39 protein-coding genes and 1 pseudogene (2 of these 40 running past the window's edge) are annotated in these 57,671 nt (G+C 70.5%); 20 read left to right on the top strand and 20 right to left on the bottom strand.

The genetic code is table 11. The annotated features are described in order from the left end of the window. The 4 genes in view from OG883_RS27290 to OG883_RS27275 are tightly spaced (at most 4 nt apart) and all read right to left on the bottom strand, a layout consistent with a single transcriptional unit that may run on beyond the window. Positions 1–150: the start of a MoxR family ATPase gene (locus tag OG883_RS27290; protein ID WP_266545885.1), read on the bottom strand. Its footprint begins 834 nt before the window's first position; the window shows 150 of its 984 coding nt (coding positions 1–150); its start codon is at positions 148–150; the stop codon falls past the left edge of the window. After that, the gene (locus OG883_RS27285; protein ID WP_266545884.1) at positions 147–1,358 is read right to left on the bottom strand and encodes a DUF4350 domain-containing protein; all 1,212 of its coding nucleotides are present in this window, start codon (positions 1,356–1,358) and stop codon (positions 147–149) included. The genes OG883_RS27290 and OG883_RS27285 overlap by 4 nt, the downstream gene beginning before the upstream one ends. Next, entirely contained in the window at positions 1,355–2,044 is a 690-nt protein-coding gene (locus OG883_RS27280; protein ID WP_266545882.1) for a DUF4129 domain-containing protein, read from the bottom strand. The genes OG883_RS27285 and OG883_RS27280 overlap by 4 nt, the downstream gene beginning before the upstream one ends. Before the next feature lie 4 nt (positions 2,045–2,048). Then, positions 2,049–3,278 carry a hypothetical protein gene (locus OG883_RS27275; protein WP_266545879.1) on the bottom strand — a complete coding sequence of 410 codons (1,230 nt, stop codon included), beginning with the start codon at positions 3,276–3,278 and terminating at the stop codon, positions 2,049–2,051. A 182-nt stretch (positions 3,279–3,460) separates the two neighbouring features. Between OG883_RS27275 and mtnA the strand changes: the two genes are divergently transcribed. The 7 genes from mtnA (at position 3,461) to OG883_RS27240 (ending at position 11,929) form a co-directional block, all read left to right on the top strand. Next, positions 3,461–4,609: an S-methyl-5-thioribose-1-phosphate isomerase gene (mtnA, locus tag OG883_RS27270; RefSeq protein ID WP_266545876.1), complete on the top strand. Its 1,149-nt coding sequence runs from the start codon at positions 3,461–3,463 to the stop codon at positions 4,607–4,609. Positions 4,610–4,613: 4 nt separating this feature from the next. Further along, a complete protein-coding gene (gene mtrA / locus OG883_RS27265; RefSeq protein WP_187438793.1) occupies positions 4,614–5,303 on the top strand; it encodes a two-component system response regulator MtrA in 690 nt (229 codons plus the stop codon). Between the two features lies 1 nt (position 5,304). Next, on the top strand, positions 5,305–7,311 hold the full coding sequence (gene mtrB, locus OG883_RS27260) for an MtrAB system histidine kinase MtrB (RefSeq protein ID WP_266545873.1): 2,007 nt from the start codon (positions 5,305–5,307) through the stop codon (positions 7,309–7,311). Positions 7,312–7,396: 85 nt separating this feature from the next. Beyond that, positions 7,397–9,148, top strand: a complete 1,752-nt coding sequence (locus tag OG883_RS27255) for an LpqB family beta-propeller domain-containing protein (RefSeq protein WP_266549486.1) — start codon at positions 7,397–7,399, stop codon at positions 9,146–9,148. A gap of 78 nt (positions 9,149–9,226) precedes the next feature. Continuing rightward, positions 9,227–9,952, top strand: a complete 726-nt coding sequence (locus OG883_RS27250) for a ComF family protein (protein ID WP_266545871.1) — start codon at positions 9,227–9,229, stop codon at positions 9,950–9,952. 336 nt (positions 9,953–10,288) lie between these two features. Continuing rightward, positions 10,289–10,978 carry a ribosome-associated translation inhibitor RaiA gene (gene raiA / locus OG883_RS27245; protein ID WP_266545869.1) on the top strand — a complete coding sequence of 230 codons (690 nt, stop codon included), beginning with the start codon at positions 10,289–10,291 and terminating at the stop codon, positions 10,976–10,978. 198 nt (positions 10,979–11,176) lie between these two features. Next, entirely contained in the window at positions 11,177–11,929 is a 753-nt protein-coding gene (locus tag OG883_RS27240; protein ID WP_266545867.1) for a response regulator transcription factor, read from the top strand. Between the two features lie 33 nt (positions 11,930–11,962). On the opposite strand, the gene OG883_RS27235 is transcribed toward OG883_RS27240, so the two are convergent. Both OG883_RS27235 and OG883_RS27230 read right to left on the bottom strand, forming a co-directional pair. Beyond that, positions 11,963–13,156 (bottom strand): winged helix-turn-helix domain-containing protein, encoded by a 1,194-nt coding sequence (locus OG883_RS27235; protein ID WP_266545864.1) that lies wholly within the window; start codon positions 13,154–13,156, stop codon positions 11,963–11,965. A 121-nt stretch (positions 13,157–13,277) separates the two neighbouring features. Continuing rightward, positions 13,278–13,874 carry a GNAT family N-acetyltransferase gene (locus OG883_RS27230; protein WP_266545855.1) on the bottom strand — a complete coding sequence of 199 codons (597 nt, stop codon included), beginning with the start codon at positions 13,872–13,874 and terminating at the stop codon, positions 13,278–13,280. A 251-nt stretch (positions 13,875–14,125) separates the two neighbouring features. Between OG883_RS27230 and secA the strand changes: the two genes are divergently transcribed. After that, positions 14,126–16,945 carry a preprotein translocase subunit SecA gene (secA, locus tag OG883_RS27225; RefSeq protein ID WP_266545852.1) on the top strand — a complete coding sequence of 940 codons (2,820 nt, stop codon included), beginning with the start codon at positions 14,126–14,128 and terminating at the stop codon, positions 16,943–16,945. Positions 16,946–17,175: 230 nt separating this feature from the next. On the opposite strand, the gene OG883_RS27220 is transcribed toward secA, so the two are convergent. Continuing rightward, a complete protein-coding gene (locus OG883_RS27220) occupies positions 17,176–17,604 on the bottom strand; it encodes an Rv3235 family protein (protein WP_266545849.1) in 429 nt (142 codons plus the stop codon). Positions 17,605–17,881: 277 nt separating this feature from the next. Between OG883_RS27220 and OG883_RS27215 the strand changes: the two genes are divergently transcribed. Further along, a complete protein-coding gene (locus OG883_RS27215; RefSeq protein WP_266545846.1) occupies positions 17,882–18,388 on the top strand; it encodes a hypothetical protein in 507 nt (168 codons plus the stop codon). 148 nt (positions 18,389–18,536) lie between these two features. Further along, entirely contained in the window at positions 18,537–19,202 is a 666-nt protein-coding gene (locus OG883_RS27210; protein WP_266545843.1) for an HAD family hydrolase, read from the top strand. 298 nt (positions 19,203–19,500) lie between these two features. Here OG883_RS27210 and OG883_RS27205 read toward each other — a convergent pair whose 3' ends face one another. Together OG883_RS27205 and OG883_RS27200 are read right to left on the bottom strand one after the other, a co-directional pair. Beyond that, a complete protein-coding gene (locus tag OG883_RS27205; RefSeq protein WP_266549483.1) occupies positions 19,501–20,067 on the bottom strand; it encodes a DJ-1/PfpI family protein in 567 nt (188 codons plus the stop codon). A 203-nt stretch (positions 20,068–20,270) separates the two neighbouring features. Next, the gene (locus tag OG883_RS27200) at positions 20,271–21,479 is read right to left on the bottom strand and encodes an IS110 family transposase (protein WP_266534610.1); all 1,209 of its coding nucleotides are present in this window, start codon (positions 21,477–21,479) and stop codon (positions 20,271–20,273) included. A 520-nt stretch (positions 21,480–21,999) separates the two neighbouring features. Between OG883_RS27200 and OG883_RS27195 the strand changes: the two genes are divergently transcribed. Continuing rightward, positions 22,000–26,970, top strand: a complete 4,971-nt coding sequence (locus tag OG883_RS27195) for an NAD-glutamate dehydrogenase (RefSeq protein WP_266545840.1) — start codon at positions 22,000–22,002, stop codon at positions 26,968–26,970. A 67-nt stretch (positions 26,971–27,037) separates the two neighbouring features. On the opposite strand, the gene OG883_RS27190 is transcribed toward OG883_RS27195, so the two are convergent. From OG883_RS27190 to OG883_RS27180, 3 genes are read right to left on the bottom strand one after another with little or no spacing between them, the layout of a single operon-like run. Beyond that, the gene (locus tag OG883_RS27190; protein ID WP_266545837.1) at positions 27,038–28,021 is read right to left on the bottom strand and encodes a serine/threonine-protein kinase; all 984 of its coding nucleotides are present in this window, start codon (positions 28,019–28,021) and stop codon (positions 27,038–27,040) included. A gap of 53 nt (positions 28,022–28,074) precedes the next feature. After that, the gene (locus OG883_RS27185; RefSeq protein WP_266545834.1) at positions 28,075–29,547 is read right to left on the bottom strand and encodes a glycosyltransferase family 87 protein; all 1,473 of its coding nucleotides are present in this window, start codon (positions 29,545–29,547) and stop codon (positions 28,075–28,077) included. 27 nt (positions 29,548–29,574) lie between these two features. Then, positions 29,575–30,294, bottom strand: coding sequence for an ABC transporter ATP-binding protein (locus OG883_RS27180; RefSeq protein ID WP_266545831.1), 720 nt, complete (start codon positions 30,292–30,294; stop codon positions 29,575–29,577). Between OG883_RS27180 and OG883_RS27175 the strand changes: the two are divergent. Next, positions 30,273–30,599, top strand: a pseudogene (locus OG883_RS27175) (TetR-like C-terminal domain-containing protein); the annotation flags it as partial. The gene OG883_RS27180 and the pseudogene OG883_RS27175 overlap by 22 nt on opposite strands. A gap of 93 nt (positions 30,600–30,692) precedes the next feature. Here the strand turns inward: OG883_RS27175 and OG883_RS27170 are convergent. Then, the gene (locus tag OG883_RS27170; RefSeq protein WP_266549481.1) at positions 30,693–32,153 is read right to left on the bottom strand and encodes a hypothetical protein; all 1,461 of its coding nucleotides are present in this window, start codon (positions 32,151–32,153) and stop codon (positions 30,693–30,695) included. Positions 32,154–32,385: 232 nt separating this feature from the next. Between OG883_RS27170 and OG883_RS27165 the strand changes: the two genes are divergently transcribed. Continuing rightward, complete coding sequence (locus OG883_RS27165; RefSeq protein WP_266545829.1) at positions 32,386–35,835, top strand: bifunctional glycosyltransferase/CDP-glycerol:glycerophosphate glycerophosphotransferase; 3,450 nt, start codon at positions 32,386–32,388, stop codon at positions 35,833–35,835. Positions 35,836–35,890: 55 nt separating this feature from the next. Here the strand turns inward: OG883_RS27165 and OG883_RS27160 are convergent, their stop codons facing one another. Next, positions 35,891–36,958 carry a glucose-1-phosphate thymidylyltransferase gene (locus OG883_RS27160; RefSeq protein WP_266545827.1) on the bottom strand — a complete coding sequence of 356 codons (1,068 nt, stop codon included), beginning with the start codon at positions 36,956–36,958 and terminating at the stop codon, positions 35,891–35,893. Positions 36,959–37,283: 325 nt separating this feature from the next. Between OG883_RS27160 and OG883_RS27155 the strand changes: the two genes are divergently transcribed. From OG883_RS27155 to OG883_RS27145, 3 genes are read left to right on the top strand one after another with little or no spacing between them, the layout of a single operon-like run. Continuing rightward, positions 37,284–38,432, top strand: coding sequence for a hypothetical protein (locus OG883_RS27155; RefSeq protein WP_266549479.1), 1,149 nt, complete (start codon positions 37,284–37,286; stop codon positions 38,430–38,432). 30 nt (positions 38,433–38,462) lie between these two features. Further along, a complete protein-coding gene (locus tag OG883_RS27150) occupies positions 38,463–39,992 on the top strand; it encodes a bifunctional glycosyltransferase/class I SAM-dependent methyltransferase (protein ID WP_266545825.1) in 1,530 nt (509 codons plus the stop codon). A gap of 34 nt (positions 39,993–40,026) precedes the next feature. After that, positions 40,027–40,401: a hypothetical protein gene (locus tag OG883_RS27145; protein WP_266545823.1), complete on the top strand. Its 375-nt coding sequence runs from the start codon at positions 40,027–40,029 to the stop codon at positions 40,399–40,401. A 79-nt stretch (positions 40,402–40,480) separates the two neighbouring features. On the opposite strand, the gene OG883_RS27140 is transcribed toward OG883_RS27145, so the two are convergent. The 6 genes from OG883_RS27140 to OG883_RS27115 form a co-directional block, all read right to left on the bottom strand. Beyond that, positions 40,481–42,760: a bifunctional glycosyltransferase family 2 protein/CDP-glycerol:glycerophosphate glycerophosphotransferase gene (locus tag OG883_RS27140; RefSeq protein ID WP_266545820.1), complete on the bottom strand. Its 2,280-nt coding sequence runs from the start codon at positions 42,758–42,760 to the stop codon at positions 40,481–40,483. 48 nt (positions 42,761–42,808) lie between these two features. Next, positions 42,809–45,073 (bottom strand): bifunctional glycosyltransferase family 2 protein/CDP-glycerol:glycerophosphate glycerophosphotransferase, encoded by a 2,265-nt coding sequence (locus OG883_RS27135; protein ID WP_266545817.1) that lies wholly within the window; start codon positions 45,071–45,073, stop codon positions 42,809–42,811. A 153-nt stretch (positions 45,074–45,226) separates the two neighbouring features. After that, positions 45,227–46,108, bottom strand: coding sequence for a carbohydrate ABC transporter permease (locus tag OG883_RS27130; RefSeq protein WP_266545814.1), 882 nt, complete (start codon positions 46,106–46,108; stop codon positions 45,227–45,229). Then, complete coding sequence (locus tag OG883_RS27125; RefSeq protein ID WP_266545811.1) at positions 46,105–47,388, bottom strand: carbohydrate ABC transporter permease; 1,284 nt, start codon at positions 47,386–47,388, stop codon at positions 46,105–46,107. The genes OG883_RS27130 and OG883_RS27125 overlap by 4 nt, the downstream gene beginning before the upstream one ends. A 70-nt stretch (positions 47,389–47,458) precedes the next feature. Beyond that, entirely contained in the window at positions 47,459–48,820 is a 1,362-nt protein-coding gene (locus tag OG883_RS27120; protein WP_266545808.1) for an ABC transporter substrate-binding protein, read from the bottom strand. 206 nt (positions 48,821–49,026) lie between these two features. Next, positions 49,027–52,350, bottom strand: a complete 3,324-nt coding sequence (locus tag OG883_RS27115) for an FtsK/SpoIIIE domain-containing protein (RefSeq protein ID WP_266545806.1) — start codon at positions 52,348–52,350, stop codon at positions 49,027–49,029. Positions 52,351–52,838: 488 nt separating this feature from the next. Here OG883_RS27115 and OG883_RS27110 point away from each other — a divergent pair, with 488 nt between their 5' ends. From OG883_RS27110 to OG883_RS27095, 4 genes are all read left to right on the top strand, one after another. After that, entirely contained in the window at positions 52,839–54,497 is a 1,659-nt protein-coding gene (locus OG883_RS27110) for a serine/threonine-protein kinase (protein ID WP_266545803.1), read from the top strand. 131 nt (positions 54,498–54,628) lie between these two features. Next, complete coding sequence (locus OG883_RS27105; protein WP_266545801.1) at positions 54,629–55,900, top strand: serine/threonine-protein kinase; 1,272 nt, start codon at positions 54,629–54,631, stop codon at positions 55,898–55,900. Positions 55,901–55,938: 38 nt separating this feature from the next. Beyond that, a complete protein-coding gene (gene prfB, locus OG883_RS27100) occupies positions 55,939–57,045 on the top strand; it encodes a peptide chain release factor 2 (RefSeq protein ID WP_266545799.1) in 1,107 nt (368 codons plus the stop codon). A 350-nt stretch (positions 57,046–57,395) separates the two neighbouring features. Further along, positions 57,396–57,671: the beginning of a hypothetical protein gene (locus OG883_RS27095; protein ID WP_266545788.1), read on the top strand. The gene runs 420 nt beyond the window's last position; only the first 276 of its 696 coding nucleotides appear in the window; its start codon is at positions 57,396–57,398; its stop codon lies beyond the right edge, outside the window.

Raw genomic sequence — 57,671 nt, 5'->3', positions numbered from 1 at the left:
GACGTGGCCGCGGCAGAGCAGAGCCACCACGAGCCCGGTGACAGCGGGATCCTGGCCGACTACGGCCTTGGCGATCTCGATGCGCAGGGCCTCCAGGGAGGTGCGGGCGCGGTCCGAGTTCTCAGCTGTCTCGGGGGTCGGGGCGCTCATGAAGTGCGTACCTCTCTTTCGAGGGCGTCGAGTTGGTCTGCGAGGTGGATGAGAGCGGTGTCATCGCTCGGAGCGGGGCCGAAGAGCAGAGCCGTCAGATCCCGGTCACCGGTGGGGAGATGGGTCGAGATCGCCGCGAGCAGCGTTTCGGGAGAGTGCGCGTCGACCGGGGGGACGCCGAGGAGCGGGGCGAGACGGGTGCGGGTAGCCGAGCGAAGGGCCCCGGCTGCGCGGTCGCGGGCGTTCACATTGCGGTAGAGGCGGGCGCGGCCCTCGGTGGACTCGGAGGCGCGGATGGCCACGGGGAGCCGCTCGGTGACGAGGGGGCCCAGCCGACGGGCGCGCCAGATGGCGGCGAGGGCGGCCGCGAGGGCGAGTTGGAGTGTCCCCCAGAGCCAGCCGGCGGGGATCAGATCGAGGAAGTTGCTGTCACTTTCGCTGTCGCCACCGGTGCCTCCCTCGGAGGCGGAGGCGGAGTCATCGCTGAGTGAAGGGAGGTACCAGACCAGATCGGGGCGGGAACCGAGGAGTTGCAGCGCGAGGGAGGCGTTGCCGTGCTTGTCCAGACGGTGGTTGTAGAGGATGTCGGGAGAGCCGAGCAGGACGGTGTCGCCGTTGTCGAAGCCGTCGATCCTGAGCAGGGTGGCCGGGCCATCGCTCGGGTAGCAGTTGTCGGCACCGGGCGTGTCGGTGGTGTACCGCTCACCGCCGAGGTCGGCGTTGCCGGCGGTGCGGGCGGCGGGGAGGGAGCACTGGGGGGTACGCGCCGCGACCGGGGCGGGGACTTCGGCGCGGACGCCCGGGGCCAGTGTGCCGATGGACGCAGGTCCGGCGGAGAGGAGAACCGTACGGCCGCCGGACGTGGCGGTCGCGTTGCGGAGGATCCGTTGCTGGTGGTCCGTCAGCAGATCGGGGGCGGTGATGAGAAGGGTGGTATCGGGGCCGGCCGCGGTGGTGGCCTCGTCGAGCGTGGTGACCACGCGGGTGGTGACGCCGCGGTCCTTGAGGAGTTCGGCGACGGCGCGGCTGCCGTACTGGTCGGCGGAGCGTGGGTCGAGGCGTCCGTGCTCGTCCCCGGAGCGCATGGCGGCCATGGTGATCCCGGCGGCAACGAGGATGACGAGGGCGAGGAGCAGGCCGCGCGTACGTGTCCACACCTGGCGGGTGGTGGGGGACATGGATGTGGTGCTGAGGGAGGGCCCGGTCATTCGGCTGCTCCTGGGACGGCGTCGCTCAGCAGGGGCTTGGTGCGCTCGAGCTCCGTATCCAGATCGCGCAGACGTCGATACGCCCCTCGGTCGGCCGTGCGGCCGCCGTATGTGACGTCGTCGAACTCCAGGGCGGAGGCGCGGAGTCCGTCGGCGTGGTCGGGGAGGGAGCGGCCTGCCTCGGCAGCTGCCTCGTCGGCGGTGCGGCCGGGGCGCGGGTCGAGCAGGGCTCGTTCCTCCAAGGAGCGGACGATTGCCCGCATCCGTTCCTGGACGGCTTGGTTCCAGCGTCCGGCGTCGGCGTGCGCCTCGGCGGCGGAGCGGTGCTCGGATGCGCTACGGGGGCTGTCGTCGAAGAGGGAGTCCGCGGAGCCGGCGGTGCGCTGGGGTATGCCGAGACGCCACCAGAGGGCGGCGGCCAGGGCTATGACGACCAGGAAGATGACGAGCAGTCCGAGCGGTCCGCCGGGGGCGGCGCCGGACGTGGCGTCGAAGAGGTTGCCGATCCAGTCCCAGAAGCGGTTGAGCCCGCGCTGGAGGAGGTTCGGGTCGTTCTCGTGGTACATCGGCTTGGACAGTTCTCGCTCCGCCGCCTCTCGGGCGGGGACGCGGGGAGTGTCCACCGGTACGTCGTTCCTTGTGCGGGTCAGTAGCCGCGCTGTCGTTGCACCCCCCGTGGTGGACACCGCATCAGCTCCTGAAGGAGTCGTTGCCCGGAGGCGCGGAGCCGTAGCCGGGAACGCCTGCAGCTCTTGCGAGGTCGAGGTCGAGGGCCTCGCGGCGGATGCGCTGGTCCACGTAGAGGAGGACGGTCACGCCCGCGGAGATCGGGTAGGTGATGGAGGACGCGATCACCGAGCCGATGCCGGTGATGATCAGGAAAGGCCAGCCGAAGTCCGGGTTGGCCCCGGAGAACAGGTCCCGGATTCCGCTGCCGTCCACCGCGAAGGCGATCAGGGTGAAGGGCACTGCGATGATCATCGACACGAGCAGCGTCAGCAGCACCGTGAGCGCCATGATGCCGAAGGTTCGCCACCAGGCGCCCCGGACGAGTTTGGCGGAGCGGCGCAAGGACTGGATGACGCCTTGGCGCTCCAGCATCAGTGCGGGCGAGGCGAGGGCGAAGCGGATCATCAGCCAGAGGATGACGCCGCAGGCGGCCAAGCCTCCGAGAACGGCGAGAGCGATTCCCGCACGGGAGCCCAGCAGCAGGCCCGGGAGGATGCCCACGGTCATGATGGCCGCGCTCATGAGGGGCACCAGCAGGGTCAGGCCCAGCAGTTGAGGAAGGCGGGGCCGGGCTTCCTGCCAGGCATCGGCGAGCGTCACCGGTCGGCCGAGCACCGACCGGCTGATCACCACGGTGAGGAGCGCCGTGGTGACGAGTGTGCCGATCAGCGTGATGATCAGGGCCGGGCCCATGGCAAGGAGGCTGGACTGGAGCGACTCCAAGGACTGGCTCAGCGCTTCCGAACGGCTCGCGTTCGGGTCGACCTCGGGCGGCTCCGGGAGGAGATAGCGCTCGACGAGGATGCTGCCGATCTGGGAGATCACGGAGACGGTGATCGTGACGCCCAGCACCGTGCGCCAGTGAGCGCGCAGTGTCGACACCGCGCCATCGAGGATCTCGCCGACGCCGAGGGGGCGCAGCGGGATGACGCCGGGCTTGGCCGCCGGCGGTTGACCCCAGCTGCCGCGCGGCTGACCGCCACCCCAGCCGGGGGCGGGAGGCTGTGGTGGTACGGGGCGGCGCGCACCGGGGCTGGTCGGCGCGGACCACTGTCCCGGGGGCGGCTGATCCGTGGACCACTTCGAGGCGGGGCCACTCTCCTGGACGGGCTCGGCGGGACGGGGCACGCCGGCGTCCTGCCCGTCGGAGGGAGCAGATCCGGGCGAGGCCCAGCCCGGAGTGTCGTTCACGGTCGTCCACCTCATGGAATGGTCGCGGGGCCGGCTCGGCGAGCCGGCGCGTTCACGGTGCCCTTCCGCCCGTCACGGCGGCTGGTTGGCAGCCATCGTGCCACGCGTTGCCCCCCGGTGGGCCGGGGCCCGTCTCTCCTTCGCGGCTTCATTGTCGGTGCCTCACCGGGCAGACTGGGCGGATGGCTGATCAGTACGCACAAAACCGCGTCCGCACCGAGCCGCCCATGCTTCCGTCGCTGCGCTGGGACGAGCCCCCGGAAGGCCCCGTGCTGGTGCTGCTCGACCAGACCCGCCTGCCTGCTGAGGAGGTCGAGCTGGTCTGTACCGATGTGCCTGCCCTGGTGCAGGCGATTCAGGCACTCGCTGTGCGGGGAGCGCCGCTGCTGGGCATCGCCGGTGCGTATGGTGTGGCACTCGCGGCTGCGCGGGGATTCGATGTCGACGAGGCGGCGGCTCTGCTGGAGGGTGCGCGGCCCACCGCCGTGAATCTGGGGTACGGAGTGCGGCGGGCGGCGGCCGTGTACCGGGAGGCAGTGGACAAGGGGGCAGATGCCGGGCAGGCTGCCCAGGCGACGCTCACAGCGGCCAGGGAACTGCACCGGGAGGATGCCGAGGCCAGTGCCCGGATGGCTGGTCATGGGCTCGCGCTCCTGGACGAGCTGCTGCCGGGCGGCGGACACCGGATCCTGACCCACTGCAACACCGGGGCGCTTGTCTCCGGTGGCGAGGGCACCGCGTTCGCCGTGGCGCTCTCGGCGCACCGGGCGGGCCGGCTGCGGCGGCTGTGGGTGGACGAGACGAGGCCACTGCTGCAGGGCGCCCGGCTGACCGCTTATGAGGCGGCGCGCAGCGGGATGCCGTACACACTGCTTACGGACAATGCTGCGGGGTCGCTCTTCGCGGCGGGAGAGGTGGATGCCGTACTCATCGGGGCAGACCGGATAGCGGCCGACGGATCGGTGGCGAACAAGGTGGGGAGTTACCCGCTCGCGGTGCTGGCGAAGTACCACCATGTGCCTTTTATCGTGGTCGCGCCGACGACGACGGTGGACCTGAACACGCCGGACGGGGCATCGATCGAAGTGGAACAGAGGTCCGGACAGGAAGTGACGGAGGTCACATCTCCGCAGTTGACGGGCGCCGGAGCGGGAGCAGGCGGCGGGCTGTCGGTGGCGCCGCTGGGAACGCAGGCGTACAACCCGGCATTTGATGTCACGCCCCCAGATCTGGTGACGGCGATCGTCACTGAGGAGGGTGCGTTGTCCCCGGTCACCGGGGGAGGAATAGCAGAGCTGTGTGCCAGGTCACGCCAGGTAACGATTAGCTAATGGGATGATGTCGATTATGAAGGGACGAGTCCTTGTCGTCGACGACGACACCGCACTGGCCGAGATGCTCGGGATTGTGCTGCGTGGTGAGGGTTTCGAGCCGTCGTTCGTAGCGGACGGCGACAAGGCGCTTGCCGCTTTCCGGGAGGCCAAGCCGGATCTGGTTCTGCTGGATCTCATGCTGCCCGGACGGGACGGCATCGAGGTCTGCAGGCTGATCAGGGCCGAGTCCGGCGTGCCGATCGTGATGCTCACCGCCAAGAGCGACACCGTGGATGTGGTGGTCGGGCTGGAGTCCGGGGCCGATGACTACATCGTCAAGCCGTTCAAGCCGAAGGAGCTGGTCGCCCGGATCCGGGCGCGCCTGAGGAGGTCTGAGGAACCGGCGCCGGAGCAGCTGGCGATCGGAGATCTGGTCATCGACGTGGCCGGTCACTCCGTGAAGCGGGAAGGGCAGTCGATCGCTCTGACCCCGCTTGAGTTCGACCTGCTCGTCGCGCTGGCCCGCAAGCCCTGGCAGGTGTTCACCCGTGAGGTGCTGCTGGAGCAGGTGTGGGGCTACCGGCACGCTGCGGACACCCGGCTGGTCAATGTGCATGTACAGCGGTTGCGCTCCAAGGTCGAGAAGGACCCGGAGCGCCCGGAGATCGTGGTGACCGTCCGTGGTGTCGGCTACAAGGCCGGGCCGAGCTGAGATGCCCCGAGGCAGTGTTGCTCCGAAGCCCGGAGAGCCGGGAGTCCGTACGGGGCGGGCTGCCGGACCGGGCCGGGAGCGCTCGCGATTCGGCCGTCTGCTCCAGGGTGGACGGCTGCTCCAGGACGGGGCGCCGGCTGGGCCGGTACCCCGGCTCGTCATGCGCTGGGTGCGCCGTCCGCTGCTGCCCGCTCTGCGGTTGTGGCGGCGGAACATCCAGCTCAGGGTGGTCGCGAGCACGCTGCTGATGTCGCTCGGTGTGGTACTGCTTCTCGGCCTTGTCGTCATCGGGCAGGTGCGCAACGGTCTGCTCGATGCCAAGGGGAAAGCGGCCCAGAGCCAGGCGGCCGGTGGCTTCGCGGTGGCGCAGGAGAAGGCGAACGCGCCGGTCGGCCCCCGCGGGCAGGACGGCGCTGCCACGGACGGCAGGACTGCCGGGAGCTCGTGGCGGTCCGATCTTGTGGAGCAGCTGGCCAGTGGTGGCCAGGGTGCGTTCAATGTCGTGGCCTTGAGCGCGCACTCCGAGGGCGCCGGTTCCAGTCGCGGGCCCCGGACCTCGGGCAGCGTGGATCACGCGAGCATCCCCCCGGCCCTGCGGGAGACTGTCGACCAGGGGACGGGGACGTTCGAGACCTACATCCGGATCGAGTACACGAACGAAGAGCACGATCCGGAGCCCGGGCTGGTCGTCGGCAAGCGGCTGAACGACATCGAGGGCAATCCGTACGAGCTCTACTACCTTTTCCCGCTGGCACAGGAGGAGCAGTCGCTCAACCTGGTCAAGGGAACCCTCGCCACGGCCGGGCTCTTCGTCGTCGTCCTGCTCGGGGCCATCGCCTGGCTGGTGGTGCGGCAGATCGTCACGCCGGTGCGGATGGCGGCGGGGATCGCCGAGCGGCTCTCCGCCGGCCGGCTCCAGGAGCGGATGAAGGTCACGGGCGAGGACGACATCGCCAGACTGGGGGAGGCCTTCAACAAGATGGCGCAGAACCTCCAGCTCAAGATCCAGCAGCTGGAGGAGCTCTCCAGGATGCAGCGGCGCTTCGTCTCGGACGTTTCGCACGAGCTGCGTACGCCACTGACGACCGTACGGATGGCCGCAGACGTCATCCATGAGGCACGCATTGACTTCGACCCGGTGACGGCGCGCTCCGCCGAGCTCCTGGGGGATCAGCTCGACCGCTTCGAGTCGCTGCTCTCCGATCTGCTCGAGATCAGCCGCTTCGATGCCGGGGCGGCAGCGCTGGAGGCCGAGCCGATAGACCTGCGTGAGGTCGTACGGCGGGTGATCGGCGGTGCCGAGCCGCTGGCCGAGCGCAAGGGGACCCGGATACGGGTGGTCGGCGACGAGCAGCCTGTCGTGGCGGAGGCCGATGCCCGGCGTGTGGAGCGCGTGCTGCGCAATCTGGTCGTCAACGCTGTCGAGCACGGCGAGGGCCGGGACGTGGTGGTCCGTATGGCTGTGGCCGGCGGAGCTGTGGCGGTTGCCGTGCGGGACTACGGGGTGGGTCTGAAGCCGGGCGAGGCGACCCGGGTGTTCAACCGATTCTGGCGGGCCGATCCGGCGCGTGCCCGTACCACCGGTGGTACGGGGCTGGGGCTGTCCATCGCTGTCGAGGACGCCCGGCTGCACGGTGGCTGGCTGCAGGCGTGGGGCGAGCCGGGCGGTGGTTCGCAGTTCCGGCTGACCCTGCCGCGTACGGCGGACGAGCCGCTGCGCGGTTCGCCGATTCCGCTGGAGCCGGAGGATTCGCGGCAGAGCCGGGACCGCGCCGACTCCGCCGGGCCGAAGGCGAGCGGACGCCGGCTGTCGTCCGTGCCCGCGCAGCCGATGACGGACCGCTCCCCGCTGCCCGCACTGCCGCGTTCGGCGCCGGCCGGGGTGGATCCCGCGGCCCTTCCGGGCAGTGGTGCCCGGGTGGTGGCGCGTTCCGCGGGGGAGCGGTACGACGCCGACTCCGCGGCGCAGGTTTCTTCGGACCGGGAGGACACGACTCGTGGGCGCTGATCCCCGTGGCAACGGCCGCCGAGGTGCGCCGCGTGCCGTTGCGCTGCTCGGCTGCAGCGGTGTGCTGCTGGCCGGATGTGCATCGATGCCGGACAGCGGTGACATCCATGCGGTGAAGGCGTCCCCGCGGGCGGACTCCCAGGTGCGGGTGTACGCGGTGCCGCCGCGGAAGGGGGCGCCGCCGCACGAGATCGTCGAGGGCTTCCTGGAGGCGATGACCAGCGACGATTCCGACTTCGCCACCGCCCGGACGTATCTGACGCCGGAGACTTCCAAGAAGTGGCGGCCGGAGGCGAGCACCACGGTGCTGTCGGCCGCGCCGAACTCGGGACAGGCCGTGTCCGGTGACCGGGACAACCCGGGCTGGGACTATCCGCTCCTCGGCAAGCAGGTTGCGACGGTGGACTCCCAGCATGCGTATCAGCCGGTCACGCCCACGGACTACCACCGGAACATCCATCTGGTGCAGCAGAACGGTCCGGACGGCAAGGAGTGGCGCATCGACAGCCTGCCGCCGGGGCTGGTGCTCGGCGCGTCCGACTTCCAGCGCAACTACCGCTCGGTGAACAAGTACTACTTCGCCTCCGGGCGGAACGTGGTCGTGGCCGACCCTGTCTACATCCGGCAGCGGCTGGATCCGGTGACCCGGATGGATCCGGTCACGCAGTCGGTCAAGGCGCTGCTCGAAGGGCCGACGAACTGGCTGAAGCCGGTGGTCGAATCGCCCTTCCCCACCGGTACGACGCTGAAGGAGGGCACCAAGACGCTGGCGTTCGACGACCGGAACGCTCTGAAGGTGCCGCTCAATGACAAGGCATCCAATGTGGGCCGCCCGCAGTGCATGAAGATGGCGGCTCAGATCCTGTTCACGGTGAAGGACGTGACGTCCACCCGGGTGGAGCAGGTGGAGCTGCAGCGCAAGGACGGCTCGCAGCTGTGTGTGCTCAACGGAGGCCAGGCGGAGGAGTTCGCGCCGGATCGCTCGGGCAGGCCGGAGTACCAGTACTTCGTCGACAGCAAGAACCAGTTGGCGCTGCTGGTGGGCGCTGCCAAGGACATAGACGAGCCGGAGAATGTGCCGGGGCCGTTCGGTAATGGCCGGCTGCCGGTGAGCGCGGCCGGGGTGGCCCGCGACGAACGCACCGCGGCGGCGGTCTCCAAGGACGCCGACCGCCTGTTCGTGGCATCCATCATCTCGGACAGCGAGCTGGGCGACCCCGTGCTGCGGAGCAGGGGCAAGGACCGTGCCAGCCGTCTTTCGGCGCCCAGCTGGGACGGCCAGGGCGATCTGTGGGTGGCGGACCGTGACCCCGCACATCCGGCGTTGCTGCGCCTGGAGGACGGCGTCGGCACACCGCAGGACGTAAAGATCATCCCGGGTCTGGACGGCGCGCGCATCGAGGCGCTGAGGGTTTCGGCGGACGGTGTGCGGATAGCGCTGCTGCTGACGAAGGACGGCCGGACCACGCTGAAGATCGGACGGGTGGAGCGCCACGGTCCCAAGGACGACCCGGTGGTCTCCGTCGCGGAACTGCGGCCCGCCGCACCGCAGATGGAGACGGTGACAGCAGTCTCCTGGGCCGGTCCCAGCAGGCTCGTGGTGGTCGGCAAGGAGTCCGGCGGCGTACAGCAGGTGCGCTATATGCAGACGGACGGCTCCAGTTCGGCCGCGAGCATCCTGCCGGGGCTGAACCAGGTCAGGGCGGTCGCGGCCGCGGACGACGAAACCCGCCCCCTGGTGGCGTACTCCGAGGAGGACGGCATCGTCCGGCTGCCACCCGGCGCCAACTGGCAGACACTGGTCAAGAAGGGCTCGTCGCCGGTCTACCCCGGGTAGCGGACCCAGCGGTAGGGCGCCCGGGCCGGTTGTCCACAAGGGTGGCAGGGCTGTCCCCGTGCGGGCACAGTGGTGGGCATGCGGGGGTGGTGGCGGGAGATCACCGGGCTGGTGCTGCCGGTCGCATGCGGCGGCTGCGGCACGCCTCGTACGCCGCTGTGCGAGGAGTGCGCGAGCGCGCTGTACGGCGCCGCGGCGCGTCGGGCGCGGCCTGTGCCGGAGCCGGCGGGACTGCCGGTGGTGCATGCCGCCGCGCCGTACGAGGACGCGGTACGTGCCGTGCTGCTGGCGCACAAGGAGCGGGGCGCGCTGGGGCTGGCGCGGCCGCTCGGTGTGGCGCTCGCCGGGGCGGTGCGGGCCGCGGTGCCCCGGGCCGTCGGGGGAGCCGGTCCGCTGCTGCTCGTACCGGTGCCGTCGGCGCGGAGTGCGGTCAGGGCGCGGGGGCACGACGCCGCGCGGCGGATCGCACTGGCGGCCGCGGGCGAGCTTCGGCGTACGGGGACGGAGGCCAGGGCTCTTCCGGTGCTGCGCCAGCGGCGCGCGGTGGCCGACCAGTCGGGCCTCACGGCCCGCATGAGGCTCGCGAACCTGGCGGGGGCACTGGAGGTGCCCGGCGGGGCCGGACGGCTGCTGGAGGGCGGCAGAGCGGTGCTGGTGGACGATCTGATGACGACCGGAGCGTCGTTGGTCGAGGCGACGCGGGCACTGAGTGCCGCGATGAGGTCATGCCCTCCGGGATTCGTACAACCGAGTGCAGCGGTTGTCGCTGTCCCGCCGTTATCTTTCGAAATAAACCGGAACTGACAACGAGCCTGCATCGTTGCAGGTAGTGAGAGGGGAAAACCACCTGAACGCACGTACGCGCTGGTAGCGGGTGCCGACACCCGTCTGATCGAGCTATGTTCGGTTGTGAGGAATGGCGAATGCCGTGCCTCACCGAATGCGCTGCCGGGGGTTCCGGGCCAGGGATTCGAGGGCAGTGTGAACCTCGAAGATTGGTGGGGTGGGGATCTTGTCGACTGGGGAGGAGGAGGTGAAAGTCGCCAAGTCCGAGGCTTCGGTAATCACCGGGGCCTGGTGCAAGAGGGAGACGCTCCGCAGCCAGTGAGCGGGCGGAGCTATCCGGGAACGGAGTTCTGCGTGGACATCGTCGTCAAGGGCCGCAAGACCGAGGTGCCCGAGAGGTTCCGCAAGCACGTGGCCGAGAAGCTGAAGCTGGACAAGATCCAGAAGCTCGACGGCAAGGTGATCAGCCTGGACGTCGAGGTGTCCAAGGAGCTCAACCCGCGGCAGGCCGACCGGTCCGACCGTGTGGAGATCACACTTCACTCCCGCGGACCGGTGATCCGGGCGGAGGCCGCGGCCGCCGACCCGTACGCAGCACTCGACCTGGCCACGGGCAAGCTGGAGGCACGGCTGCGCAAGCAGCACGACAAGCGTCACAACCGCCGCGGCAACGGCCGTATTTCGGCATCCGAGGTGGCCGATGTCGTTCCTGGCGTCGCCGAGTTGAACGCCAACGGCCGGCCCGTCAGCGAAGAGGCGCCTGCATCCATTCCCACCACGAGGATCGGCTCGCTCGAGGTGCAGGGCGAAGGTCCGCTGGTGGTTCGCGAGAAGAACCACACCGCAGCACCGATGACGCTCGACCAGGCGCTCTATGAGATGGAGCTGGTCGGGCACGACTTCTACCTCTTCGTCGACTCCGAGACGAAGCAGCCCAGTGTCGTCTACCGACGGCACGCCTACGACTATGGCGTCATCCACCTGGAGACCGACCCACTGGCCGGATCCGAGGCGGGCGGGGCCGGAGGAGCGCTCGGCGGCTGATCCCGTCAGCAGGCAGGTGATGGTGCCCCTGGAGCGTCTTGTGCGCCCCCAGGGGCACCACCGTGCGACCGCAGGATCACGCCTCTGCCGTCCGGGCATGAAAGCATGGAGCCGCGAGCCAACCGGTGCCCTGTGCACTGATGTTGGCGGAGCGGACCACTCATGATCTTCAGGCCACGGCCTTCAGGGGGAGGAACGATGGCGGACAGCTTCGGACCGGTGCACGGCGACACGGGCGATACCGAGGGCACGGTCGTCGATGTCGCCGCGGAGTCGGGCGGTTCCCGCAAGGAGCCGATCCGGGTCCTTGTGGTGGACGACCACGCTCTCTTCCGTCGGGGCCTGGAGATCGTCCTCGCACAGGAGGAGGACATCCAGGTTGTCGGCGAGGCCGGTGACGGGGCGGAGGCCGTCGACAAGGCCGCAGATCTGCTGCCCGACATCGTGCTGATGGATGTGCGGATGCCCAAACGCGGCGGTATCGAGGCCTGCACCTCCATCAAGGAGGTGGCCCCCAGCGCGAAGATCATCATGCTGACGATCAGCGACGAGGAGGCCGACCTCTACGACGCGATCAAGGCGGGCGCCACCGGCTATCTCCTCAAGGAGATCTCCACCGACGAGGTGGCCACGGCGATCCGTGCGGTGGCCGACGGCCAGTCGCAGATCAGCCCGTCCATGGCTTCCAAGCTCCTCACCGAGTTCAAGTCGATGATCCAGCGCACAGATGAACGCAGGCTCGTCCCCGCGCCCCGGCTGACCGAGCGGGAGCTGGAAGTGCTCAAACTGGTCGCCACGGGCATGAACAACCGCGATATCGCCAAGGAGCTGTTCATCTCCGAGAACACCGTGAAGAACCACGTCCGCAACATCCTGGAGAAGCTTCAGCTGCACTCCAGGATGGAGGCCGTGGTCTACGCGATGCGGGAGAAGATCCTCGAGATCCGCTAGCGGCCGGTTCCGGCCGACCGCGCGGCCGCGCGGTCAGGCAAGCGCCCGGACCAGCTCCGCGGCGAGGTCGGGGCGCTCGGTGCGTTCGCCCTGTGCGGACTCGACCCGTACGGATTCGACGCGTACGGAATCGCAGCCGACCCACTCCGCGGCCTCGCGCAGGGCCTGCGCCATGGGGGCCACGGCCTTCGGGGTCTGAAGGGACACCTGGCGCGCCACCAAGGTCGTCCCCTCGCGCGCCGGGTCGACGCGACCCAGCAGCTTGCCGCCCGACAGCAGAGGCATCGCGAAATAGCCGTACACCCGCTTGGGCTTGGGGACGTACGCCTCGAGGCGGTGGATGAAACCGAAGATCCGTTCCGTACGCGCCCGCTCCCAGATCAGCGAGTCGAAGGGGGAGAGGAGGGTCGTGCGATGGCGGCCACGGGGCGCGCTCGCCAGTGCCTCGGGATCCGCCCAGGCCGGCTTCGACCAGCCCTCGACCGTGACCGGCACCAGTCCGGAGTCAGCGACCACCGCGTCGAACTGCTCGCCCTTGAGCCGGTGGTAGTCGGCGATGTCCGCGCGGGTGCCGACGCCGAGGGACTGGCCGGCGAGCCGGACGAGCCGGCGCAGGCACTCCGCATCGTCCAGGTCGTCGTGGAGGACGGCGTCCGGGATCGCCCGCTCGGCCAGGTCGTATACCCGCTTCCAGCTGCGCCGCTCGGTGCACACCACCTCGCCGTGCATCAGCGCCCGCTCGACGGCGACCTTCGACTCCGACCAGTCCCACCACTCACCCTTGTTCTTCGCGCCGCCCAACTCTGTCGCGGTGAGCGGGCCTTCGGCGCGCAGCTGCTTGATGACCTGGTCGTAGGCGCCGTCGGCGAGCTCGTGGTACCAGTGCGGGCGGCCGCGGTAGGCGCGTCGGCGGAAGGCGAAATGCGGCCACTCCTCGACGGGCAGGATGCAGGCCGCGTGCGACCAGTACTCGAAGCTGTGCCCCTCGGTCCAGTACGCGTCCTCGACCGTGCGGCGGCCGACGGCGCCGAGGCGGGCGTACGGAATCAGCTCGTGCGAGCGGGCAAGCACCGAGATCGTGTCCAGCTGTACGGCGCCGAGATGCCGCAGCACACCCCGCACCCCGCCCCGCCGGTCGGGCGCGCCCAGGAACCCTTGGGCGCGCAGCGCTATGCGGCGGGCCTCGTCGGCGGAGAGTTCGGCGGCGGGGCGCGGCAGGATCGTCATGCTCCCGCACGATAGACGGGGGCACTGACAGTCTGCCCCCGGGTCCGGTCGGTCCGGTAAGGCCCGTCGGTCCGGTAAGGCCGGCCCCGGTCTTGTTCCGTCAGCCGTCAGCCGTCAGCCGTCAACCGTCACCCCGGACGGCCGGGAGAGCGGCGGGGAGATACGGATGGGTGCTCGGCAGTCCCAGGTCCGAGGGGAGCAGCGCACCGACCCAGGCGTCCCTGAGGGTGTCCTTGTTGAGCAGCGCCGCGCGCAGGGCCCCCTCGACGACGAAGCCGGCCTTCTCCGCCACGGCCCGGGAGCCCGCGTTGCCCACCTCGGCGCGCCACTCCAGGCGCGTCGCGCCCAGCCTGGTGAAGGCCCAGTGCGCCACGGCGCCCACGGTCTCCGCCATCACCCCGCGTCCGCGGTGCTCCTTGCCCGTCCAGTAGCCGATCTCCCAGGTGCCCGAGAAGGTGCGCAGGGTCACGGCGACCGAGGCCATCAGCGGGCCGCCCTCGCGGGGCAGTACCGCGAACGTGCACATGGTGCTGTTGCGCCAGCCGTCCGGCACCATCTGTCCGGTGAACTCCGCCGCGTGCTGCCGCAGGTATGGCGAGGGGACGGTCGTCCACCGCTGAATGTCGGGATCCTGACAGGCCTGGAAGACCGCCTCCGTATCGTCGGTCGTGAAGGTACGCAGCAGCAGTCGCTGGGTGGTGAGTGTGATGGGCTCCATGCCCGGATTCTGGTCACGGGCGCGTGCGGATGCGAGCACTTTTCGGACCTCACCGGCACCTTCGGCGCGTCCCGCGCGTTCTTCATGCGGGTATCAGCAGGCCTCCGTGACGGCAGACCCCCGGCGGACCTCCCGGCGCGGCGGGGTCCTCGCTTACGATGGCCGTTGCGGTGGGGCCCACCTGCCGTGCCCGCGCCAGTGTCCGTTACACGACCCAGTGCCAGGCCCGATCGGCAAGGAGACCAACCTCAGTGTCCGTCTTCAACAAGCTCATGCGTGCAGGCGAAGGCAAGATCCTGCGCAAACTGCACCGCATTGCGGACCAGGTCAACTCCATCGAAGAGGACTTCGTCAACCTCTCCGACGCCGAGTTGCGGGCGCTCACCGATGAGTACAAGCAGCGCCATGCCGACGGTGAGAGCCTGGATGATCTGCTCCCCGAGGCCTTTGCGACAGTTCGCGAGGCCGCCAAGCGCGTTCTCGGTCAGCGCCACTACGACGTACAGATGATGGGCGGCGCGGCGCTGCACCTCGGATTCGTCGCCGAGATGAAGACCGGTGAGGGCAAGACCCTCGTCGGCACGCTTCCCGCGTATCTCAACGCGCTCTCGGGCAAGGGCGTCCACCTGATCACGGTCAATGACTACCTGGCCGAGCGTGACTCCGAGATGATGGGCCGGGTTCACAAGTTCCTGGGCCTGTCCGTCGGCTGCATCCTCGCCAATATGACGCCCGCGCAGCGCCGTGAGATGTACAACTGCGACATCACGTACGGCACGAACAACGAGTTCGGCTTCGACTACCTGCGCGACAACATGGCGTGGTCCCAGGACGAGCTCGTCCAGCGCGGCCACAACTACGCCATCGTCGACGAGGTCGACTCGATCCTCGTCGACGAGGCCCGTACGCCGCTGATCATCTCCGGCCCCGCCGACCAGGCCACCAAGTGGTACGGCGACTTCGCCAAGCTGGTCACGCGCCTGACCAAGGGTGAGGCGGGCAACCCCCTCAAGGGCATCGAGGAGACCGGCGACTACGAGGTCGACGAGAAGAAGCGCACCGTCGCCATCCACGAGCCGGGCGTCGCCAAGGTCGAGGACTGGCTGGGTATCGACAACCTCTACGAGTCGGTGAACACCCCGCTCGTGGGTTACCTGAACAACGCCATCAAGGCCAAGGAACTGTTCAAGAAGGACAAGGACTACGTCGTCATCGACGGCGAAGTCATGATCGTCGACGAGCACACCGGCCGTATCCTCGCCGGCCGCCGCTACAACGAGGGCATGCACCAGGCGATCGAGGCGAAGGAAGGGGTGGACATCAAGGACGAGAACCAGACCCTCGCCACGATCACCCTGCAGAACTTCTTCCGCCTCTACGGCAAGCTGTCCGGTATGACCGGTACGGCCATGACCGAGGCCGCCGAGTTCCACCAGATCTACAAGCTGGGCGTCGTGCCGATCCCGACGAACAAGCCCATGGTCCGCATGGACCAGTCCGACCTGATCTACCGCACCGAGGTCGCCAAGTTCGCGGCGGTCGTCGACGACATCGCGGAGAAGCACGAGAAGGGCCAGCCGATCCTGGTCGGCACCACCTCGGTCGAGAAGTCCGAGTACCTCTCGCAGCAGCTCAACAAGCGTGGCGTCCAGCACGAGGTGCTCAACGCCAAGCAGCACGACCGGGAGGCGACGATCGTCGCCCAGGCCGGCCGCAAGGGCGCTGTGACCGTCGCCACGAACATGGCCGGCCGTGGTACGGACATCAAGCTCGGGGGCAACCCCGACGACCTCGCCGAGGCGGAGCTGCGCCAGCGCGGCCTGGACCCCGACGAGCACGTCGAGGAGTGGGCCGCGGCCCTGCCCGCCGCGCTGGAGCGGGCCGAGGAGGCCGTCAGGGCCGAGCACGACGAGGTCACCGACCTCGGTGGGCTGTATGTCCTGGGCACCGAACGGCACGAGTCGCGTCGTATCGACAACCAGCTGCGCGGTCGTTCCGGCCGTCAGGGCGACCCGGGCGAGTCCCGCTTCTACCTGTCGCTGGGCGACGACCTGATGCGTCTGTTCAAGGCGCAGATGGTCGAGCGTGTGATGGCGATGGCGAATGTGCCGGACGACGTCCCGATCGAGAACAAGATGGTGACGCGCGCGATCGCGTCGGCACAGTCGCAGGTCGAGCAGCAGAACTTCGAGACGCGTAAGAACGTCCTGAAGTACGACGAGGTCCTCAACCGCCAGCGTGAGGTCATCTACGGCGAGCGCCGCCGCGTCCTGGAGGGTGAGGACCTGCACGAGCAGATCCGTCACTTCATGGACGACACCATCGACGCCTACATCCAGGCGGAGACCGTCGAGGGCTTCGCGGAGGAGTGGGACCTGGACCGGCTGTGGGGTGCGTTCAAGCAGCTCTACCCGGTGAAGGCGACCGTCGAGGAGCTGGAGGAGGCGGCCGGCGACCGTGCCGGGATCACCGCCGAGTTCATCGCCGAGTCCATCAAGGACGACGTCCACGAGCAGTACGACGAGCGCGAGAAGCAGCTCGGCTCGGACATCATGCGTGAGCTCGAGCGGCGCGTCGTGCTGTCCGTCCTGGACCGCAAGTGGCGCGAGCACCTCTACGAGATGGACTACCTCCAGGAGGGCATCGGCCTGCGCGCGATGGCGCAGAAGGACCCGCTGGTCGAGTACCAGCGCGAGGGCTTCGACATGTTCACCGCCATGATGGAGGGCATCAAGGAGGAGTCCGTCGGCTACCTGTTCAACCTGGAGGTCCAGGTCGAGCAGCAGGTCGAGGAGGTCCCGGTGCAGGACTCCCCGGCGAAGGCCTCGCTCACCAAGGAGGACGCGGTGCCGGCGGGCGCCGGGCGTCCGGAGATCCGTGCCAAGGGACTGGACGCTCCGCAGCGCCCCGACCGGCTGCACTTCTCGGCTCCCACGGTGGACGGCGAGGGCGGTGTCGTCGAGGGCGACTTCGACAATGACGGCGGCCCGGCCCGGTCCGAGACGGACGGGATGACGCGTGCCGAGCGCCGGAAGGCGCAGAAGGGCGGCGGGCGCCGCCGCAAGAAGTAGCGCCTGCGCTGCCTGCTTGCCAGCTGAATACGGCCGGGGCCGGACACCGAACGCGGTGTCCGGCCCCGGCCGTATTCCCTGAGGCGGGCCCCTGAGGTGCGGGAGGGGGGAAGGGCGGGAGCGGCAGTCAGGCGGGCAGTGGAGGGCGGTCAGGCGGGCCCGGGAAAGCCCGTCCGGGCCCCGTTGGGCCCGGCGGCTGCTCGGGTGCGCGCCCTGCCCCGGTGAGCGGCTCACACCGGTGCGTGGCCGCCGACGCGTTCCCCGCCGAGCTCCACGGCCGCGCAGCGCCAGCGCTGGTCCGCCCCCTGCTCCAGGCGGAAGGCCATCGCGCTGACCCGGTCGCCCGAGCCGATCCGGGCGAAGGCCTCGATCACGCCGGGGCCCGGGTGGTACTCGCCGCAGTGGCGTACGACGGGGGTCACCCGTTCCGCAGGCCGCAGCGGTGCCCCGGGGGCGAGCCGCACCAGCTGTTCGTATGCCTCGCCGATGGTGTGGCCGAGCATCCAGTGCACCGGGCGCCGGCCGCTGAGTACCGCGAGCAGGCGGTCGGCGAACCAGTAGTGCGGTTTGTGCTGCCGCCGTGCGCGTGCCATCGCCGATGTCGCCACGACGGCCGGACGGCGCTGGTCACGCCGTCCCGCGGGCCGGGTCCTGTCCATGCAGATCGCCCCCGATGTGCCGGGCCCGATGGAGATACCGGGCGGTAACTTCGTTGGTGATCTTCTACGGGGGCGGGGCGGGCGCTCGCAACGAGCGCTGCCGCCGCCGGGGCGGGCCGACACCATCACCTATCAGGGTGACGAGCAGCGGTCCCGGGCGGTCACGACCGGTCGGGTCATGTCCTGAGTGGACGGTGCGTGGGGGTGGTAGCGGCACCCCGAAAGGGGACGTCGCACGTATCCTGAGGGCGTCTTCCGACTACGAAAGCGGCCAGCCATGCGCGTCTACGTCCCCCTGACCCTTCACGGTCTCGCAGAGGCGCACAAGGCGGGCGAACTGGGCCCCGGCCCGCTGACCGCCTATGCCGTCACTCCGGGCCTGCGCGAGTGGTACGTCTCCGACGACATCGAGGAGCTCGAGTACGCCGCGCTGAACCGTGCCGCGGCGGGGTCGCTGCGGCTGCTCGCCGGTGACCCGGCGGCGGCCAGGCGCCGGGTCGTCGTCGCCGTCGACGTACCGGACCAGGACGCGGTCGCCGATCCCGACCGGGTGCTGCTCCCGAGCGCGCTCGGTGAGGTGCGGATCGCGTCCGCGGTGGCGCTGGCCAAGGCGGCGGCGGTGCATGTGGACGCCGACGACGCGGTGGGCGATGTGTCCGCGGCGGCGGGGGCGCTGGGGGCGGCGGACCAGGGCGACGACGACGCCCAGTTCACGGTGGACGGGGCGGAGGACCATGAGCTGCTCTGGTACGGGGTGCAGGAGATCCCGAACCTCATCGGCTGATCGGCTGATCGTTTGCGATCCCTGCGATCCCTGCGGTCGCTGTGAGCCCCGCGGTCTCTGCGGTCGCTGAGGCGCTGTGGTTGCTGCTGATCCGGCCGATGGTGGGTGCGGGCGGCCGGTTGTCGTACCCGGCCGGTACGGTTTTCGCATGGGGAAGCACAGCACACATCTGGTCTGGGACTGGAACGGCACACTGCTCGACGACAACACGGCGGTCATCGCGGCGACCAACGCCGCGTTCGCGGAGGTAGGCCTGGAGCCGATCACGCTCGAGCGCTACCGAGAGCTGTACTGCGTGCCGATTCCCCTCTTCTACGAGCGGCTGATGGGCCGGATGCCGTCGGACGACGAGTGGGTGGCCATGGACGAGGCCTTCCATCGGCACTACGCCGAGCACCGGATCGGCTGCGGGCTGACCGAGGGCGTCGAGGAGCTGCTGCGGGAATGGCGGCTGGCCGGGCGCAGCCAGTCACTGCTGAGCATGTACGTGCACGAGCATCTGGTACCTGCCGTGCGGGGGTTCGGCATCCACGACCACTTCCTACGCGTCGACGGGCGTACGGGACCGTCCGGCGGCACCAAGGCCCTGCATATGGAGCGGCACCTGGCGGCGCTGGTTGGGGACGTCGCCCCGGAGCACACGGTGGTCATCGGCGACGCGGTCGACGACGCGGTGGCGGCGGCGCACGTGGGCGCGCGGGCGGTGCTGTACACGGGCGGCTCGCACAGCAGGGCCAGCCTGGAGTCGGTGGGTGTGCCGGTGGTGGACAGCCTGGCGGAGGCGGTGGAGGAGGCGGCGCGGCTAGCGGCGTGAGGGGGCGGTGCGGGGGCCTGCGCCTGCGGCGGGCCTGCTCCCGACTCCGCTCCTACCCGGAACCGGGCCGCCGGCGCAGGGCTCCCTCGGCATGCGGCCCGCGGGAAGACCGGGGCTCCGTCCCGGCCCCGTCGGGCCTGCCTCCTGACGAGAGCCTTCGCGCCTTCGCCCCGTACGCCTGGCGCCGCGCCCCTCCCACCCCCTTCCTGTAGGGGCTCCGCCCCGCACAGGCCCCGGGCCCCGCACAGGCCCCGGGCCCGGGGGCGTGCCTCAGGTCACCGGGTTCCGGCGGGCCTTCTCAGGTCACCGGGGCCTTTTCGCGCAGCACCTTGAGGAACTCTCGCATCCATGCCGAGTGGTCCGGCCAGGCGCGGGCCGAGACCAGGGTGCCGTCCACCACCGCCTCCGCGTCCTGGAAGCTCGCTCCGGCCGCCTGCATGTCCATCTCCAGTGCGGGGTAGGCGGTGACCCGGCGGCCCTCGAGGCCACCGATCGCCGCCGTCAGCAGCGGGCCGTGACAGATCTGCGCCACCGGCTTGTCGGCGTCGAAGAAGGACTTGAGGATCTTGCGCAGCTCCGCGTCGTTGCGCAGGTACTCCGGGGCGCGGCCGCCCGGGACCACCAGGGCGATGTACTGGCCCGGGTCGACTTCCGAGAAGCCCAGGTCCGCGGGCCAGGTGTAGCCCGGCTTCTCGGTGTATGTGTCGAAGCCCGGCTCGAAGTCGTGCACGACGAACTGAAGCTTCTTGCGGGCGGGGGCCGCGATATGGACCTCGTAGCCCTCCTCCCGCAGCCGCTGGTACGGGTAGAGAACCTCGAGGGACTCGGCGGCGTCGCCGGTGACGATCAGGATCTTCGCTGTCATGACTGCTCCCGGTGTCAGGCTCTCGGCGATGTCCGTGCTGACGGTGACCATGTCGTCACCGTCAACCTGCACCGCCGGAAGCTGTTTGCCAAGAGGGCCTGTGTCGCTGTCCAGACTGTCAAACTTCGGGCCCTGCTTTTGTACACATACAGCTCATGACGGGTCGGGGGGTGCCTCTATGTCCTTCGTCAAGCCTGAGCAGGTCATGCGGTGGCTGTCTCGGGGGTGCGGGATTCGTAGAAGGTGCCGTCGCGGAGCATGGCGAACAGCACGCTGATGCGGTGGCGGGCGAGGCGGAGCAAGGCCTGTGTGTGGGTCTTGCCGCGGGCTCTTTGCCGTTCGTAGTAGGTGCGGGAGGCGGGGTCGTGCAGGGCGGCGAACGCGGAGAGGAACATGGCCCGTTTCAGGAGCCGGTTGCCTGTTCTGGGGGCGTGTTCGCCGTGGATGGAGGATCCGGAGGACCTCGTTGCCGGGGCGAGGCCGGCGTAGGAGGCAAGGTGGGCGGCAGTGGGGAACGAGGTGCCGTCGCCGATGGTGACCAGCAAGGTGGCGGCGGTCCTGACACCGACTCCGGGCATCGAGGTCAGGACCTGGGAAAGAGGGTGCGACTCAAGCAGCTCGCCGATCTGGGCTTCCAGAGCGCGTCGTTGTTCGTGGACGGCGGCCAGCGAGCGGGCCAGCGAGGGCACGACCACGTCCAGGGTGCCGGTGCCCGGGACCACGACGGTCTGTTCGTCGAGCGCGTCGAAGATGTCGTCCACCAGGCGTTCGGCCATGCGCGGGGCCTTGGGCCGTATCAGGTTCACGAGCCTGCGGCGTCCGGCCTTACGCAGGGCGGCGGGCGAGCCGAAGCGTTCCAGCAGGTGCGTCACAGCCTGGTGGTCCAGGCGGGGCCCCAGTACTCGCTCCAGGCTCGGGTGGAACTGGGTGAGCAGGCCGCGGAGCCGGTTGCTGGTGCGGGTAGCCTCGGCGGCGAGGTCCTGGTCGAAGCCGGTCAGGACGGTAAGCTGGGCCGCGGTCTCGTCGGCCAGTTCCAGGGCCCGCAGGGTGTGAGGCATGGTGCGGGCGGCGTCCGCGATCACGTGCGCGTCGCGGGCATCGGTCTTGGCCTCACCGGGATACAAATCGGCGATCCGCCGCATCGCCAGCCCTGGCAGGTAGGCCACGTGGCAGCCGGCGTCCCGGGCCACCGCGAGCGGCAGGGCGCCGATCGATGCGGGCTGGTCCACGATGACCAGCACGCGGCCGAACCTGGCCGTGAGCTTGTCGAACACGGCCCGCAGTTTCGGCTCGCTGTTGGGCAGCCGCTTGTCGTAGACGGTCTTGCCGCCCGCTGTCAGGCCGTGGCCGTGGTGGTCGCCCTTGCCGACGTCCAGGCCGAGGAAGACCGCGATTTCACCGGTGTCGAGCACCGCACCCCCCGAGGGTGGTCGTTCCGTCCCGGCCTCACCCACCGGCACCGAGCGCGCGCATCCACGTTACGCAGACCTGCCACCCTTCAACGGCCGGGCGTTGCGCTCGGCCGGGTGACGGTCGGGCCTCTCATCAGCGGTCAGACGGTGCCCCGGACCCGGTGACACCACCCCCCAGGTCATCGCTTCGACAGGGGGCAACAGTCATGCCGGGCCCGGAGGCCAGGAGCCCCGTTTCAGGGCCACGAAGAAAGTAACGGGGCGGGACGATAGCCTTGACCCGTGATCAGCGCGATATGCCGTGGGGGCAGCGAAGCCCCCGGCCTGCGCCCGGAGCGCCACCGCGCCCGGGCGATCGATGATCGCCTCATTCCGGCCCGGCCGCCAAAATTGGCCAATTACGGCTCGGACATCTCTCACCGCGGCATAACGTCGACTCCGACCGGACACCCCGCGTCGAGGCGTTGCGCCGCTTCTTTCACCTACGTCACGCAACGGCGCGCGACAGGAGCCAGAGGACATGCAGACCAAGCTGGACGAAGCCAAGGCCGAGCTGCTCGCACGGGCTGCCCGGGTAGCTGAGAACAGCCCGGTCGGGGGGAACCTTCCGACTGCGGCCGAGCCAGGGGAGCGACCCGACCGGGACACCCTGCTCAACTACCTCCAGCGCTACTACCTGCACACCGCGCCGGAGGACCTCGCCGACCGCGACCCGGTCGATGTTTTCGGCGCCGCGCTTTCCCATTACCGGCTCGCGGAGAAGCGTCCCCAGGGGACGGCCAATGTGCGGGTCCACACCCCGAGCGTGGAAGAGAACGGGTGGACCTGCAGCCACTCCGTCGTCGAGGTCGTCACCGACGACATGCCCTTCCTTGTCGACTCGGTCACCAATGAGCTCTCCCGCCAGGGCCGCGGCATCCATGTCGTGATCCACCCGCAGGTCACCGTGCGCCGTGATGTGACCGGCAAGCTCATCGAGGTGCTGCCCACCGAGGTGGCCCGCACGGGGATGCCGCACGACGCGCTCGTCGAGTCCTGGATCCATGTCGAGATCGACCGCGAGACCGACCGCGCCGATCTGAAGCAGATCACCGCCGATCTGCTGCGGGTCCTCTCCGACGTACGTGAGGCCGTCGAGGACTGGGAGAAGATGCGCGACTGCGCGCTGCGCATCTCCGAGGAACTGCCGAGCGAGCCGACCGCCGACGATCTGCGCGACCAGGAGGTCGACGAGGCGCGTGAGCTGCTGCGCTGGCTCTCCGCCGACCACTTCACCTTCCTCGGATACCGCGAGTACGAGCTCACCGAGAACGACGCGCTGGCCGCCGTCCCCGGAACCGGGCTGGGCATTCTGCGCTCCGACCCCCAGCACAGCGAGGACGAGACCCACCCGGTCAGCCCGTCCTTCAGCCGGCTGCCCGCCGACGCCCGTGCCAAGGCCCGCGAGCACAAGCTGCTCGTCCTGACCAAGGCCAACAGCCGCTCGACCGTGCACCGGCCCTCCTACCTCGACTACATCGGGGTGAAGAAGTTCGACGCCGCGGGCAATGTGATCGGCGAGCGCCGCTTCCTGGGGCTGTTCTCCTCCGCCGCGTACACCGAGTCCGTGCGCCGCGTCCCGGTCATCCGCCGCAAGGTCCAGGAGGTCCTCGAAGGTGCGGGCTTCGCGCCCAACAGCCACGACGGCCGCGACCTGCTGCAGATCCTGGAGACCTACCCGCGCGACGAGCTGTTCCAGACCCCGGTCGACCAGCTGCGCTCCATCGTCACGTCCGTCCTCTACCTCCAGGAGCGCCGCAGGCTGCGGCTGTACCTGCGCCAGGACGAGTACGGGCGCTACTACTCCGCCCTCGTCTACCTGCCGCGCGACCGCTTCACCACTGACGTACGGCTGCGCCTCACCGACATCCTGCTGGAGGAGCTGAGCGGCCGTCCGCCGGTCGACTTCACCGCCCTGCACACCGAATCGGTGCTGTCCAGGCTGCACTTCGTCATCCGCGTCCAGCCCGGCACCGAGCTCCCCGACCTCACCGACGCCGACAAGGACCGCATCGAGGCGCGGCTGGTCGAGGCCGCCCGTTCCTGGGCCGACGGCTTCGGCGAGGCGCTGAACGCCGAGTGCGGCGAGGAGCGCGCGGCCGAGCTGCTGCGCCGTTACGGCAACGCCTTCCCCGAGGGCTACAAGGCCGACCACTCGCCGCGCGCCGCCGTCGCCGACCTGGTCCGCCTGGAGCAGCTGGCCCGCTCCGGCAAGGACTTCGCGCTCTCCCTGTACGAGCCGGTCGGCGCCGCCCCCGGCGAGCGCCGCTTCAAGATCTACCGCGCCGGTGAGCAGGTCTCGCTGTCCGCCGTCCTGCCGGTGCTGCAGCGGCTCGGCTGCGAGGTCGTCGACGAGCGTCCGTACGAGCTGCGCTGCTCGGACCGTACGACCGCCTGGATCTACGACTTCGGCCTGCGCATGCCGCTGGCCACGGGCAACGGCGACTACCTCGCCGACGACGCCCGCGGGCGTTTCCAGGACGCGTTCGCCGCCGTGTGGACCGGCGAGGCGGAGAACGACGGCTTCAACTCCCTCGTCCTGGGCGCCGGCCTGAGCTGGCGGCAGGCGATGGTGCTGCGCGCATACGCCAAGTACCTGCGCCAGGCCGGTTCGACCTTCAGCCAGGACTACATGGAGGACACCCTCCGTACCAACGTCCACACCACCCGGCTGCTGGTCTCGCTCTTCGAGGCCAGGATGTCGCCGGGCCGCCAGCGCGCGGGCACCGAGCTGACCGACGGTCTGCTGGAGGAGCTGGACGGCGCGCTCGACCAGGTCGCGAGCCTGGACGAGGACCGGATCCTGCGCTCCTTCCTCACCGTGATCAAGGCGACGCTGCGGACCAACTTCTTCCAGAGCTCCGGCGAGGGCAGCGGGAACGGAGGCCAGGAAGCAGCGAGCGGCACCCAGCACAGCTATGTGTCGATGAAGTTCGACCCGCAGGCCATCCCGGATCTGCCGGCGCCCCGCCCGGCGTACGAGATCTGGGTCTACTCCCCGCGCGTCGAGGGTGTGCACCTGCGCTTCGGCAAGGTCGCGCGCGGTGGTCTGCGCTGGTCCGACCGGCGTGAGGACTTCCGTACGGAGATCCTGGGCCTGGTCAAGGCACAGATGGTCAAGAACACGGTGATCGTGCCGGTGGGTGCGAAGGGCGGCTTCGTCGCCAAGCAGCTCCCGGACCCGTCCGTGGACCGTGACGCCTGGCTCGCCGAGGGCATCGCCTGCTACAAGATCTTCATCTCCGCACTGCTCGACATCACCGACAACCTGGTCGCGGGTGAGGTCGTTCCGCCGGCCGATGTCGTACGCCACGACGAGGACGACACCTACCTCGTCGTCGCCGCCGACAAGGGCACCGCGTCCTTCTCCGACATCGCCAACGAGGTCGCGGTCGCGTACAACTTCTGGCTCGGGGACGCCTTCGCGTCGGGCGGCTCCGCCGGATACGACCACAAGGGCATGGGAATCACCGCCCGCGGTGCGTGGGAGTCCGTCAAGCGGCACTTCCGCGAGCTCGGCCACGACACCCAGACCCAGGACTTCACGGTTGTCGGCGTCGGCGACATGTCCGGTGACGTGTTCGGCAACGGCATGCTGCTCAGCGAGCACATCCGGCTCGTGGCGGCCTTCGACCACCGTCACATCTTCATCGACCCGAAGCCGGACGCAGCAGTCTCGTACGCCGAGCGCCGCCGCCTGTTCGAGCTGCCCCGTTCCTCCTGGGCCGACTACAACAAGGAGCTGCTGTCGGCGGGCGGTGGCATCTACCCCCGTACCGCCAAGTCGATCCCGGTCAACGCGCATATGCGTGAGGCCCTCGGCATCGAGGCCGGTATCGCCAAGATGACGCCCGCCGAGCTGATGCAGGCGATCTTCAAGGCGCCGGTGGACCTGCTGTGGAACGGCGGCATCGGTACGTATGTCAAGGCCCACACCGAGTCCAACGCCGACGTCGGCGACAAGGCCAACGACGCGATCCGCGTCAACGGCGAGGATCTGCGGGTCAAGGTGGTCGGCGAGGGCGGCAACCTGGGTCTGACCCACCTCGGCCGGATCGAGTTCGACCGCAACGGCGGCCACATCAACACCGACGCCATCGACAACAGCGCGGGCGTGGACACCTCCGACCACGAGGTGAACATCAAGATCCTGCTCAACGGCCTGGTGTCGGACGGCGATATGACCGTCAAGCAGCGCAACAAGCTGCTCGCCGAGATGACCGACGAGGTCGGCGCGCTGGTGCTGCGCAACAACTACGCGCAGAACACCGCCCTGTCGAACGCCGTCGCGCAGTCGCCGTCGCTGCTCCACGCCCACCAGCGCTTCATGCGGCGCCTCGAGCGGTCCGGGCATCTGGACCGGGCGCTGGAGTTCCTGCCGACCGACCGCCAGATCCGCGAACTGCTCAACGCGGGCAAGGGGCTCAGTCAGCCCGAATTGGCCGTCCTGCTCGCCTACACCAAGATCACGGTGGCGGACGAGCTGATCGGGACGGCCCTGCCGGACGACCCGTACCTGCGCCGGCTGCTGCACGCGTACTTCCCCAAGCCGCTGCGCGAGAAGTTCCCCGAGGCGGTCGACGGGCATGCGCTGCGCCGCGAGATCGTCACGACAGTGCTGGTCAACGACACGGTGAACACCGGTGGCTCGACCTTCCTGCACCGGCTGCGGGAGGAGACCGGGGCGTCGACCGAGGAAGTTGTGCGGGCGCAGACCGCGGCCCGCGAGATCTTTGGTCTGAACGCGGTGTGGGACGCCGTGGAGGACCTCGACAACCGGGTCGCGGCCGATGTCCAGACCCGCATCCGGCTGCACTCGCGGCGCCTCGTCGAGCGCGGTACGCGATGGCTGCTGGGCAACCGGCCGCAGCCGCTGGAGCTCGCCGGGACCATCGAGTTCTTCGCCGAGCGTGTGGAGCAGGTCTGGGCGGAGCTGCCGAAGATGCTGCGCGGCGCGGACCTGGAGTGGTACCAGGGCATCCTGGACGAGCTCAGCGACGCGGGCGTTCCCGAGGGCCTCGCCCTGCGGGTGGCCGGGTTCTCGTCCGCCTTCCCGACGCTCGACATCGTCGCGATCGCGGACCGTACGGAGAAGGAGCCGATGGCGGTCGCCGAGGTCTACTACGACCTCGCGGACCGGCTGCGGATCACCCAGCTGATGGACCGGATCATCGAGCTGCCGCGGGCCGACCGCTGGCAGTCCATGGCCCGTGCCTCCATCCGCGAGGACCTGTACGCCGCGCATGCCGCGCTGACGGCGGACGTGCTCTCCGTGGGGAACGGCACTTCGGCGCCAGAGGAGCGGTTCCAGGCGTGGGAGCAGAAGAACGCGGCGATCCTGGCCCGGGCGCGGACGACGCTGGAGGAGATCCAGGGCTCGGACACGTTCGATCTGGCGAATCTGTCGGTGGCGATGCGGACGATGCGGCAGCTGCTGCGTACGCACAGCTAGCGGTAGGCGCGTACGCACGGCCGGCGGTACGCATGGGCACCGGGGCAGCCCGGTAGCCGGTTCGCCCTCAGTCGCCGGACGGGCTCGATTGCGAGCCCGTCCGGCGATTGCGCGTCCTGCTCAGCCAGCCCGAGGACCTCGGGTCCTTCGCGGCGCGCTCGATGCGTGACACCGTCGCGGCCAGTGGCTTCGGCAGCCAGCCGCCGAAGATCCGTACGTCACGTCCCGCAGCCCGCCCGCACAGCTCGGCCACCTCGGCCGCGGCCGGCCGGTCCTCGGGCCGTGCGGCGAGGCAGGCCGCCAGTACCTCGTGCAGCGCCGCCGGATACACGCTCAGATCCGGGGGCTCGCGGTCGGTCCCGGCGATCCGGGTGGCGACGACGAGGCCGCCGCCCTCCCCGTACGGATGGCGCCCGGTGGCCGCCTCCGCGGCGACGAGCCCGAGCGTGAAGACATCGGAGGCGGGCGTGAGCCGCTTGCCGAGCGCATGCTCCGGAGACATGTACCTGGGCGTGCCGACCATCCGGCCGATGGTGGTCAGCGCGGCGGATCCCACGGCCCGTGCGATGCCGAAGTCCAGCAGCCAGGGCCCTTCCGCGGTGAGCAGCAGATTGGCCGGTTTGACGTCGCGGTGGATGACCCCGGCGGCGTGCACGGAGTCCAGCGCGTGCGCGGCGCAGGCGGTCAGCTGGAGGACACACGGCAGCGGCAGGGGTCCGTACTGCTGCAGTGCGTCGTCGAGCGGCAGGCCCGGTACGTAGCGGGTGGCGAGCCAGGGCCGGGCGGCCTCCGCGTCATGGTCGACGACGGGTACCAGGTGGTGGCCCTGGACCCGGCGGGCCGCCTCGACCTCGCGGGCGAAACGCTTCCGGAAGCTCTCGCTCTGCGCGTGTTCGCGGCGGATCAGCTTCAGTGCGACGGGTCGGCCGTCGGCGGTGCGGGAGAGAAAGACGGTGCCCATGCCGCCCTCGCCGATCCGCGCCTCGAGCACATACCCGGCGATCTCCCGCGGATCGTCCTCCCGCAGCGGCTCCGGCCCCCCGTTGCCCATGACGCGACCCCCTCGGCGTGCCCCTGCCCGGTGTCGGGCAGGGGAGCGGGAGCCTATCGCGGGGTCGTGCCGGTCGTGCCGGTCACTCCTGTTGTGGCGCTCTCGTCGGTCGCGATGGGCGCGCTGGTCGTGGCGCTCGTTTCTGTCGCGCTGGTGGTGCCGGTTGTGGTGGTGGTGACGGTGGTGCCGGTAGTGACGGTGGTGTCGGTGGTGTCGGTTGTGGCGTTCTTGGCGGTCGTGGCCGCCCACAGGCGCCAGCAGGACAACAGCGCGGCGGCGACCAGCAGTCCGTTGCGTACGACCATCAGCGTGTTGCCCAGTGCCGAGCCGTACATGACGTCCAGGTAGAAGGTCGGGAAGGCCACCGCCGTCACGGCGGTCGCGGCCAGCAGTACCCACGCCACCGGGCGCTGGGTGGTGAGCCGGGAGGTGAGACAGACCGCGGCCAGGCCGAGCAGCCAGACCAGATACTGCGGGCTGATCACCCTGCTGGTGACGGTGAACAGCAGGACGGCCGCGAGTGCGGCGTCGAACGGTGTCGCGGTGGTCCATCGCGACGCCCTGCCCCGCCAGAACATCAGCCAGCCGAAGGCGGCCGCGGTGAGCATCATGGACAGCTGGGCGATGGTCGCCACATGCACGCCGCTGAATTCCAGGGCGCCGTAGCGGGATTCGACCCAGATCGGCATGCCCGACGCCCGCATCAGTGACAGCACGGTGCCGCCCAGCGACTCGATCTGCACGCCCCTGGCGCCTTGTTGCTGCAGGAAGCCGAGGCTGTTGCGGAAGCCGAGGGCGAGTACGGCGAGCAGCGCGGCCGCGGCTGCCGCGGCGGACAGCCAGGCCTCCCGGCTGGTGCGCCCGCGCTCCATGCCCACCAGGGTGAGCAGCGGCCAGACCTTGATCATGGCGCCGAGTCCGGCGAACACCCCGCCCAGGCGCGGGCGGCGCCGGGAACTGAGCAGAGCCAGCACGGCAAGGGCCGTGACCTGGATGTCGAACCGTCCGTGCGGCACGTTCAGCAGCAGCGGCAGTCCGCCCGTCCACACCCAGGCCCCGGCGAGGCTCCCGCCCCGGCGGGCCAGGGCCAGGGTGACGATCGCGTCGGCGGCGAACGTGAGGACGAGGAACGCCTGGAAGTAGCCGAGGAAGGGCAGCACCGCGGGGAACAGGAACACCAGGCCGGCGCCCGGCGGGTACTGCCAGGTGACGTCGTTGACGGGGAAGGAGCCGTCGGTCAGCTGCTGGTACCAGCGCGGGTAGAGGAAGTTCACCTCGTCCGAGACGTTGCTGACGCCGATGCTGTCCTGGACGAGCAGATACAGCATGCCGAGCCGGGTCAGGGTCCAGACCGCGTAGAGAGCGATGTCCATTCTCCTCGCCGCGCGGGCGCGGGCGTCGGCTGTTCCGCCGGGGCCGCCGGGGCCGCCGGGGCCGCCGGGGCTGCCGGGACTTCCAGGGCTGCCGGGACTGACGTCCTCCGGGACGGGGGTGCTGCCGACGAGACCGGTCTGTTGCTGCGTCACAGAGGGGAAATTTAGTACCTTTTGTGGCTATTCACCGGCAGTGAACCGCTCGTACTCCGCCACGACTTCCTTCGCCGGTCCGTCCCTCCGCAGCGTCCCCGCCTCCAGCCAGAGGGCGCGGTCGCAGCTCTCGGTGACGGTGCTGTTGTTGTGGCTGACCAGGAAGACCGTGCCGGCCTCCGCCCTCAGCTCGTCGATGCGCCGCTGACTGCGCCGCCGGAAGCGGGCGTCGCCCGTGGACAGCGCCTCGTCGATCAGCAGTACGTCATGGCTCTTCGCGGCGGCGATCGAGAACCGCAGGCGGGCTCCCATGCCCGAGGAGTACGTGCGCATCGGCAACGATATGAAGTCGCCCTTGTCGTTGATCCCCGAGAAGTCGACGATGCCGTCGTAGCGTTCGCGGATCTGCTCGCGCGTCATGCCCATCGCGAGGCCGCCGAGGATGACATTGCGCTCGCCGGTCAGATCGGACATCAGCGCCGCGTTCACGCCGAGGAGTGAGGGCCGGCCCTGGGTGAACACCTTGCCCCGGGAGGGCGGCAGCAGGCCCGCGATGGCCTTGAGCAGGGTCGACTTCCCCGAGCCGTTGGAGCCGATCAGGCCGATCGCCTCGCCCTTGTACGCGGCGAAGCTGACTCCCTTGACGGCGTGCACCTCGCTGACACCGGGGGCGGCCCGGCGCGAGACGATCCGGCTGAGGGCGGAGGTGGCACTGCCCCCCTTGCCGGGCGCTGCTCGAGGTGGCATCGCACACTCTGCGCCACCCGGTGGCCTCGCAGGTGATCCCGGACCTCCTGGTCGAGGCGGCCCGCCACCCGGAGATCTCGGACGCGATCAAGGCGGCGCTGCTGGACCACCAGCAGGGCGTCGCGGCGCTGGTCGTACGGGAGGCGGTGGCCCGCGGCGAACTCCCGGAATCGACAGACCCCGACAGGGCGCTGGATGTGATCGTGGGCCCGCTGTACTGGCGGCTCGTGGTGGTACGGAGCGGGCTGCCGGAGGGGTACCTGGACGACCTGGCGGCATCGGCGGTGGCGGCGCTCCGGGCGTGACAGGGGCTGTGCCGCAGCTCGCCCCCGGCCCCCGGCCCCTCGTCCGTGCGTGAGTGCGTGAGTGCGTGAGTGCGTGGGCGGGACTGAAGCCCTTCAGCGCACCGGTACCCGCACCGGTACCCGCGCCAGGATCTCGCCCGTGTCCGGGCCGTACGCCACCACCACCGCCTCCCGCGGGACGCGCTGCACCGGGGTCAGCAGGAGCCAGCGCACTGCGTAGCGCGTGGCGATCCTCGCGCGATCAGGGGCGGGGGTCCGGGGCGAGAGATACAGGCCCACGTCCCGTGTACGTGCACGGCGGTCCGCCTCCGGGAGGGAGGGGTCCGGCCACTTCGGGGCGACCAGGTAAGGGCCGTAGGCCGGGAGGGTGCGGAGTGCGGCGTCCGCGTTCGTCAGGACCACCTCGCCCACCGCGATGTGCTCCGCCGCCCACAGGTATCGGGCCGGACGCGGGGGCTGTGCGAAGCCGATCGGGTCCAGGGAGCGGGGGACCACCGCCCCGGCCTGGACCGTGAAGAACCCGAGGCAGGCCGCCCCCGCGGCGAGCGGCGCCAGAAACCGGCGCGCCGCTCGCCAGTGGGGCCGGGGGCCGGGCGCGGACAGTTCCACGGCCAGGGCGATCTGCCCCGGGATCAGGGCGAATCCGATCAGGCGGCCGTACGTGTAGTGGCCGCCGAGACGGCCGTACGCCACCGCCAGCACCGCCGCCGCGCACATCAGCACCAGCGGGTCGCGCCGGTCGCGGCGCAGCCGCAGCCACAGAGCCGGCAGGCAGACCGCCGCCAGCCAGAGCTTTCCGGGCAGATTCTCGTACAGCCGCCGATGGATCCCGTCGACGAGCGTGTCGCCGACGAGCGAGAAGACGTCGAAGTACGGCCAGGACACGCCCACCGCGACCGCCGCCGCCCCCGTCAGCGCCCAACGCGCGGCCACCGCACGCCCCCACCCGCTCTGCCACCCCGCGACCAGAGCGGCCACACCGAGCAGCGCACCCGCCGACGAGATCGGGTGGATCAGCAGGACCAGCCCGAGAATCACCCCCAGCGCGGCATGCGTCCAGAGGCCCGCCCCTTCCCGCGCCGCGCGTCCCGTCCACGCCCACAGATGGAAGGCGACCCCGATCGCGAACGTGCTCGGATACGGCAGATTCCCGGTCATCGACATCAGCCCGAGATAGCCGCTCCACCACGCGGGCGCCGTCCCCCACAGCAGCACCATCGCGGCCAGTGCCAGTACGGGAGCCCACCGGCGCTCGGTGAACAGCCGGGTGAAGCGGCCGATGCCGGTGAGCAGCACCAGCAGATTGACCGGCCCGGAGAGTCTGACGACCAGCCACCCCGGCAGCGAGGTGGCCTGGGCGATCAGCCCCTGGACCACCGTGAAGGGGGAGTAGTACGGGCTGCCGGCGCCCGGCAGATCGGCCATCGGGTGCGTGGGGTGCAGCAGATCCGCCCGCAGCCGTTCGACGACCGCCGCGTGCTGCCCGAAGTCGCAGCAGATCGGTACGCGCCAGGCCGCCGCCGACATCACCACCCAGAAGAGCCCGCCGAGCAGGAAGTAGACGCCGGGCCGCCGGACTGCAGGGGGCGTGGCAGGAACGGAAACTGCAGGGGGCGTGGCAGGAACGGAAGAGGTGGGCACACCTCATCGCTTCCGTACGGGCGTGCCGCGCTCCCGCGCCGTCACCCGTACGGCTCAGCGGGCGGTGACCCTTGCCCGCCGTACGGGTTGTTCTCCCAGCAACCCGCGCTCAGCAACCCCGCGCTCTTGAATGGACGTGCTCACCATGCCGCTTCGGCTCAGCGTCGTCGTCCCCGTCTACAACGTGGAGGACTATCTCGAGGAGTGCCTGCGCTCGCTGGCCGACCAGACCCTGCGGGACCTGGAAGTCGTCATGGTGGACGACGGATCGACGGACGGCAGCGCGGCCATCGCCCGCCGCTTCGCCGCCGAGGACGACCGTTTCCGGCTCGTCCCGCAGGCCAACGCCGGACTCGGCGCCGCACGCAACACCGGCATCCGCGAAGCCCGCGGCGAGTTCCTGGCGTTCGTCGACAGTGACGACCTCGTGCCCTCCGACGCGTACGCCCGCATGGTGTCCTCGCTCGACGCCTCCGGCTCGGACCTCGCGACCGGCAATGTCTTCCGGCTGCGGGCGAACGGCAGGACCGGGCAGTCCCCGATGTTCCGCGAGCCGATGGCGACGTCCCGCACGGCCACCCACGTCACCCGGGACTGGTCGCTGCTCTACGACCGCATCGCCTGCAACAAGGTGTTCCGCAGGGCGTTCTGGGACCGGCACTCCTTCGCGTTCCCCGAAGGCGTCCTGTTCGAGGACATCCCGGTGATCCTGCCCGCGCATTTCCTTGCCGCCGCCGTCGACGTGCTGCACGAGACGGTCTACCTCTGGCGCGACCGGGACGGCTCGATCACCACCCGCCGGGCCCGCCCCAAGGCGGTGCAGGACCGCACCCGGTCGGTCACCAGCGCCAGCCGGTTCCTCGCGTCCGAGCCCAAGTGGGCCGAGGGCAGACGGCGTTACGACACCAGTGTGCTCAGCAGTGATCTGTGGCTGTTCATGGAGGCACTGCCGCAGGGGGATGCCGAGTACCACGAGGCCTTCCTCGACCAGGCCGGTGCCTTCGCCGAGAGCGTCGACCGGGCCGTCCTGGACGGACTTCCGCTGCATCTGCGCGTCAAGTGGCAGCTCGTACGTGAACGGCGGCTCACCGAACTCCTCGACCTGCTCTCCTTCGAGAAGAAGAACCGCGATGCCTTCCGCGTCCGCGGGGTGCGCAGGCTCCGCGCCGCCTACCCCGGCGTCGCCGCCCGCCTCCCGAGCCGCGTCACCGAACTGAACAAGGCCGACCTCCCCGTGATGTCGGACATCACCGAGGCGGCGTGGCGGGACGGCAAGCTGCACATCAAGGGGTACGCGTACGTCCGCAACCGCCCCGTCGGCAGGCTGCGGCGGCGCGCGCTCACCCTCGGCTGGCTGCGCTCCGGCCGCCGTCGCGTGCTCCCGCTCCGGCTGCGCACGGTCTTCATGCCCGAAGCCACCGCCGACTCCCGCCAAGGCATGCACTGCTACGACCGGGCGGGCTTCGAGACGGTTGTCGACCCGGCACGGCTGGGCGACTCTGCCACCTGGAGCCTGGAAGTCGGCATCCTGCGCGCCACCTCCCTGCGCCGCGGTCCGCTGCGGATGCTCGGCAATCCCGCGGCCCCTGCCGTCCATCATGTACGCGACGATCTGCGCATCGTGCCCGAGCTGTCCGGCAACAAGCTGCGGCTGAAGGCGGAGCGGGTCGCGGCCCTGCTGAGCGGCCACCGTCCCGTCGACGGCTGCGTACGGATCGACGGCACGGTCCTGTCCGGGGCGGCGCCCACGGCTCTGCGGCTGGAGAACCGGCACACCAAGGAGGTCCACGAGGTCCCCGCCGCCGTCACGGACTCCGGCTTCACCGCGGACGTGCCGCTCGACGTCTTCGTCCCCGACGGTGCGCCCCGCACCAGCCCCTGGGGCGTCCGGCTGGTCCGTGCCGACGGAAGCAGGGTCCCGATCGGAGTACGCACGGCCGTCGACCCCGGCCGCTACCCCCTCGACGATGCGGCGCGCGAACTCGTCGTCACCGCCGGCGCGTCCGGCAACCTCGTCCTGTCCGACCAGAGCGCCCGGCCGATCGTCGACGCCTTCGCCCTGACGCCCGCCGGCGAGCTCACGGTCGAGGGCAGCTTTCCGCAACACGTCTTCTGCGAGCCCGAGCTGGTGCTCCAGCACAGTGGCAGTCACGAAGAGGCGGTCTTCGACCCGATGCTGAAGGACGGCAGGTTCCGTGCCGTCCTCACCCCCGCCGCCGTCGAAGGCATCGGCGGAGAGCTGCCGCTGGCCGAGGGCCGCTGGTATCTCTTCCTCCGCGCGCGCGGCGAGAGCGACACGGAGTGTTACAAGCCGGTGCGCCTGGCCCCCGCCGAGCACGCCGCCGTACCCGCCGTACAGCGCGTGCACGGACGGGACTTCGTCCTGAACCGCCGCTTCCACGACCAGCTGGTGCTGGAGTCCGGGTCGGCGCTGGCCGCGGGCGAGCGCGGCGGGCCCCACGAGAGGAGGATGCGCCGGCGGTACGCGTCCCTGCGCGGCGGCCCCCGCCGCGACACCGTTCTCTTCTCCAGTTTCGACGGCCGCCAGTACTCCGACTCCCCGCGCGCCGTCCACGAGGAACTGCTGCGCCGCGAGAGCGGGTTCGCGTGTCTGTGGGTCGTACGCGACCAGCAGGCGGCCCTGCCCGCAGGGGCACGCGCGGTGGAGTACGGCGGCAACGAGTGGCACGAGGCGCTGGCGACCTCGCGGGCGGTGGTGACGAACACGCAGCTGCCCCAGTGGTTCGAGCGCGGCCGCGACCAGTTCGTCGTGCAGACCTGGCACGGCACACCGCTCAAGCGCATCGGCCGCGATCTGCTGGGGACCTCGCAGGCCAACCGCCCCTACATCGAGTCGCTGCCGCAGCGCGCCGGGCAGTGGAACCTGCTCGTCTCGCCCAACCGCTTCTCCACCCCCATCCTGCGCCGCGCCTTCGGCTACGAGGGCGAGGTCATCGAATCCGGCTATCCGCGCAACGCCCTGCTGCACGCGGAGGACCGGCACAAGGTCGCCGCGAGCGTCCGCGAGCGCCTGGACATCCCCGAGGGCAAGAAGGTCGTGCTGTACGCCCCGACCTGGCGCGAGGACCGGCCCAAGGGCTCCGGCTACGCCCTCGACCTCCGGCTCGACCTCACCGCGGCCCGGGCGGCGCTCGGCGACAGCCATGTCCTGCTGGTCCGCCGCCACTACCTGGTCACCGACCGGCTGCCGGAGACCGGCGGCTTCGTCCGTGACGTCTCGCGCTACCCGGACGTGGCCGAGCTGATGCTGGTGAGCGACGCACTCGTCACCGACTACTCCTCGCTGATGTTCGACTTCGCGCAGACCGGCCGCCCGATGCTGTTCCACACGTACGACCTGGAGCACTACCGGGACACCCTGCGCGGCTTCTACTTCGACTTCGAGAACCGGGCGCCGGGGCCGCTCCTGCCCGGCAGTCCGGAGCTGATCGAGGCGCTGCGGGACCCGGCGGCCGCCACCGCCGGACATGCGCGGGCGTACGACGCGTTCCGCGAGGTGTTCTGCGATCTCGACGACGCGGGGGCGGCCGCCGCGGTGGCCGACCGGGTGCTGCGGGAACTCACCGGCCGGTAGGCACGACGACGCCCGCGGGTGCTTCACCCGCGGGCGCTGCCGTACGCGTCGTCGGTCAGCCCGAGATCTGCACCCTGCTGTGGTCGCCGAGCACCAGCCGGTGCGCGGCCGGGATGTTCGGCGCCGGGGTGATCTCGACATCCCGGCCGATCAGCGAGGCCTCCACCCGGCCCACCCCCTCCAGGGACGAGCCGCTCAGGACGATGGAGTACTCGATCTCGCTGTCCGTGACCCGGCAGTTCTCGGCGATCGAAGTGGAAGGCCCGATGTACGAGCGCTCCACGACCGTGCCGGGGCCGATGACGGCGGGACCCATGATGCGCGAGGCGCGGACCGTGGCGCCCGGCCCGATCCGTACCCGGCCGATGATCTCCGTGAGGTCGTCCACGCTGCCCTCGTGCTTCGGGGTGAGCCGCTCCAGGACCGACCGGTTGACCTCCAGCATGTCGGCGACGTTGCCGGTGTCCTTCCAGTACCCGTCGATGATCGTGGAGGCCACCCGCCGGTCGCCGTCGATGAGCCACTGCAGCGCGTGGGTGATCTCCAGCTCGCCGCGGGCGGAGGGGGAGATGGAGCGCACCGCCTCGTGCACGGCGGGGGTGAAGAGGTACACGCCCACCAGCGCGAGGTCGCTGCGCGGCTGCGACGGTTTCTCCTCCAGACGCACCACCTGCCCCTCGTCGTCGAGCTCGGCCACGCCGAACGAGCGGGGATCGGGCACCTTCGTGAGCAGAATCTGCGCGTCCGGCCGCTGCTCGCGGAACTCCTCGACGAGCGCGGTGATGCCGCCGACGATGAAGTTGTCGCCCAGGTACATCACAAAGTCCTGGTCGCCGAGGAAGTCCCGTGAGATCAGCACCGCATGGGCGAGCCCCAGCGGCACCTCCTGCCGGATGTAGCTGACGTCGATGCCGAACCGCGAACCGTCGCCGACCGCCGCGCGGATCTCCTGCGCCGTGTCTCCCACGACAATGCCGACCTCGGTGATGCCGGCCGCGGCGATCGACTCGAGGCCGTAGAAGAGCACCGGCTTGTTGGCCACCGGAACGAGTTGCTTGGCCGAGGTGTGCGTGATCGGCCGCAGTCGGGTTCCGGCGCCACCGGAGAGTACAAGTGCTTTCACTGGCCTGGCCTGCCTGCCCGTTGACGTGCTGGATGGATGAGGGAAAACGATAGAAGGGACGGGTAGTGAACGAGGGCTGAAGCGTGCGGATTACGGGACGCCGTGGACCGTACGGGTGATTCACCGCGCCGGGCCGTTGCCTAAGATCGCAGCGCAGTGAACTGTGCGGCATGTAAGTGTGTTTATCGGTGCGCGATGTTGACGCGATGCATTGCTACGTTCGGCGGCCATGGACATGCGAATGCGAATGGCAGCGGGAAATCTGGACACGCGAAGAGCGCGAGCGGTCGTCATTTCCGTGTCGGCAGTCGCCTTTGTGTCGAAGATGATTCTCGCCGCCCACTCGCGCGGCCCCGCCGATGTCCGGTTCTTCGACGCGTTCGCCCACGCGATCGGCCAGGTCGGACCGCTTCGCATCTACGAACACCCGATGCCGCGGCTGCCGGTCTACAACCACCCCCCGCTCGCGAGCTGGATGCTGCTGGGGATGGATGAACTCAAGCAGTTGGGAATGTCCTTCGGGACACTGATCCGTACGCCCGCCTGCCTCGCGGATTTCGTCTCCGCTCTCCTCATTTTCGAAATCCTGCGCCGGCGCCGTTCGACCGGCATGGCGATGGCCTGTTCGATCGGCTGTGCGCTGAGCCCCGTTCTGTTCGCGACCTCCGGTTATCACGGGAATACCGACTCGGTCGCCATCATGTTCGTGATCGCCGCTGCCTATCTCCTCGTCGACCGTAAGAGCCCGCTCGCCGCCGGTCTCGCCGCGGCCCTTTCCATCAGCGTCAAATTCATTCCGATCGTCGCGATCCCTGCCCTGCTCGTGGCCGCCGCACGGGCCGGCCGGCCGGTGCTGAACCGCTTCTGCGCGGGCCTGGGCGCCCTACTCCTCCTGATCTGGGGTCCGGTGCTCGCCACCGTGCCCGGCCCCCTCAGGGAGAAGGTCCTGGAGTACGAGGGCGGGCGGGCCAGGCTCTGGGGGTTCGTCAGATTCGCTGATCTGCTGGGGATGTCCGACGGGTTCATCGCCACGATCCACGGCGACGGCCATTTTGTGTTCGTCCTGCTCTGCGCCGTGGCCGGCATCTGGCTCGCCTGGGTGCGCCCCGCGCATCCCGCGTCCGCGGTCGCCCTCTCGATGACGCTCCTGCTGCTGCTCAGCACCGCGTCGGCCGTCCAGTACCTGGCCTGGCCCGTCGTCGGGCTCTTCGTCTTCGGGCTGTGGGAAGGGGTGAGCTTCGGCGTCGTCGTCGGCGTAGTGACCGTCGCCGTCTACTCCGGCGCCAGCGCGGTCCGGTGGAACGCCACCGCACTGACGTTCGCCGCCGCGGGCTGGCTGATTCTCGCGGCCGGCATCGCGACCGGCGTGCGCAGAGTCCTCGCCGCGCCTCCGGTCTCCCCGGCGCGCACCCCGCTCCCCGTCGTACAGCCGCGTGCAGAGAAACCGTCCGCGCCCGCCTCCACTGTCAACTGACCGTATTCAACGGAGAGTAGAGAAGCCCTCGTGAAGGACAGCCCGAGCCCCAGGATCGGCATCCTGGTAGTGGCGTACAACGCCGAGTCGACGCTGGAGAAGACGCTCGACCGCATTCCGAAGGACTTCCGGTCGCGCATCGCCGAGGTCCTGATCCTCGACGACGCGAGTCATGACGCGACGTTCACCGCGGGCTGCCGCTGGTCCCAGGTGGAGGGTATGCCGCCCACCGTCGTGATGCGGCACACCAAGAACCTGGGCTACGGCGGCAACCAGAAAGCGGGGTACGCGCTCGCCGCGGAGCGAGGGCTGGACATCGTGGTGCTGCTGCACGGCGACGGACAGTACGCCCCCGAGCTGCTGCCCGAGATGGTCGCACCCATCGAACGCGGCGAGTGCGAGGCCGTGTTCGGCTCGCGGATGATGAAGTCCGGCAGTGCGCTGGGCGGCGGCATGCCCTTCTACAAGTGGCTCGGCAACCGCATCCTCACCCGCCTCGAGAACGGCCTCCTCGGCTCCCGGCTCACCGAGTTCCACTCCGGCTACCGCGCCTACAGCATGGCCGCGCTGCGCGAGCTGCCCATCGACCGGAACACCGACGCCTTCGACTTCGACACCCAGATCATCGTGCAGCTCATCAACGCCGGGATGCGGATCAAGGAGATCCCCATCCCGACGTACTACGGCGACGAGATCTGTTACGTCAACGGCATGCGCTACGCCAAGGACGTCGTCAAGGACGTCGTCGAGTACCGCCTCGCGCTCAAGGGCTTCGGCACCTGCGCCTGGATCCCCAAGCCCGTCGAGTACGCCTTCAAGGAGGGCGACGGCTCCTCGCACTCCGCCATCCTCGGCCTGATGCGGAGCCTCCCGCCCGGCCGTGTCCTCGACGTCGGCTGCTCCGGCGGCCTGTTCGCCCAGCGCCTCGAAGACCTCGGCCACACCGTCACCGGCGTGGACTACGTGGAGGTCGACGGCGTACGGGAGCACTGCTCGCGGTTCGTCCTGGCCAATCTGGAGGAGGGGCTGCCGCACGACATCGGCGCCGACTACGACTATGTGATTGCCGGAGACGTCATCGAACACCTCTCGCGCCCCGAGCAGGTCCTGGGGGAGCTCCGCGAGGTACTGCGCCCCGGCGGCAGGGTCCTGCTGTCCGTACCGAACTTCGGCCACTGGTACTCACGGCTGCGCGTCGCCCTCGGCGTCTTCGACTACGACCGGCGCGGCATCCTCGACGAGACGCATCTGCGCTTCTTCAGCCGCGCCAGTCTGCGCCGTACGGTGCGCTCCGCCGGCTACGACCTGCTGAAGGTCACCGCGACCGGAGCACCCTTCTGGTCCGTGCTCGGCGGCGGGCCCGTCGCCGCAGCGCTGGGCGGGATCTCCAAGCTCCTGACCCGAATGCGGCCGACTGTCTTCGGCTATCAGTACGTCGCAGTGCTCACCCCGCATGCGGCACGGACGATCATCGCTGGGGAGCACGTCGATGTCCAAGACATTCTCAACCACCAGTACGTCCCCGCGGACCTCATCGGACGAGTGGGCGCCGGAACCTGAGATCAAGCCCGAACTCCCCACCAGGAGGCGTATCTTGACGCTGCCCAGTCTGATGCTGCTGCTCTTCGCGGTCCTGTCGTCGGCGGCGGGCCAGATCATGTTGAAGCACGGCATGCGGTCCGCGGCCACCGCCGCGGAACACAGCGACGGATCGATCGCGATGCGGGCCGCGACCACCCCCTGGGTCGTCCTCGGGCTCGCCGTCTTCGCGATCTCCGCGGTGGCCTGGATGGCGACCCTCGCCCAGGTGCCGCTCAACATCGCCTACCCCGTCAACGCTCTCGGGTACCTGCTGATCGTGCTGGCGTCCTCGACGGTTCTGCACGAGCGGACCTCCATGTGGACCTGGGGCGGCTCGCTGATGGTGGTGGCCGGCCTGGTCACCGTGATGGCGGGCCAACAGGGCTGAACAGCCGGGCAGTTGGGCAGCGCACATCCGGGCGGACTTCTTCGAGGCGAAGTCCGCCCGGACGCGTGCGGTGGCCGGATCAGGCCAGGTGCGGGGCGGGCTGCGGGGCGGGCTGCGGGGCGTCGTCCGGGGCCGAGCCGGCATCCGCCTGGCGCGGTACGGCGACGGGGCTGCGCTCGTCCGGCGGCACCACCGGGAGCATCGTGCTCTCGCCGAGCAGCACATGGCGCACGACCCGCTCGGCGGCCCGGCCGTCGTCGAAGGCACAGAACCGGGAGCGGAAGGCGGCCCGCAGCTCGCGGTTGTCCGCACTGTTCCAGGTGCCGTCCGAGAAGACCCGTACGAGATCGTCCGTCGTACGCGTCACGGCGCCCGGGGTGTCGCCGGGCGCGCCCGAGAGCAGATCGAAGCAGACGCCGCGCACCGCCCGGTAGGTCTCCCAGTCGGGGGCGTGCACCACGATGGGCCGGTCGAGGTTGGCGTAGTCGAACATCACGGACGAGTAGTCGGTGATCAGGGCGTCCGCGGCCAGGCACAGCTCCTCGGTGCTCGGATGACCGGAGACGTCGATGAGGCCGGGGAGTGAGGCGCGCGCACCGAGCCCGCTGCCGTCGTGGAAGTAGTGCGACCGGATCAGGAGCACGGTGTCCTCGCCCAGTTCCCGGCTGAGCCGCTCCAGGTCGATTCGGCAGGTGAAGGTCCGCTCGTAGTCGCGGAAGGTCGGGGCGTACAGAACCGCGCGCTGCCCCGGGCGGATGCCGAGTCCGGTGCGGATCGCCCTGATCTCGTCCGGTGTCGCGGTGGTGAAGACGTCATTGCGCGGATAACCCGTCTCCAGGTGCCGTGCGGCACTCGGATAGGCCCGCGACCAGACCTCCGTGGAATGCGGATTGGACGACAGGCTCACATCCCAGCGGTCGACCCGGTGCAGCAGATCCTTGAAGTTGAGCCCCTGCGCCGCCGCGGGGTACTGGTACTGGCCCACCCCCATCACCTTCAGCGGTGTGCCGTGGTGCGTCATCACATGGACCTGGCCGCGCCGTTTGACCACCTGGTTGGGGAAGTTCACATTGCTGATGAAGTACGTGGCCCGGGCCATCACCGCCCAGTAGCGGCGGGATCCCGGCAGGACGTGGTCGATGCCGGGCGGCAGCTCGGCCGCCGCCTTCGGCGACACCACCCAGACCCCGCGGATGCCGGGCGCCAGCTCGGCCGCCTTGCGGTGGATCGCCGCGGGATTGCAGCTCACACCGCGGTTCCAGTAAGCGGTGTAGACGGCGAGCCTGCGGTCGAGGGGCCGCAGCCGCTGGAGCCGGTAGTAGAGCGGGGAGAGCCTGCGCGCCGCCCGCTCGCGGCCCGCGAGGACGGCTGCCAGCAGGCCGCGCCGGGTGGCCAGTACGGCATCGAGGCCCGCGAGCGCGGCCCCCCGGCCGCGGGACAGCAGCCCCAGCCGGATACCCGCCCTGCCACCGGGCGTGCGATGGCCCTGCGGGCGCTGGTCGCGGTGGAAGTCGGCCACCGCGCGCACATAGCGGCGCCGGCGCCGGGACACCTTGGCGTACAGCTCCAGCAGCTGCTTGGAGGCCAGGGTGAAGAGCGGGGCGTGTACGCCGGCGAAGCGCGGTGAGGTCCGCAGGGCCCCGAAGAGCTCGCTGAACTGCTCGACGACATCGGCGGGGGAGACGTCCTCCTCCGGCTCGACGAGCTCCGGGAGCTGGCGCATCTGGCGGTGCTCCACACAGGGGACGGGCAGCGCGGCGATCGACCCGGCCCGGGCGAGCGTGCCCAGGGCGTACATCTGGTCGCCGTACTGGCCGGGCGCGAAGGACACCTGCCCGGCGAGGTGGAAGTCGCGGCGCACGGCACGGTTCCAGCAGACGGCGGCGACCCCGAGCAGTTCGGGACGGTCCGCAAGGGTGCACACCTCCCCGTCGCCGAACTCGGTCAGCAGCTGGAGGGAGTGCGTGGGCTGCGGAATACCGCGGAAGGGCGTACGCAGATGCCCGTAGAGCAGCACGTCCGGGTCCTTGGCGTCGGCCAGCCGGTCGGCGATGCGCTGCAGGGCACCGGGCAGCAGGACATAGGTGCCCTCCAGGAACAGCAGATAGTCGCCCGTGGCCCGCTCCGCACCGGCCGTGCGGCGGCTGTCGGAGCCCGCGGGGTCCGCCAGATGGACGGCGCGGACGCGGGCATCGCCGGCGGCGATCTCGTCGAGCAACTGCCCCGAGCCGTCCGGCGATCCGTCGGCGACCCCGATGACCTCGAGGTCGGTGAAGGACTGTGAGAGCACCGATTCCAGGCACTCGCGCAGGCTCCCGCGCACACGACGGACAGGGACGATGATGCTGAGGCGGGGCATAGGCACTCTTTCTCGCGCTCCTTCTCTCTGGCTCGGCCTGACCGGGGTTCAGGCGTGGTGGACCGGGACGCGTCCAGCCGGGATCTGCGGGGCCTCCGGCTGGTGCGGGATGTGTACGGCGGCGGCCGGCGCCGGGGTGCGCTCCTGCGACGGGAGGAAGGCCGGCAGTCCCGCCGTCTCGTTCAGGAAGACCCGGCGCACCACGCGCTCGGCCGCCTGCCCGTCGTCGTACAGACAGAACTGCTTGCGGAACGCCGCCCGCAGCTGGGCGGAGCGGGAGCCGCGCCAGTGGCCGGAGGTGAAGACGTCGATCAGCTCGTCCTCGGTGGCGGCGACCGCGCCCGGCGGGAAGTCGCGCACGTCGAAGTAGGTGCCGCGCGCTGCCTCGTACGCCTCCCAGTCGTCGGTGTGGACGACGATCGGCCGGTCGAGGTTGGCGTAGTCGAACATCAGGGACGAGTAGTCGGTGAGGAGCGCGTCCGAGGCGAGGCAGAGGGACTCGACCGAGTGGTGGCCGGAGACGTCCACGATGCGGGGCAGGGCCTCGCCGGTCAGGGGTGTGTCACTGAAGTAGTGGGCGCGGGTGAGCAGGACGAAGCGGGGGCCGAGCGCCGCGGCGAGCCGTTCCAGGTCGAGGCCGGCGCGCTGGGTGCGGCGGTAGTCGCGGTGGGTGGGTGCGTACAGGACGGCGACGCTGCCCTCGGGGATGGAGAGCGAGGCGCGCAGCCGGGCGACGTCCTCGGTGGTGGCGCGCTGGAAAACGTCGTTGCGCGGATATCCGTACTCGAGCGTGGTGCACGCCGACGGGTAGACCCTTTCCCACACCAGGGTGGAGTGGCGGTTGGCGGAGAGGGAGTAGTCCCACTTGTCGGCGTTGGCCAGCAGCTGGGCGAAGTCCATGGAGCCGCCGGCCGCGGGGTGCTCCTGGAGGTCGAGACCCATGGTCTTGAGCGGGGTGCCGTGGTGCGTCTGGAGCATGATCTGGCCGGGCCGCTTGACCAGTCTGCGGTCGAAGTTGACGTTGTTGACCAGGTATCCGGCGCGGGCGAGTGCCGTCCAGTAGCCGAAGGTGCCGGGGTGCAGCCGGCGGGTGGCGGCGGGGACGGTGTGGTGGTGCGCGGCGTCGGAGATCCAGGCGGTGCGGATGTGCGGGGCGAGTTCGCGGACCTTCGCCTCGATCGCGGCCGGGTTGCAGGAGTAGCCGCGGTTCCAGTACGCCGAGAAGACCGCGAGGTTCTTGCGGACAGGGAGACGCAGCTGGATGCGGTAGTGCAGCCGCAGAGCCCCGGCACGCAGCACCCGCAGGCCCGCCCCGGCGGTCCGGCGGGCCCGGGCGCGCAGCAGATCGGTGCTCCACAGGGCACGGTAGGTGCGGTGGCAGCCGAGCCGGATCAGCGAGTGCCGCAGCCGGGCGCGCAGGCCGGGGGCGGCGCCGGGGGCGCGGTAGCGGCGGCAGTGGGCACGGGCGCGGCGGAAGAACTCGGCGCGGCTGCCGCGCGGCAGCCGGCCCCTGGTGGTGGCCAGCGTCGAGAAGTGGTCGATCATCCGGCGGAAGAGGACGGGCTTCCAGTGCGCGAGCGCGGGCCGGTCGGCGAGAAAGGCGAACACCCGGTCGTACTGGTCGAAGATGTCGAAGTGCTTGCGGCTGGTGGTGGCGAGGATGTTGCCGCCCTGGCGGCGCTGGCGGTAGTGCACGCACACCCGGTCCAGGGTGGTGATGGAGGAGGCCGCCAGCAGGGCCGGATAGGTCCAGGGGGTGTCCTCGTAGTAGCCGGGCGGGAAGGCGAAGCCCTCGCGTTCGATGAACTCCCGCTTGTACGCCTTGTTCCAGACCACCATGAGCAGCTTCAGCAGGCCGGGGCGGTCGGTGAGCCGAAAGGCCGGGGGACCCTGTTCGGTGAGCTGGGCGGCGAACTGGTTGGGTACGACCTCGCCCGTCCAGTACGTGCGGGCGTAGTCGTAGACCAGGACGTCGGGGGTGTCCGTCTCCTTGAGCCGGTCGGCCATGGCCCGCAGCGCGCCGGGAACCAGGGTGTCGTCGCCGTCCAGGAAGATCACGTAGTCGCCGCTCGCGCGCGCGAGACCGGCGTTGCGTGCCGGGCCCAGACCCGCGTTCTCGGGGAGATGAACGGCTTGGACGCGCTGGTCGCGGGCCGCGACCTCGTCGATGATCGAACCGCAGGCGTCCGGTGAACAGTCGTCGACGGCGATCAGTTCGAGATCGTCGTACGTCTGGGTCAGCACCGAATCCAGGCATTCATGCAAGTACGCCTGGACCTTGAACGCGGGCACGATGACGCTGAACCGGGGCACGGCACATCCATGGGTCGGCGCGGGCAGATGGCCCGAGAACGTCCAATGGGGTGACCTGGTTACGCCGCCCGTGGCATACGGGGGACAAACGACGGAAGACGGCCCGGTTGCGGGGTAACCGGGCCGTCCTCCCCAAGGTGACTCAGCTGTACGTCACTTGACGGCTCCCGCCATGACTCCGGTGACGAACTGGCGCTGGAAGGCGAAGAAGACGGCGAGCGGGATCACCATCGAGACGAAGGCGCCGGGCGCCAGCACATCGATGTTGTTGCCGAACTGCCTTACCTGGCGCTGGAGTGCGACCGTGATCGGTGCGCTCTCGGAGTCCGCGAAGATCAGCGCGACGAGCATGTCGTTCCAGACCCAGAGGAACTGGAAGATGCCCAGCGAGGCGATCGCCGGGCCGCCCAAGGGCATCACGACCCGCGTGAACAGCCGTATCTCGCCCGCCCCGTCGAGCCGCGCGGCTTCCAGCAGCTCCCGCGGGATCTCCGCGAAGAAGTTCCGCAGCAGGAAGATCGCGAAGGGGAGACCGAAGGCGACATGGAAGAGGACCACGCCGATCGTCGTCTCGAAGATGCCGATCTGGCCGAACAGCTTGGAGACGGGCACGAGTGCGACCTGGACCGGGACCACCAGCAGGCCGACGACCGCCATGAACCACCAGTCGCGGCCGGGGAACTCCATCCAGGCGAAGGCGTATCCGGCGAACGCGCCGATCACCACCACCAGCACGGTGGCCGGGACGGTGATCATCACGGTGGAGAACAGGGAGTCGGTGATCGCCTCGTTCTCCAGAAGGCGCTGGTAGTTGTCGGTGGTGAGCTGGGCGGGGGCGGTGAACACCTTCCACCAGCCGCTCTCGCCGATGTCGCTGGAGCCGCGGAGCGAGGAGAGCAGCAGCCCGAGAGTCGGCATCAGCCAGAACAGTCCGACCAGAACGAGAAAGACGCGCATCACGCCACCACTGGCGCGGGTGGCGATACGTGCGGGGAGGGACTGCTTCGCCTTCACCACACCGTCGGTCGTGGTCATCGGCGGGCCTCCCTTCGCATCCGGCGGATGTTGAGGAACATCACCGGGAGCACCAGCAGCAGCAGGAGTACGGCGATGGCGCTGCCCACTCCGAGGTCGGCGTCCGTGCCGAACGAGGAGCGGTAGAGCTGGAGCGCCAGGACGTTGGCGTCGTCGTAGGACGAGCCCGGCGCGATGATGAAGACCAGGTCGAAGATCTTCAGCACATTGATCATGAGGGTGACCAGGACCACCGCCAGGACGGGCGCCAGGAGCGGGACCGTGATCTTGCGGAAGACCTGCCACTCGTTCGCGCCGTCCACCCGTGCGGCTTCGAGGAGTTCACGCGGCACGCTCGCCAGGCCCGCGGCGATCAGCACCATCGCGAAGCCCGCCCACATCCATACGTAACTGCCGATGATCGCCGGGGTGACGAGGGAGGGGCCCAGCCAGTTGACGCCGTTGTACGGCTCGCGGAAGTTGTCGGCGGGCAGCCGGAGCCGGGCGCCCTCCGCGGATGCCGGCAGCGTGAACCTGCCGTCCGCTCCGGCGCGTGCGGAGGCGACGACCTTGCCGTCCTTGACCGCCTCCACCTCGATGCCCTTGAGGCCGAGCTCCTTGGCGTCGATGGAGTTGGGCCTGCCGCCACCGCCCTTGGTGAAGTCCAGCCAGGCGGTGCCGGTGATCTTCCCGTCCTCCGGCTGCGCCGCCTTCGCGGGCCCGGCGTCGGACGGCATCTTCGCGGGCGCCACACCGACCAGCGGGAGCTGGACCCGCGCGCCCGCGGTGACCGGTTCCTTGGTGATGAAGGACCCGCCGCCCCCGGCCTTCAGCGGATGCACGGGCAGGGGGTGCGCCTTGGGAAAGCCGGCCGACTCGGCGAAGGTGTCGTGGACGCCCACCCACACCGCGTTGGCGACGCCGCGCTCCGGGTCCTGCTCGTACACCAGCCGGAAGATGATGCCCGCGGCGAGCATCGAGATCGCCATCGGCATGAAGACGAGCAGCTTGAACGCCGTGCCCCAGCGGACCCGTTCGGTCAGCACGGCGAAGATCAGGCCGAGGGCCGTCGAGACGGTCGGCGCGACCACCACCCAGACCGCGTTGTTCTTGACGGCGGTCAGGATGGTGGCCTCGGTGAATATCTCCTTGTAGTTGTCGAGTCCGGCGAAGCCGCTGCCCGCCTGGTCGAAGAAGGACCGGTAGAGCGAGTACCCGATGGGGTAGACCACGAGCGCGCCCAGCAGCACCAGCGCGGGCAGCAGAAAGCCGGCCGCGATGCTTTTACGTGTGCCTGTCACGCTCTTGCGCTTGCCGGCGGGGGGCTTCGGACCTGCCGAGCCCCCCGCTGTCGCTGCGGGGGTCACCGCGTCAGCTCTTGTACGCCTTGGCCGCGTCCGACTCCAGCTTCTGCTGGGCCCCGGCGACGTCCTTGGGGTTCTTCAGGAAGTCCTGGAGAGCCTTCCACTCGCCCTTGCCGGGCGTACCGCCGAACGACTGCGGCATCTGGTCCGACATGTCGAAGCGGAAGTCGTCGCCCGCCGCGATCAGCGCCTTGGCGATGTCGCGCTGGACGTCGTTGGGGTACGCGGACAGGTCCAGTGACTTGTTCGGAGAGATGAACCCGCCCGACGCGGCCGAGATTCTGGCGGCGTCCGGGGAGGCGAGGAAGGTCAGCAGCGCCTGTGCGCCCTTGGAGTCCTTCAGGGCAACGGCCGCGTCTCCGCCCGTCACCACCGGCGGCTCGGCGCCGACCGCGGGGAACGGGAACACCTTCGCGTCGGTGCCGATCCCGGCCTCGGTCTGGGCGATGTTGACCGTGACGAAGTCGCCCTCGAAGACCATCGCGCCCTTGGGCTGGTCGCCGCCGCTGAAGGTCTGGGTGACCGACGCGGGGAACTCGGTCTGGAGCGCGCCGTCCGCGCCGCCCGCGATGAGAGCCGGCTTGCCGAAGAGCTGGCCGAGCGTGGTCAGCGCGGCCTTCACGGACGGGTCGGTCCACTTGATCTTGTGCTGGGCCAGCTGGTCGTACTTCTCCGGGCCCGCCTGGGAGAGATAGATGTTCTCGAACCAGTCGGTGAGCGTCCAGCCGTCCGCACCGGCGACCGAGACCGGGGTGACGCCGGACGCGGAGATCGTCTCCGCCGTCGACAGGAAGTCCTTCCAGGTCTTCGGCTCCTGCGCCCCGGCGTTCTGGAAGGCGGCGTTGTTGTACCAGATCAGGGACTTGTTCGCGGCCTTGTAGTACACGCCGTACTGCGTGCCGTCCACGGCGCCGAGCTTCTGCCAGCCCATGGAGTAGTTCTTCGCCAGCTCCGCCTTGGCCTCGGCTCCGACGGGCTTGGCCCACTTGCGCTCCACGGCCTGCTGGATCGCCCCGACCTGCGGCAGCATCGCCACGTCCGGCGGGCTGCCGCCCGCGATCTTCGTACCGAGGAAGTTGACGATGGGGTCCTGCGCGGGGACGAAGGTGACCGTGGCCCCGGTGCGCTTCTCGAACTCCTTGAGGACCTTGGTGAAGTTCTCCTGCTCGGGGCCGCTCCAGACGGCGGCGACCTCGATCTTCTCGCCGTCCAGCTTGGGCAGTTGGACCGACGCCGCGGAATCCTTGCCCTTGCTCTCGGCGTCGTCCGGATTGTCGTTGTCCTTGTCGCCGCCGCAGCCGACGAGGGCTAAGGCGCCGATGGCGGCGAACACCACTGCGGCCCTGCCCGTACGAAGAGTTGTGCGCATCACTGCCCCGTCTCTCCCGTGCGCGTACCGTGCCTTGTCCTGTTGCTGTGCCCTGTGTCCTGTGTCCTGTGCCCTGTGCCTTGTCCCGTGACCGACAGGTGTACGCCCGGTACCCAGGTGTCGCAATACCGCACCAGGCGTCAATCGGCCTTTCGTGATGGCCTTGTGACGTGATGTCCTGTCAAATGGTGCAACTGGGCCGCGAGTCAGGGGTGGGCGGGAGTGAGCGGCGGCAGCGGCGCGGCGTCCACCGACCGGGCAGCTCGCTCCAGCGCGCTGGCCAACAGCGCCAAGTCCGTTGGCCCATTGCCCAGTTCGCGAACGGGGCGACGGGTGGGCGGATCGCCCATCCGCTCCCACTCGAGCAGGACCACAGTGGGACGCAAGGTCGCCGTACGCGGAATGCGTCCGGTCACCCGGCCGCCCTGGAACGGGGTCACCCGGCCGTCCGGATGCCCGAGCCTGCCCCGCCCCGGTGCCGGATCGTCCGGGCCGGGAGAGGCGGGCGGCGCGTCCAGCACGACCCGCAGCCGGGCCGAGTGGGCCAGCTCCGTGTCGGCCGTGCGGTCGGGGCGCGCGGAGGTCGCCACGAGATGGACGCCGAGCCGCTCGCCGTCCCTGACCACGGCCTCCAGGGCGCGTACGACAGAACCGGCCGCGGGCCTCCCGGGGCTGCCGAGCGCCGGAGCGACCAGGGCGTCGAAGTCGTCGACCAGCACCACGAGCCGGGGGAGCGGGGCAGGCGCCTCCGCCTTCGTCCGCCCGCCGGGGCGCAGCCGGAGCGTCCCGCTGGCGGGGGAGTCGAGGTCGCCGCGCTGCTCGGCGGCGCTCACCGGGCGCCGGCCCGACTCGGCGGCACCGGGCGAACGCTGACCCGACTCGGCACCGGATGAACGCTGACCCGATTCGGCACCGGGCGGTCGCCGGCCCGATTCTGCGCCGGGCGAACGCTGGCCGGCCATCCGGTCCGCCACCTCGCGCTGGGTGTGCCACTCGGCGAAGCCCAGGCCGGCCAGCAGCTCGGACCGCCGCTTCAGCTCGGCCCCCAGTGCCTGCGCGAACGCCCGCATCCTGACCGGGTCCGAGGCCACCAAGTACTCGGTGACATGGGGCAGTTCGGTACAGGCGGTCAGTCCCTCGCCGCGCTCGCCGCCCGCTCCGTCGACCAGCAGCAGACCGAGCCGGTCCGGGCGGCCGGCGGCGGCCAGCGAGGCCGCGACGGAGCGCAGCAGCTCCGTACGACCGCTGCCCGGCGGGCCGTCGATCAGCAGATGCGGGCCCTCCTCGGACAGATCGACGGCGAGCGGGCCGCGCGAAGACGAGCCGAGTACCGCGGTGCCGTCGCCGGCCGAGGCCCAGCGCGCCATCAGGGAGGCGGGTGTGGCACGGGCCAGCCCCAGCTCGTCGAGCAGCCGTGCGGAGCGGGGCAGCGCCACCGCCCGGCCCCGGTGCGTGCCGGTGCCCTCGGCGCGCAGCGGCGCGAGCGCGCGCCCGAACCGTTCCGCCCAGGCCGCCGAGACCGCGTCCACCGCACCGACCGTGCCGTGCCCGGCGGGCTGACCGCCGGCCGTACGCATCAGGCGCAGCGCGGTCGCCACATCGCCGCTCAGCAGGGCGACCGCCCCGCACTCACGGAAGGCGAGCGAGGCCGCGCAGGCCGTCTCGTACGTGGCGGCGACCGGCGAGAGAGGCGAGGCGGCCGGGGTCTCGGCCAGACAGATCAGATGGATTCCGGCGGCGGAACCCGCTCCGGCCAGCCGGGCGGTGGTCTCGCGCAGCGCGGCCGAGCCCGGGTCCCCGTCGACGATGACGACCGTGCGCGGCCCTTCGTACCGCGCGGCGGCGTCGGTGACGGCCCTGCGGTCGGCGCTGGGCCAGCCGGGACCGAGCGGGCCGTCGTCCAGCCTGCGGGTGAGCTCGGTGCCGCGGGCGGTGGCCTGGTCCCGGTCGTAGGCGAGGAGCAGCCGGCAGTCCTGGCCGTGGGCCGGGCGCAGATGCGGCAGCCAGCCGAGCCAGGCCCACTCGGCCCTGCGCTCTGCCAGGCTGCGCGCCCGGTCCGCGCTGATCAGCACTATCTCCAGATCGACGGGCGAGTGCAGTGCGGCGAGCTGGGCCACGGCTGACCTGGCGAGGCCGGCCAGGCGCGCCCTGGGTCCGGCCAGCCCGAGCGACCCGGCCTCCAGCAGGCCGACGGTGACCGGTACGGAGGGGAGCTCGGCGCGTTCGGTCGTGCCCAGCCTCAGGACGAGGGATTCGGGGTGCCTGGGGTCCCGCTCCCAGAGCCGGGGCCCGGGGCCGAGCGCGGTCAGCAGTACCGCGGCGGGATCCGGCCAGCTCTCGGCGACGGGCGCCGCGTCCGGAACGCGGGGCCCGGGACGCGGGGTGCCGGCTGCGGGGGCGGGCTCCTCGCGGCCTCCGGCGAGCCGCCGCGCCCAGGCGCCTATGCCGCGTCTGCGGGTGAAGCTCTCGGGCACGGAGGTACCGTCGGCCGGGGTGCCCTGGCGCGGTGTGCGGGCCGCGGCGGTACGGCTGTGGGCCTCGGGCGTTTCGGAGGTGCCGGGGATCCGGTGGGTCCCGTGGGTCTGCTGGTACTCGTCCCGGGCATCGGCCGTCCTGGAGTGAACGGTGTCGCCGTGCAGCGGGCCGTGCGCCGCGCCGTGGGCTGCGTCGCGCGCCGGGTCGTCCTCGGAGCCGTACGTGTACAGCGTCCCGGCGTCACCGCGGCCGCGGCTCGTGGGGGCCGCGGGGGCGGTGGGGTCGTACTGGGTGGGGACTCTCGGTCGGGGCGCGGCCGGCCCGGCGGCCTCCTGCCCGCCCGCGGGACCGGACCCGTCACGAGCCGCTCCGCCGGGACCGGACCCGTCCGCGTCCTCCCGGGTCACCCGCAGATGGCCCTCGCCGTCCGGCGTCGTGGCAAGGGCCGGGGTCCTGTCGCCCGGGGTGACCCGGAGCGTGGACTCGCCCAGCCGCAGCAGAGCACCCGCGGGCAGCCGGACCGGGCGCGCTCCCACGGCCGCGCCGTCCAGGGTGGTGCCGTTCGTCGAGCCGAGGTCCGCGACCGTGACCCGGCCGTCCTCGGCGACCGTGACCTCGCAGTGCAGCCGCGAGACATCGGGGTCGTCCATGGGGACGTCCGCGTCGGCGGAACGGCCGATCCTGATCCGGCCGCCGTGCAGCAGATGGACCCCGCCCGCGTCCGGCCCGGCCACCACATGCAGCTGGGCCGAGGCGTCGGCGCCGGGCGTCTCGTCCTCGCCGGGGACCTGGAGGGAGAGCACCGCGCCGTCCACCAGCGGCGGCTCGCCCAGGGTGCGGCGCTGAGTGTCGAGCCGCTCCCGGCCGGCGTACAGCACGACGGAACCCGAGGCCTCCGGCCCGGAGACCGCCGCTGCCAGGCCGGAGGCCACGGCGGCCAGCGCCGTCCCGGCAGGCGCGGTGATCAGCACGTCGCAGGCGCGTCCCGCGGAGGTGTGTCCCGCGGCCGCGGATTGCCCGCCGCGCGGCGCAAGGACGGTCAGCCGGATCTGCATCGCCGTCAGCAATCCCTTCTGCGCGGGGTACCCGGCAGGGGAACCGCCCGTGATGCCCCCACCCGGCAGGTCGGCACGAGACGCAGGACTACCTCCCCCTGAGCGCTGGCGCGCCGAAGGAGACCCGCGTACGACTGCGTGCTGAGGGCATCCTCGCACCTGCTACTGACAACACGCCCGGCTACCACCGGTAAGTGATCTTGATTGGTCGGCTCTGGACGTAAAAATGCCTGGTTGGGGTCTGATCCGGAACGGCTGTGACGTGCACGGCACAGCCGCTCGGCAACCATCCGTACGATGCCCGCGTCTTTCCTCGGACCACCACCGGGGAGGCGTGCCGGACACAGGAACCGACGCAGGAACTGACGCAGGAACCGAAGACGACCGGCCGTTGCCCCATGGGGCGGCACTAAAGTGGGTCGGACACCCGGGCGGGGTCACATGGCCCGGGACCATGCAAGGACCACGATCAGCAGGGAGCGCATGACGTGCGGCCGGTAGGCAGCAAGTACCTCCTCGAGGAGCCCCTCGGGCGCGGAGCCACGGGCACCGTCTGGCGAGCGCGCCAGCGGGAGGCCGCGGGCGCCGAGGCGGCCGTGGCGGGCGAGCCCGGCGAGACCGTCGCGATCAAGGTCCTCAAGGAGGAGCTCGCGAACGACGCGGATGTGGTGATGCGCTTCCTGCGCGAGCGCTCCGTCCTGCTCCGCCTCACCCACCCGAACATCGTGCGCACCCGCGACCTGGTCGTCGAGGGGGATCTCCTCGCCCTCGTCATGGACCTGATCGACGGCCCCGACCTGCACCGCTACCTCCGTGACAACGGCCCGTTCACCCCGGTCGCCGCCTCACTGCTCACCGCGCAGATCGCGGACGCGCTGGCCGCCAGCCACGCCGACGGCGTGGTCCACCGCGACCTCAAGCCCGCGAACGTTCTCCTCAAGAACGACGCCGACGGCCAGATGCATCCGATGCTGACCGACTTCGGTATCGCGCGCCTGGCGGACTCCCCGGGCCTGACCCGTACCCACGAATTCGTCGGTACGCCGGCCTATGTCGCGCCGGAGTCCGCCGAGGGCCGCCCGCAGACCTCCGCCGTCGACATCTACGGCGCGGGCATCCTGCTGTACGAGCTGGTCACCGGCCGGCCCCCGTTCTCGGGCGGCACGGCGCTCGAGGTGCTCCACCGCCACCTCAGCGAGGAGCCCCGCCGCCCCACCACCGTCCCCGAGCCGCTGTGGACGGTCATAGAGCGCTGTCTGCGCAAGAACCCGGACCAGCGGCCCAGCGCCGAGAACCTCGCCCGTGCCCTGCGTACCGTCGCGGCCGGTGTCGGTGTGCACTCCACGCCCGCGCAGGTCGATGCCGCCCTGGGGGTCGCCGCGCTGCTCGCGCCCGATCCCTCGCCGGCTCAGGTTCCGCAGGACCCGGGCGCTGCCGACCCGACGCAGGTGCTGCCGAGCAACGCCGGTTCGTACGACCCCGCAGCCGCGACCAGCGTCATGCCGCAGACCGGCGGCCCCGGGGGCGCAGGCGACCCGACCTCGGTCATGCCGCCCGTGCCGCAGGGCCCGCCGCCGGAGGACCCGCACCCCTGGCAGTCCCAGCTCCAGGCGGCGCGCGACCGCAATGAGCAGACGCAGGTCCAGTACCTCGACCCGAGCCAGGACCCGCTGCGCCGCCGCCCGCAGCGCCCGCAGCAGCCGCAGCAGCCGCAGCAGCGCCCCCAGCAGCAGCGTCCTCAGCAGCCGCACCCGCAACAGCAGCAGTACGCGCCGCAGCCCCAGCAGTACCGTCAGCAGCCTCAGCAGTACCGTCCGCAGCCGCCGCAGCGTCAGCAGTACGCGCCCCCGCAGCAGCCGCCGCCCCAGCAGCCCGCGCCGCGCCAGCCCCGGGAGCCGCGCCGGCGCAGCTCCAACCCGATGCGGATCCCGGGACTCGGCTGCCTCAAGGGCTGCCTGTTCACGCTCCTGATCCTGGTCGGCGCGGGCTGGCTGGCCTGGGAGCTGTTCCTCCAGGACTGGGTCGCGCAGGGCCAGAGCTACTGGGACGCGATCGGCGACGCCATCTCCAAGGTGACGAAGTGGGTCTCGGACCTCGGCGGCTCGGAACCGGACAAGACCGGTTCCGACCCCGGCGCCGGACAGTAGCGACTGAGTAGTTTTGTCGACTTCTGCGGGCCGATTTACCCCGCAGAAGTGAAGGTTGGCGCCATCCGGGGCACACAGCCCCCCGATGCCCGCGTACTTTATGGGCAACGCCAGCCGCTGAGGGAGCAGTCTTGGCACGGAATATCGGCAGCCGGTACACGGCCCACCAGATCCTGGGGCGGGGGAGCGCCGGCACGGTGTGGCTCGGCGAGGGCCCCGAAGGCCCCGTCGCGATCAAACTTCTCCGTGAGGACCTCGCCTCCGACCAGGACCTGGTCGGACGCTTCGTCCAGGAGCGCACTGCCCTGCTCGGACTCGACCACCCCAAGGTCGTGGGCGTCCGCGACCTCGTCGTCGACGGCAACGACCTCGCGCTGGTCATGGACCTCGTCCGCGGCACCGATCTGCGCACCCGCCTCGACCGGGAGCGCCGCCTCGCTCCCGAAGCCGCGGTCGCGATCATCGCGGACGTCGCGGACGGCCTCGCGGCGGCCCACGCCGCCGGAGTCGTCCACCGCGACGTCAAGCCGGAGAACATCCTGCTCGACATGGAGGGCCCGCTCGGTCCCGCCGGATCCCACCCGGCACTGCTCACCGACTTCGGCGTCGCCAAGCTGATCGACACCCCCCGCCGTACCAAGGCGCTGCGCCCCACGGGCGGAGCCCCGCCGAGCCCCTCGGGAATCATCGGTACGCCCGACTACATCGCCCCCGAGATCGTCGAGGGCCTGCCGCCGCGGGCCGCGGTCGACATCTATGCCCTCGCCACCGTCCTGTACGAGCTCCTCGCGGGCTTCACACCCTTCGGCGGCGGCCACCCCGGCGCGGTCCTGCGCCGTCATGTCACCGAGACCGTGGTCCCCCTCCCGGGCATCCCCGACGAGCTCTGGCAGCTGCTCGTCCAGTGCCTGGCCAAGGCCCCCGCCTCCCGGCTGCGCGCCTCCGAGCTGGCCACCCGCCTCCACGACCTGCTCCCGCTCCTCGCGGGCATGCCGCCTCTGGACGTCGACGAACCCGACGCCGAGCCGCCCGCGGAGCCGTACGAAGACGTGGTGCACGCCACCCCGGAGGAACCCCGCCGCCGCGGAGCCGTCCCGCTCGTCCCCGGCGCCGCCCCCGCGGACTCCAACCGCGACACCCACACCTCGATGCGCGTCCCGGCCCCCGACGAGCTCGCGGGCGGCGCCCGCGGCACGGCCCGCGCCCCCCGCAGCCCGGGCCAGCGCCGACCGGGCTCGGCCCGCCACAGGTCGGATGCGGTCCGTAAGCGCCGCATCACCCTGGGGGCTGCGGCACTGGTCCTGGCGGTGGCGGTGGGCGTCGGCGGCTGGCTGGCAGTGGGCGACGCCGAGCCGGCGGTACCCCCTCAGGACTCGAAGCAGTCGGTACCCGCGGAACCCTAGGGGGTCGGGGTGTCGCGCCCAGCCGTTACGCTGGACCCGTGGCAGTCGTCGATGTATCCGAAGAGCTGAAGTCCCTCTCCTCGACCATGGGGTCGATCGAGGCCGTCCTGGACCTCGACAGGATGAGGGCAGACATTGCCGTGCTCGAGGAGCAGGCCGCGGCCCCGTCCCTGTGGGACGACCCGGATGCGGCGCAGAAGATCACCAGCAAGCTCTCGCACCTCCAGGCCGAGCTCCGCAAGACCGAGGCGCTCCGCAATCGGATCGACGACCTGAGCGTGCTCTTCGAGCTCGCCGAGGCCGAGGACGACGCGGACACCCAGGCCGAGGCCGAGTCCGAGCTCGTCGCCGTCCGCAAGGCGCTGGACGAGATGGAAGTCCGCACGCTCCTGTCCGGCGAGTACGACCAGCGCGAGGCGCTGGTCAACATCCGCGCCGAGGCCGGAGGCGTCGACGCCTCCGACTTCGCCGAGCGCCTGCAGCGCATGTATCTGCGCTGGGCCGAGCGGCACGGATACTCCAGCGAGATCTACGAGACGTCGTACGCCGAAGAGGCCGGTATCAAGTCGACGACCTTCGTGGTCAAGGCGCCGTACGCCTACGGCACGCTCTCCGTCGAGCAGGGCACGCACCGTCTCGTGCGTATCTCGCCCTTCGACAACCAGGGCCGCCGTCAGACCTCCTTCGCGGGTGTCGAGGTGCTCCCCGTCGTCGAGAAGACGGACCACATCGAGATCGACGAGACCGAGCTGCGGGTGGATGTGTACCGTGCATCCGGCCCCGGCGGTCAGGGCGTCAACACCACTGACTCCGCAGTGCGTCTGACGCACATTCCGACCGGCATCGTCGTCTCCTGCCAGAACGAGCGCTCCCAGATCCAGAACAAGGCGAGCGCGATGAACGTCCTGCAGGCGAAGCTGCTGGAGCGCCGCCGCCAGGAGGAGCAGGCCAAGATGGACGCCCTCAAGGGCGACGGCGGCAACTCCTGGGGAAACCAGATGCGTTCGTACGTCCTGCACCCGTACCAGATGGTCAAGGACCTGCGTACGGACTTCGAAGTGGGCAACCCGCAGGCGGTGCTCGACGGCGAGATCGACGGATTCCTCGAAGCGGGCGTCCGCTGGCGGAAGCAGCAGGAGAAGTAGAGCGGTTGCCGATGCCCTGCGAGAGGAACAGCCGGCACAGCCTCGAAGCGGGCGTCCGCCGGCGGAAGCAGCAGGAGAAGTAACAAGCGCTTTGTCGACAAGGGAACTGCCGCCCCGGGGGCGGCAGTTCCGTTTTATGTCACAGTTGCATCCCCGCAGGTCAGGCAAGAGCCCCAAGAGCGGACATCGCGCGCGCAACCGCCTTGACGCTGTTGCAAAAACTGGGAAAGCTGACGCGCGGCATGCGTATCTCTGGGGCGCGTGTGAACGGGGGCGCAGAACTACACCTCCGGCGAAGCTGCCCCGGACGCTGCTCCATTGACGAGATAGCTACTGGGGGTAGCAGCCAGATGACGAAGAAGACGCGGATCCGCGTCGCGCGAATAGCTGCCGGTGCCGTGATTGCCGCCGGCGCGTCCTTGACCGCCGCGGGCGCGGCCCAGGCCGTTGGTGTCGACATCAACGTGGGTCCCCTCGGGGTCTCGGCCAACGCCGACGAGACCGGCATCGACGCCGGTATCGGCATCAACGACGATCCCACCATCATTCCCACGGACGTTCCCACGGTCATTCCGACGCCGACGGTCGTTCCCACGGACAAGCCGACCGACGTTCCGACGGTCGTT

It is taken from the genome of Streptomyces sp. NBC_01142 (assembly GCF_026341125.1).
GTDB lineage: Bacteria > Actinomycetota > Actinomycetes > Streptomycetales > Streptomycetaceae > Streptomyces.
Note: the sequence above shows the minus strand (reverse complement) of the source record. Positions and strands in the feature narration are given on the sequence as shown.

Bases quoted from the DNA above. Each gene is read 5' to 3' on its own strand.
- OG883_RS27285 (WP_266545884.1), bottom strand. From the start codon at position 1,358: ATGACCGGGCCCTCCCTCAGCACCACATCCATGTCCCCCACCACCCGC.
- mtnA (WP_266545876.1), top strand. From the start codon at position 3,461: ATGGCTGATCAGTACGCACAAAACCGCGTCCGCACCGAGCCGCCCATG.
- mtrA (WP_187438793.1), top strand. From the start codon at position 4,614: ATGATGTCGATTATGAAGGGACGAGTCCTTGTCGTCGACGACGACACC.
- mtrB (WP_266545873.1), top strand. From the start codon at position 5,305: ATGCCCCGAGGCAGTGTTGCTCCGAAGCCCGGAGAGCCGGGAGTCCGT.
- OG883_RS27255 (WP_266549486.1), top strand. From the start codon at position 7,397: ATGCCGGACAGCGGTGACATCCATGCGGTGAAGGCGTCCCCGCGGGCG.
- OG883_RS27250 (WP_266545871.1), top strand. From the start codon at position 9,227: ATGCGGGGGTGGTGGCGGGAGATCACCGGGCTGGTGCTGCCGGTCGCA.
- OG883_RS27240 (WP_266545867.1), top strand. From the start codon at position 11,177: ATGGCGGACAGCTTCGGACCGGTGCACGGCGACACGGGCGATACCGAG.
- OG883_RS27235 (WP_266545864.1), bottom strand. From the start codon at position 13,156: ATGACGATCCTGCCGCGCCCCGCCGCCGAACTCTCCGCCGACGAGGCC.
- OG883_RS27230 (WP_266545855.1), bottom strand. From the start codon at position 13,874: ATGGAGCCCATCACACTCACCACCCAGCGACTGCTGCTGCGTACCTTC.
- OG883_RS27220 (WP_266545849.1), bottom strand. From the start codon at position 17,604: ATGGACAGGACCCGGCCCGCGGGACGGCGTGACCAGCGCCGTCCGGCC.
- OG883_RS27215 (WP_266545846.1), top strand. From the start codon at position 17,882: ATGCGCGTCTACGTCCCCCTGACCCTTCACGGTCTCGCAGAGGCGCAC.
- OG883_RS27210 (WP_266545843.1), top strand. From the start codon at position 18,537: ATGGGGAAGCACAGCACACATCTGGTCTGGGACTGGAACGGCACACTG.
- OG883_RS27205 (WP_266549483.1), bottom strand. From the start codon at position 20,067: ATGACAGCGAAGATCCTGATCGTCACCGGCGACGCCGCCGAGTCCCTC.
- OG883_RS27195 (WP_266545840.1), top strand. From the start codon at position 22,000: ATGCAGACCAAGCTGGACGAAGCCAAGGCCGAGCTGCTCGCACGGGCT.
- OG883_RS27190 (WP_266545837.1), bottom strand. From the start codon at position 28,021: ATGGGCAACGGGGGGCCGGAGCCGCTGCGGGAGGACGATCCGCGGGAG.
- OG883_RS27180 (WP_266545831.1), bottom strand. From the start codon at position 30,294: ATGCCACCTCGAGCAGCGCCCGGCAAGGGGGGCAGTGCCACCTCCGCC.
- OG883_RS27165 (WP_266545829.1), top strand. From the start codon at position 32,386: ATGCCGCTTCGGCTCAGCGTCGTCGTCCCCGTCTACAACGTGGAGGAC.
- OG883_RS27155 (WP_266549479.1), top strand. From the start codon at position 37,284: ATGATTCTCGCCGCCCACTCGCGCGGCCCCGCCGATGTCCGGTTCTTC.
- OG883_RS27140 (WP_266545820.1), bottom strand. From the start codon at position 42,760: ATGCCCCGCCTCAGCATCATCGTCCCTGTCCGTCGTGTGCGCGGGAGC.
- OG883_RS27130 (WP_266545814.1), bottom strand. From the start codon at position 46,108: ATGACCACGACCGACGGTGTGGTGAAGGCGAAGCAGTCCCTCCCCGCA.
- OG883_RS27120 (WP_266545808.1), bottom strand. From the start codon at position 48,820: ATGCGCACAACTCTTCGTACGGGCAGGGCCGCAGTGGTGTTCGCCGCC.
- OG883_RS27115 (WP_266545806.1), bottom strand. From the start codon at position 52,350: ATGCAGATCCGGCTGACCGTCCTTGCGCCGCGCGGCGGGCAATCCGCG.